The sequence below is a fragment of the Trichocoleus sp. ST-U2 genome, from assembly GCF_039961875.1.
GTDB lineage: Bacteria > Cyanobacteriota > Cyanobacteriia > Cyanobacteriales > FACHB-T130 > FACHB-T130.
The window spans coordinates 57,672-115,342 of record NZ_JAMPJY010000005.1 but is presented as its reverse complement, the minus strand read 5'-3'; the positions used below and the strand labels follow the sequence as shown (position 1 = coordinate 115,342).

The following is a 57,671-nucleotide window of genomic DNA, read 5'->3' as shown; positions in this document are numbered from 1 at the left end:
TGCGATACATCTGTAGGAGCATGACAATCCAAAAGCGCCTATCAAACATTAGAACCGCAAGATATTCCACCCAACTGAGAACTGCTATATTTGCTCCCCACGACTTATCCTCCAAGACTCCCCGATAAGTTGGGGAAATTAGATAAAACAAAAATACGAGAGTCTAAAGGAGAAAGATGAAGGATGAACTAAAGCGTCTGGTTCTTCCCTTTTCCCATTTGCGCCCATTTCTGTTTTAACCTGGATGAATAATGGCGGCGCTAGGGCGAATCGCCTCGATCCAGAACGCAAGAAAATTATGATTTTTCCTGATTTTTCCCAATTTTCCGATCTGGCTAAACAGGGTAATTTTGTGCCGGTGTATCAGGAATGGGTGGCAGACCTAGATACACCCGTGTCTGCTTGGTACAAAGTCTGTGCTGGACAGCCTTATAGCTTTTTACTGGAATCCGTGGAAGGTGGGGAAAAAGTAGGTCGCTACAGTTTTGTCGGCTGCGATCCTTTGTGGGTGTTGGAGGCGAGAGGAAATAAAACGACGCAAACCCACCGTGACGGGAGAGCGATCGCGTTTGAAGGCGATCCGTTTCAGGCATTAGCTTACTGCCTAAAGCCGTTTCACCCGGTAACGTTGCCCCAATTGCCGCCCGGAATCGGCGGATTATTTGGCTTCTGGGGTTATGAACTAATTAACTGGATAGAGCTGCGCGTGCCGATTTATCCCGCCTCAGAGGACGATTTACCGGATGGATTGTGGATGCAGGTAGATAACCTGATTATTTTCGATCAGGTGAAGCGGAAGATTTGGGCGATCGCGTATGCGGATTTGCGCGACCCAGAGGTTGATTTGGCCCAGGCATATCAACAAGCGTGCGATCGCGTTACTCAGCTGGTCAGCAAACTCCAGCTACCTCTGTCAGGAAAAGATACTTTGTTGCAATGGACGCCCCCCGAAAATCGGGAGAAGCAACTCACCTACACCAGTAACACCGGACGCGAACAATTCTGCGCCAATGTCGAAAAAGCAAAAGATTATATTCGCGCCGGAGATATATTCCAAGTCGTCCTGTCTCAACAACTCTGTGCCGAATATAGCGGCGATCCCTTTGCCTTATATCGCTCTTTGCGCCTAATTAATCCCTCGCCTTATATGGCTTATTTCAACTTCGGCGATTGGCAGATTATTGGCTCTAGCCCGGAAGTGATGGTGAAGGCGGTGCTGAGTTCCTACGGAGGCGATGCGGCGCTAACAGAGGAGGGGATGAGCGCGACCGTGCGCCCGATTGCCGGGACGCGCCCGCGAGGGAAGACGCCAAAGGAAGATGACGCCTTTGCCGAGGACTTACTTCAAGACCCGAAGGAAATTGCCGAACACGTGATGTTGGTTGACTTAGGTCGCAATGACTTGGGGCGCGTCTGCACCAGTGGCACGGTGAGAGTCGATGAATTGATGCTAATCGAGCGTTACTCTCATGTGATGCACATCGTCAGCAACGTGCTGGGAGAACTCGCGCCTGATAAAACCGCCTGGGATTTACTCAAAGCCTGCTTCCCCGCCGGAACCGTCAGCGGTGCCCCGAAGATTCGGGCGATGGAGATTATTCACGAACTCGAACCCTGCCGTCGCGGCCCCTATTCGGGGGCTTATGGCTGGTATGACTTTGAGGGGCAATTAAATACAGCGATCGCGATTCGCACGATGGTTGTTCGTTCTCAAGCCAGTGGGAAACATCAGGTGTCAGTTCAAGCGGGGGCAGGTCTGGTTGCAGATTCTCAGCCCGAAACCGAGTACCAAGAAACCCTCAACAAAGCTAAGGGATTGCTAGAGGCTATCCGCTGTCTTGAATAGAGGCTAAACCGTTAATGGAGTGTAGAGACGCGATTAATCATCGCGTCTTTTTTTCAAGAACAGCCCTCGATCGAGGTTAGAGCGGTTTCATCACCACGGCTTCATAGGGAATCACGCCCACTTCTTCGCTCTTAACGCAGCGAGCGGCTCCCCGCGACAAATCCAGCGTTCTCGGCGCAATGTAAGGGCCACGGTCAGTCACCCGCACGATGACAGCATCCCCATTTTTCAAGTTTGTTACTTTCAGAAAGGTATTAAAAGGCAGAGAGGGATGAGCCGCTGTCAGTGCATCCTGGTTATAGATTTCACCGTTTGCCGTTTGGCGTCCGTGAAAATAGCCCCCATACCAAGAGGCTAAACCCTCCAGTTTGGTATCTGTCTGGATTAATCCGTGCATTTGGGCTTGAGCTTCCACCAAGGTTAAGGGCTTTTCCCCCAAGGCGACACGGAGATTATTTACCCATTCGATTGCCAAGAGTTGGCGATCGCGATTGAAGTCGGCAGCGATCGCGTCGTCAATTACAAACAACTGGTTGTTGCCTAGCTTACCCCCCGGCTTCCCATCCACCAGCGTTGGTTTCAGTTGCGAAGCGTCAACATCGGAGTTTTGCAGGAGTTGCGCGACGCGCTTGGCAAATCGCTCAGCTTGGGGTTTTTCGGGGATTTGAGCCACCAAATGTCCCTTCACCCAGACTTGAAACTGCTCCGGTTCTCCGCTAGATGTGGCAACGCTCTTGCTTTTGCGCCCAGCCAAGGACATCCACAGACCTTGCCGTTTTCCAATTTTTTCATTGATTAAGCGATCGCCCGATGTGCCTTTGTCGCGAATCTGAACGACTGCAACCGGAGAAGGCTTTGTATCGCGAGATTCAGCCCAAGCAGGCAATTTCAATAAATTCTGCATCACCTGCATGATTCTGTCTGGAATACTCGGCTTTGACGCTCGACTGACAGGAACTTCAACCCATGAAGCCGACTGAGATAGGATAGTTGGCGCTACTGGCGCTTCCTTCATGGGTGCCGAGCCGGGGCGGCAAAGCACATTATCCACCGTCGCTAGCTTCCGCCTAGATTGTTCAGGCGTTTTGGCTTTGTTTGATGAAGATTGGCTCTGATTTCCTCCTATCTGGAAATCCCAGGAAGGCAAGAACGCACTGAATTTTTGAGAATGTAAACCGCTCAAATAAGAGTAGGGTTTCCCCGTTCCTACAGAGTTAACAAACAGAGGTTTATCGCTATCTAGCGGATTATTGACAGATGAAAAAACCTTGGCTGGAAGTGTTATCGAGAGGTAATCAGGTATACTCGACAACGCCTGGTTAGAGAAAAAACAGCTGACCCAAGAAGTTACCCAAACAAGTCCGAAAAATGGCATTGGCAAAAAAATCTTTAGTTACAATGCACTCTGGATTTGCAAACGTTCTCTAGTATACCAACCTCCTTATTTGGTATATCTGCCCTCTGGCTGAGTTGTGCATTTAGACGCGATCCCAGCCTCTTGCTAATAAACCATATAGCAGCGATTTTGACAAGTATGAAGCGACTTCACTTTTACATTGTTGATGTATTTGCCGTAGAAAAATACACGGGTAATCAACTAGCAGTTTTTACGGATGCCGGTGAGCTTTCTGATGTTCAAATGCAAAGAATTGCTAAAGAGACAAACTACTCGGAAACCACTTTTATAACCTCTCCAGAGGTTCGAGATGGAGGTTATGATGTGCGGATTTTTACGCCTGAGCAAGAGTTACCGTTTGCAGGGCATCCTACCTTAGGGACTGCTTATATTTTGCAACAAGAAATTATTAATCAGCCGGTTGAAAACTTAATTTTAAATCTAAAAGTCGGACAGATTCCTGTATCGCTGCATTACGGAGAGCAAGCAGTAGAATGGTTGTGGATGCAGCAAAAACCACCTATTTTTACCCAAACCTTCGAGGGAGAGGCACTCGCCCAAGTTTTGAATTTAGAACCCAGCGAGATAGATCCTCGATTCCCGATTCAAGAAGTTTCTACGGGAGTTCCCTTTATTATCGTTCCCTTGAAAACGCACCAATCCTTAAAGCGAATCAAGGTAAATAAGGATAAATATTTTGATTTAGTTAGTCATACTCAAGGCAAATGTATATTGGTTTTCTGCCCTGAAACTTATCATCCAGAGAATAACTTGAGCGTGCGCGTGTTTGCCGAGTATGCAGGAATTCCCGAAGATCCGGCTACAGGAAGTGCGAATGGTTGTTTAGCTGGTTATTTGGTTCAGCATTCCTATTTTGGAGCAGAGACAATTGATGTCAGAGTTGAGCAAGGGTATGAAATTGGCAGACCTTCTTTGTTGTTATTAAAAGCTCACAAAAAGTCTGATTTCATTGAAGTATCGGTGGGTGGTAAAGTAATTTTAGTTGCCAAAGGAGAATTCGTCTAACGGGTAAGATTTGCTTTGACTCAATCCGGTTTGGTTTAGCATAATTATAGATTGGCTTCGGGTTAGACAAACCCATGAAATGCCTTTGTATGCGTGGTTACAGGCTTCAAGGCAATCTACACAGGGAAAGTTTTTAGTCTTAAGCCAACCGAATTTTGCCTCTATTTGTGCAAGTAAAGAAGAGCCTATCTCTTACCAATTGAACTGTAAAACTAACAATTTTTGAGAAATTTTATGAGTATTATTTTGCACATCACGAAGCGCGAACAGTGGGAAGAAGCAAAATTAACTAAAAAATATTGTGGCGATACGCTGGAATCGGAGGGTTTTATCCACTGCTCAACTCCAGAGCAAGTTATTAATGTAGCGAATAGCTTTTTTCATTCCCAAAGTGGCTTAGTCCTCCTGTGCCTTGATTCGGAGGCAGTTGAGGCAGAAATCCGATACGAGGGATTAGACGAAGGAGAACGGTTTCCTCATATCTATGGATCTTTAAATATCAATGCTGTGGTGCAAGTGCTGGATTTCTCTCCGGGGGATGATGGCTGCTTTGAATTGCCGCCAGAGATTGCTGGTAGTGCTAATAAGGCTTGAAGAACGAGAGCGAGCATCCTCATCTAGCCGCATTCGTTGCCCATTAGAGGCAACCTGAGCCGCATTTCTGGTTGATTTGGGGCTATCAAAGGATCAAATAGGAGCAAGTCCGTTTATCGATTGCTCAATAAACGGACTTGAAATCGGGAATGGCTAATCCCAAAAAACATAGGGTTTACAGACGTGAGTTGATTTTCCTCTGGTTGTCGCAAGCGCCACAAGTCGCCAGCTCCACAGAGTTATAGCACCTGCGCCCTCAACCAAGCCGCTGGCAAACTCAGCAGCTTCCGGGAAGTCGGGACGTAAGCTCTGGTGCTAAATACATCGTATTGATTGCGTTCAATCCGATCGAGAATTTGGCTATAGAGCATTAAAGCCGCCGCAACGGGCCAACGAGCATCGGGGCTAAGGGCACCAATTCCCTGTTCGGCTTCAACGTAGAATTTGCGTGCCCGTTGAATTTGGAAACGCATCAATTCGCGCCATCGCTCATCGACTACCCCATTCATCAGATCCTGTTCGGTGTAGTTAAATAACGCTAATTCTTCGAGGGGCAGGTAAATGCGACCCCGACGGGCGTCTTCTCCGACATCTCGCAGGATGTTAGTGAGTTGGTTAGCAATGCCAAGTGCGATCGCTTCCGAGGTCGGAATATAAATCTCTTGATTGCGTTTCCAGGGTGCTGTATACGGTTCCGTATCGACACCCATCACCGCAGTAGACATCAACCCCACCGTACCGGCAACCCGATAGCAGTAAAGATTGAGTTCTTCAAAGGTCTTGTATCGGCTCCGGTAGAGATCCATCCGCTGACCCGCAATCATATCCCGAAATGGTTCAATATCCATCGGGAAGCGTTTCAGCGTATCTACCAAAGCCACATCCGGGTCGTCTAGGGGTTCGCCAGCAAAAACAGATTCTAGCTGTTTTTCCCATCGATCCAAAGTTTCAGGAGTCGTAATCGCAGCTGAGGCACCGTCTACCAGTTCATCGGTGCGACGACACCAAGCATAAATTGCCCAGATGGCACGGCGCTTGGCTGCTGGCATCAGCAGCGTACCCAGATAAAACGTCTTTGCGTACTTAGCCGTAATCTGGCGACAGAGTTGGTAAGCGTCCTCTATTGAAGCCAGCGTTCTCATGCGCGGGAAATTAGACAGTTGCAGCATTCAGTACAGGCACCAGAGATTGTCAGTTTTCCGTTGTCAATTGTCAATTGTCCTGAGTCTGTTGTTCTTTGGTAGCAGGTAATAGATAGTCAGATATTCGGGAGTAGACTCTTTCCCCCTAACCATTACCCACTAACGACTAACGCCTGATCGGTGACCGTTGACGATTGATCGGTGACTACTGACGACTGACTGCTCACAATTGCCTGCGCTGTCAGCTTACCAGAAAGTACGGCACCTTCCATACTCGCTAGGTAACGCTGCATGGTGTAATCACCCGTCAAATAGAAATTCGCAATCGGTGTTTCTTGGGAAGGACGATATTGCTGACGCCCTGGAGTTGCCTTGTAGACTGAACGAGGGGTTTTGACAACGTGATATTTCAGCAACTTGGCTGGGTTCTCACCCCCAAAATGATCGGGAAAAAGTTTTTCCAATTCTGCAACGGTGGCGTCTACAATTTCCCCATCCGATTTGCTAATCCAATCTTTTGCTGGTGCCAGCACCAATTCCAACATTGAGCGGTCGGGGTTCGCATATTCGCGACAGGTGTTGCTCATGTCCGCGTAGACACTAAGCAAGGGCGATCGCGAAAACAGCAGATGGTCAATTTGAGTTAATTTTCGGTCAAACCACAGATGCACGTTGATGACCGGGACACCCTCTAAGCCGTCTAGCTTTTGGAAATACTCCATCTGACGCCAAGATTGGGGCAACATCACCTTCAGGGGATCAACCGGCATCGCAGATACATAAGCATCCGCCGTAATAATTTCATCCGCAGCACCATTTAACCCACGAATCAAGAATCCCCGCACCGTGCCATCGGCATTGAGCAAAAATTCCTTGATCGGCATATTCAACCGCACTTCCCCACCGCGCTCGGTGATGTAATCTACCATTGGCTGACACAACCGCTCGGTCGGGGAACCATCCAAAAATGCCATTTTTGAGCCATTTTTTTCCTGAAGGAAGCGATTGAGAGCGGTCAGCAATATCGTGGCAGAAATTTCATCTGGGTTAATGAAGTTCAGTGCTTTGGACATGGCAATGAAAACTTCTTTTTCTACCCGTGGGGGGATGTTTTGCTTTTTCATCCATTCCGACCACGAGTATTTATCCATCTCCTCAACGTATTTTTGCCCCTGAACCATCGCCGGAATTAAACCAATCCCGAAGCGAATTTTTTCAGGCCAAGTCAACATATCGTTGTTGCCCAAAATCGCTGTGACGCCATTAAATGGTGCCGGAATGTCCGGAAAGTCAAAGCGAGAATAAGTACCGGGGGCATCGGGCTGGTTGAAGATCATTGTGTGTTCTTTCCACTGCAATCGATCTTCAATACCGAGTTCCTTAAATAGCTGCAACATATTGGGATAAGCCCCAAAAAAGATGTGCAGTCCGGTTTCGTACCAGTCGCCGTCTTCGTCTTTCCATGCTGCCACCTTACCGCCTAGAACGTCCTGACGTTCTAGAACGATGGGAGTGTGACCGGCATCTGTCAAATATTTGGCGCAGGAAAGCCCTGCTAAACCCGCCCCAGCGATCGCAACTCGCATCTGATGGTCTACCCTTATAGCTGCTTGCGTGTTTGGTCGCTCTCATTATACGTTGCATTTCGTTACAGAAGATAGCGCTACCCCACTGCAAATCTCTGTAAAGTTGTCACCCTCTCCCGATCGATGAATATTAGCTGCGATCGCATCGGGGCAATAATGAGAAATTATCATCCGAGCTGAACCCGCAGGAAAGACCGATGAGTCAAGACAATCCCGATGCACCTCAACCACTCAGCGAACGAGATAGGGCACTGGCAAAGGAGCTTGCAGCAGTACGCGCTCAAAGACAACGTCTGTATGAAAAGCTAAATGGTTCCCTAAAAGCGTTGTTTAGCCATTGTGAGTGGAGAATCACTCATCACGACACTGGAATGACAGAATTAGTTGTCATCTGCCCTAGCTTGGTCATTTATCAACGGCTATTAAAAAAAGTAATTTCCATTCAAACTCGGCTCGAAGATACTGTTGAAATTAAACAGACTAGATTTATTCTCTGTTATCCTCCAAATCCTCAAGCTTTTTATGAGCATGAAGTGACAATACAACAAGATTTCAATCCTGATCCTTACTTAGATTTAGATGAGAACGAGGAGTTTTAGGAGATTAGGGAGAGAAAACTTAAACCCCAAGGGGGCAATCGTACCAAATCGTCGCAATGACAATAAGGAAAAAATAGATGCTAATTGTCCGCATTGCGAGCTTTGTTTAGCTCTAGCATTCAATGGTGCGGACAATATTTTATCTAGCGAGGCCAGGGAATTCTAGTATCGGCAGCAATTTGGCGACCGATGACAGCCGCACCATAGCGATTTAAATGGCTGGGATCGGCAAAATAGCCATTTTGGTTTGTCCACTGTCCGGATAAGTCGAGAAAGATGAATCCTTTAGCACTAGATTGGCGAACCATATAAGGTCTAAATTGTTGCTCAGCTCTAAGACGAGTTCGGTCTAAATAATCTCTACTTAAAGGCAGGTTGATGAAGAATACTGGAATCCGACGCTGCTTGGCAAATACCATTAAATTATTCAATGCCACCTCCTGCTTACCTCCGAGTTGGAAGGCACTGTAATCACTGTCATAAGCGCCTGCAACTCGCGGCTTTTGTCGATAGTAAATAGCAGGATTAAATCGGATATTTACGGGAAGGAATCCATTGGCGTCGATTGCCCCTGCCGAGTAGTCGGGAGTCAATCCTCCTAGAGTATTTTGAGCCAGTATTGTCTCGCTGGACGGCTGAGAATTCAAAAGGGTGATATTAAACTGGCTTTCGTTCTGGGGAATTTCGTCTAGGTTGGTATCAGCAACTGAGTTGAGGTTTGGAGGTGGGGTCGCCGTTAAGAGTGTATCCGGGCGGTTAGAGGGTGTAATACCACTTAAGGGGCGATTGCCCGTTAATAAGCGCTTGTAGCCTGGAGAAGCCAAAATCAAGTTATAAGTCCGATCTACACGCCCACTGTTAAAGGCTCTCACTCCATCCGCCCACACAATGAGTTTCGGCAACTGCTCTTCGGTTAAAATTTTCCGCAACAACAAATCAATCACTTGGACAGTCGCACCATTCACCCCGAAGTTAAAGATTTTCAATCCCCCAAAACCTTTACCCGCTAAAGTTTGCTGCATCTGTTTGGGATCGACTCCCTGCAAAGAGCGGGAACTGCCTACAATTAAAATATCGGGTGGGCCAAGGGCAGCGATGTAGGACAGATAAAGAACTAGCTGATTATCAAGCAATTGGTTGTTAAAGGTAGGGTATTTTAACTGAAAGCTGGTTGCAGCGGCTCTTTGTTGGGCTACCTGCAAAAAAGCCATATACTCGATAATTTTCTTCTGGGCATAGACTCGTTGGGGACTGTCGGGTGGTATGGCTTGCAGGGATGCGATCGCGCTTAGCCATGTTTGGGCAACTTCATCCCAGTCCGCCGCCGATCTAGCCGTTTGAGCCAGGGTAGCAGCCCTGTTAGCGTAGTTAATTGCCTCCGACAAGGAATCGCTCTTAGTCGCTGCTGTTGTGGCAGCTAAGGGCTGAACCAGCAGGTTCCTATGGGTAATTTGGGGTACTAGCGTTGTCGAACAGCCAATCGCCAGCAAACATCCTGCCACGACGGCAGTAAAGCGGGACAAGAAGCGATGATTCGCAGCAAAAATAATAAAGAGTCGATATATCATTGAGTTTCTCTCTTGCCTGATACTGCTCATTCCTGACAGCAAGATAGAATAAATCCAGCAAATTGTTCTCAGTATATTAAGTTAGGTAAGGAGAACACGAATCGCATGGGCAAGGTAGTCGGCATTGACCTCGGAACAACCAACTCAGTCGTAGCTGTCATGGAAGGCGGCAAGCCCGTTGTCATTGCCAATGCGGAAGGCATGAGGACTACTCCCTCCGTGGTAGGCTTCAGCAAAGACGGGGAACGCCTAGTTGGACAAATGGCACGGCGGCAAGCCGTTCTAAACCCGCAAAATACGTTTTATGCGGTAAAACGGTACATCGGACGTAAGTATGCCGAACTTAGCCCCACCTCGAAGCAAGTTCCCTACACGATTCGGCGGGATGACGAGGGCAATATTAAAGTTAAATGCCCCAGACTGAAGCGGGAATTTGCTCCAGAAGAAATCTCGGCAATGGTGCTGCAAAAGTTGGCAGATGAGGCGAGTCGTTATCTGGGACAGCCGGTGACGGGCGCAGTGATTACCGTTCCAGCTTATTTCAACGATTCCCAACGGCAAGCGACGCGAGATGCTGGGCGAATTGCCGGGTTGGATGTATTGCGGATTCTTAACGAGCCAACGGCTGCATCTTTGGCTTATGGTTTGGATCGCCAGGATACTCAGACGATTCTAGTGTTTGACTTGGGCGGCGGTACATTTGACGTTTCCATCCTGGAAGTAGGGGATGGAGTGTTTGAGGTAAAAGCCACCAGTGGCGACACCCAATTGGGCGGTAACGATTTTGACCGAAAAATTGTAGATTGGCTGGCAGAGCAGTTTCTGGAAAAAGAAGGGGTAGATCTCAGACGCGATCGCCAAGCCTTACAACGCCTCACGGAAGCCGCCGAAAAAGCCAAAATTGAGCTGTCTGGCGTCACGGTCACAGATATTAACTTACCTTTTCTCACTGCCACGGAAGAAGGTCCCGTACACTTAGAAACCAGGTTGACGAGGGCGCAATTTGAAGGATTGTGTGGGGATTTGGTGAGCCGATTGAAGGCACCCGTCAAACGTGCTTTAGTGGATTCCGGTCTGAACCCCTCCAAGATTGATGAAGTGGTGTTAGTGGGCGGTTCTACTCGCATTCCCTTGGTGAAACAGCTGGTTCGTAGCTTAATTGACAAGGAACCGAACGAGAACGTTAACCCAGATGAAGTCGTGGCAGTGGGTGCCGCAATTCAAGCGGGAATCCTCGCCGGTGAAGTCAAAGACGTGCTGTTGCTGGATGTCACGCCTTTGTCCCTAGGATTGGAAACGATAGGCGGCGTGATGAAGAAACTCATCCCCCGAAACACGACGATACCCGTGCGGCGTTCGGATATCTTCTCGACCGCTGAAAATAACCAAACCTTGGTGGAAGTTCACGTCCTTCAAGGGGAACGGGAAATGGCGGCTGATAACAAGTCGCTAGGGCGGTTTAAGCTCACTGGCATTCCCCCAGCACCGCGAGGAGTTCCCCAAGTTCAGGTATCTTTTGATATTGATGCCAACGGGATTTTGCAGGTGACGGCGTTAGACCGGACGACAGGGCGAGAGCAGAGCATCACCGTTCAAGGGGCTTCCACTTTAAGCGAATCGGAAGTTAACCGGATGATTCAGGAAGCCGAGCAATATGCCTCAACAGATCGGGAACGGCGCGAACGGGTGGAGAAGCGCAACCGCGCTGAAGCACTGGCTTTCAGTGCGGAACGGCAACTGAAAGAAGTGGCGCTGACCTATGGAATGCAGTTTGCTGCCGGTCAGCGCCGTCGCATTGAGAACATGGTGCAGGAACTGCGCCAGAGCATTGCCCGCGATGACGATCGGTCTGTGGATCGGGCACAAAGCGATCTCCAGGATGCACTCTACGAGCTGAACCGAGAGGTGCGGATGGAATCAATGGAGGACGAGGACGACTTTTTCGGATCGATCCGTCGCACGTTTTCCGGCGAAGGCGATTCCTTGTTTGGCAACTCGACACAAGACCGCTATGAGAGTAGCCGCTATCAAGATCGTTATGAAAGTAACCGCTATCAAGATCGCTCGGAGGGTAGCCGCTATCAAGATCGCTCGGAGGGTAGCCGTTCGCGCGATCGCTATGACGATGACCGTCGCAATAGCGGCTCTACAGGCGGTCAGCGGTATAGTCGGGATAGTGACGCGGCTCCCCGCCGGACTTCGAGAATTGTTCAACCTGAGGATGATTGGGATGATGATGATGATTGGCTGTAAATTAGCTATAGCTGTTAGCGATTAGCTGTTAGCTATTGAAGCGGTCTGGCACAAATAGTAGAGGATTAGTCTGCTAAAACTGTGAATATCCAACGCTCAATCAGCTAATCGGTAACAGCTAATCGGTAACAGCTAATCGTTAATTAACTATGCAAAATTTTCGGGACTACTACCAGATGCTGGGCGTTGCTCGTGATGCCTCCGGCGACGAAATTAAGAAAGTTTATCGGCGGCTAGCTCGGCAGTATCACCCCGATCTAAATCCTGGCGACAAAACAGCAGAAGAAAAGTTCAAGGATATCGGTGAGGCTTACGAAGTTCTTTCCGATCCGGGTAAGCGATCGCAATACGATCAGTTCAGCCGTTTCTGGAACCGGAGCGGTTTCAAGGGCGCTAAAGGGACGAAGGGGACTAAAGCCTGGGGGACTCGCTCCAACGGTCGCAACGGCACACAAGAATTAAAATATGACGATTACCCGGACTTTAACAGCTTTGTCGATACTCTGCTAGGACGTCGGGAAACCCGTGTAGCTACTCAGGCACCCAGTTCCAACAACCGAGTTGCCTCAGCCGATACCTTCCGTCCTGGTAACACGAAAACATCCTACACCGTGAATTCGCGCCCTAGTCGGCGCGATGTTGAAGCCAGACTGACGATGCCCCTCGAAAAAGCTTATCAGGGAGGACGAGAGCGGATTCGGCTGGAAGATGGGCGATCGCTGGAAGTGGATATGCCACCCGGAATGGTCAACGAGCAGCGCATCCGGCTGAAGGGTCAGGGCATTGAAGGTGGGGACTTGTACCTCAAAATTACCGTATCGCCCCACGCCTTCTTTCAAGTAGAAGGCTCGGATATTTTCTGCCAATTGCCAGTCACTCCCAGCGAGGCAGTCTTGGGGGGAGCCGTGGAAGTTCCTACCTTGGATGGTTTGGTGAAAATGACGCTTCCTAGCGGTGTCGGGCACGGGAAGCGCCTGCGCCTTGCCGGAAAAGGCTACCCGACAGGTAGAGGCGATCGCGGCGATCAGTTAGTTGAAATTCAGGTTGTGGTTCCCAAAACGGTCACTTCCCAAGAACGGGAACTCTACGAAAAGCTGCGGCAAATCGAAACCTTTAAACCCCGTCTCGATTTGCCAGTTCAACGCTAAAAAATTAGCCCGCGCAGGCAGGGCTAATTTTTTGTCTAGCCGCGGACTTCAGTCTGACGGATGAGATGGGCTTTAATTGAAATACTGGCGTTTAAGCGCGATCGCGATAGCACAAACCCAACAGCGTACCGCTAGCAATCAACTTCAACGCTTCTAATGTCCAGTAGCCCCCGTGCATTTGATTCATCCCGGCAGGAATCTCAGCAACGGGTTCAAAAAGATTGAGCTGTAGCCCCAGCGCGCTCATTTGTGGGGTTAAAAAATATGTATCAATAATGGCAATTGTCAGCAAGAACAGGGATAAGAAAATTACTTTGCGCCCTCCCAGCTTAGAAGCAGCCTGAGTGCGGTGAAGAACCAACAGCCCCGTTAACACTAAGGCTGCACATAATAATTCAATCCGATTAAAAATCCAGAAAATTGAATAACCTGCTGTTGCAAATCCAGGTTGAGTCATCATCCCGGTTGCAAACAAACTGGGCATAATTACCCAGTCCAAAAGCAAGCTTCCGCTAAGCCAGAAAGCCAACGTAAAGGTGACGGTTGTTTGCCATGCTGGTTGCTTTAATCCAGCGCTAGAAAAAGCGGTCATATAATTTCCTCAACTTTCTGTCTTCTTTCAGCTTATCGAATTGTTTTTAGAAACGATATGAAGTATCTTTTCGATTTTTGGCAGTTTTGCTGTTAGGAATTTACATTTAGTTAAATTCTCCAAATCATTAAGAATTTCAGTAAATTCCTAAGCTAGTTAATTGAGTCAGGAGGGCACCATCGGCTTGGTAAAGCGCGATCGCTTGCAAAGAAAACAGGTGCGAGTCGCTGCATCGCCGCCTACCAAGAAGGCGATCGCGCTCTAGACCCGTTTAAGATGTGTAAAACCCTGAAACGGAGATTTCCATCTAGACGTTTTTTGAGTCGAAATTAGGTCGCAGCCGAGTTTGATGACGCGGCTCTAAAAGTTTTTTGGACTCTATCTCGCAAAAAGGCTTAACATTTGCCTCATTCTGCCGATATTGTTCAACTTGTGTTTATGAATAAAATCAAGAGAAAACATCTGTCTAAAGAATGAACTTTATTAGGCAAATATACCTTTAAGACAAGGATGGAATCAGATTTACAAAATCTTTTCTCGATGCCCTTGCCCAAGTAAAATCCTCATCAAGAGAACACTATAGGCTTTTCATCGCTATCCGAAAAATGCAATCAAGCTTCGCTTTCTAAGTCTGGAAGCTGCTACTGGTTATCGTTCACCCTCAACCTTAGTTCACCGAAACACGCCATGATGAAAGCGATTCTGCCTAAAAATGAAGCTGAGCTAGTGTATGCACCCACTGAGGGCAGCTCAACGAAGCACTTGCATCGGAAATTCTTCTACAAGGTTGCGGGAGGTCTGGGAGTGGCAACTGTCCTACTGGTTAGCATTGGTGGGATTTCGTACCGGAGTATCACGCAACTCGTGCAAGCGAATAACTCAGTAGACGATACCTTTACCTTCATTAATCAGCTTGATGATGTATTTTCCGGAATCAAGGACGCAGAAACTGGGCAGCGTGGCTACATAATCACTGGAGACGAGGCTTATTTACAACCCTACTACACAGCAACAGCTAAGGTTAATCAACAAGTTGAGTTTCTCAAGGGATTAGCGGGAAATAACCTCAATCAACAGCAGAAGCTCGGCACTCTGGAATCTCTGACTGCAAGTAAATTTTCTGAATTGAAACGGTCAATCGAATTACGAAAAAACAAGGGATTTGAAGCCGCGCAGCAATTAGTTAAGACGAATGAAGGCAAGGTAGTGATGGATAACATCCGCCTGCTTGTCAATGATTTGGAAAATGACCAAAAGCATTTGTTGAAGGAGCGGTACCAACAAGCGAAAGACCAGGCGCGTGACTCTCTAATTACATTTTTAAGCGGTGTATTCCTAAATTTTATTATTGCTTTATGGGTTTACAGGCTTATTTATGGGGAGATGAGCGATCGCTATCGGACAGAAAATGAACTTCAGAAAGAACGCGACTATACATCATTTATTGTTCAGACTACACCAGCACTAGTCGTTGGGCTAAAGCTTGATGGGGTGATTACATTTGTCAATCCTGCTGTTGAGCAGGTGACAGGCTACTGTGCAGAAGAATTAATTGGACGCAACTGGTGGGAAATCTTTTATGCTGACGATGAATACAGAGGTATCGAGCAGTTATTATCCACCCTGAAGCACGGAGGCGTCCGCGACTATGAAACAGTTTTGACCATCCAGAATCGAGAAAAACGGATTATCAATTGGAATGTTCTGAAGCGGTTTGACGAGCGAGGCAAATTGGTTGATGTGATTCAATTTGGCAATGATATCACCGATCGCAAAGCAGCTGAGGACATTCGCAAAGGCGCAGAACTGCTGCAACTGATTTTGGATAATATTCCCCAATATATCTTCTGGAAGGATAGAAACTCTGTCTATTTAGGCTGTAATAAGGTTTCATGTCAAATCACTGGGATTAGCAATCCAGAAAACATTATTGGCAAGACGGATTATGACTTGTGGTCGCAAGAAATAGCAGAAAAATACCGCAAAGACGACCGTCGCGTGATGGCAACGGATACCCCGGAACTGCATATTATCGAACGCTTGATTCAGCCAAACAATGAAGAACTCTGGGTAGACATCAACAAAGTTCCCATTCACGATGCGATGGGCAAAGTAATCGGTATCCTCAGCACCATAGAAGACGTTACCGAACGCAAGCAGGCGGAGAAAGCCTTGCGGCAGAACATGGAGATGCTTGACTTAGCCAGTGACGCGATTATCATTCGGGATTTGAATGACAAGATTAGCTATTGGAATCAGGGCGCTGAACGGCTATATGGTTGGACAAAAGCAGAAACACTCGGTCAGTACATCCACACCTTCTTGGAAACTGTCTTTCCCCTACCAAAAGAGGAAGTTCTAGAGATATGCCTGCGTGAAGGGAATTGGGAAGGCGAATTGATTCACACCAAGCGTGATGGCACTCAAATCACGGTAGCTAGCCGATGGACGCTGCAATTAGATGAATTTGGTCAGGTGTCCGCCAGACTAGAAATTAACAATGATATTAGCGATCGCAAGCAAGCTCTTGATGCCTTGCGCCAGTCGGAAGCGAAGGAACGAGAAAAAGCCCAGCAGTTGCAGCAAACTTTGCACGAACTCAAAAAGACCCAATCTCAACTGATTCAGACTGAAAAAATGTCCAGTTTGGGTCAACTGGTCGCTGGAGTGGCGCATGAAATTAATAATCCCGTTAACTTTATCTACGGCAATCTCATCCACACCGAGCAATATACACAAGACTTGCTCAATCTAATGAAAGTCTACCAACGGTACTATCCCAATCCCGCGCCAGAGATTCAAGAAGAAGTTGAGGCTTTAGACATTGAGTTTGTTCTTGAAGACCTGCCCAAAATGGTCGCTTCAATGAAGTTAGGCGCTGACCGCATCCGCCAGATTGTTCTCTCTTTGCGAACCTTCTCCCGCCTGGATGAAGCAGAAATGAAGCCGGTTGATATTCACGAGGGTATTGATAGCACCCTCTTAATCTTGCAGAATCGGCTGAAAGCTAAACCAGATTCTCCAGGAATTACAGTTATTAAGAAATATGGCACGCTGCCAGAAGTAGAGTGTTATGCAGGACAACTGAATCAAGTATTTATGAATATCTTGAGCAATGCCATAGATGCTTTAGAAGGGTTGCCCTCTAATCGTCAAAAGCTCATGGATTCTGGAGAAACAAGTTCTAATAGCGAGTTCCCCATTCCTAATTCTCAATTACCAACCATCCAGATTTGCACTGAGGTTTTGAACGCGAACAAAATTGTTGTGCGAATTGCAGATAACGGCCCCGGCATCCGTGAGAATGTCAAGGCGCGACTTTTTGACCCATTTTTCACGACCAAGCCAATCGGTCAGGGCACCGGGCTAGGATTAGCAATCAGCTATCAGATTGTCACAGAAAAACATGGAGGGTCGATCAGTTGTGTATCAGTAGTGGGAGAGGGAACCGAGTTCGTTGTAGAGATTCCAGTCACACAAAGTCCAAGGCAAGGGAATTGACACATTTTCCGCGATTTCAAACGACAGAAGGGATTTCTAAGGCAATCCTTTTTGGTTAATGCTGTAATCCTGGGAGAACCTCTCAATCCCTTGGATCGCCAGACTTTGGAGTAATTTTCCCTGTTACTAAGTTAATCCCCCCTTAAGGAGCATCTGTGGGTGGATAGATGAGCGATCGCTTAAAACTAGATTTTGGGTTTGAGAAAGAAAATCTTAAAAACCCGTAAAAACACAGTGTTTATTTTCTCCAATCCTCCTGAGAATGAGGATTGAGTAAAAGCATGAATCTAAATTAGCAGACTCAAAATTTAAGTAGTAATCTCTCATATTACCACTTAACTTAAGATGTGAAAAAATAACATTTCTTGAAGTGTTATTTTCATAATTTTGGAAAGCGGTATTATTCTCCAGACACGGTAAAAACTTAAAAGGTAAACATAGCCTTAAACAGAATGCAAAAACATCTATCCTGGACACGAAATCGCTCTTACAAACGAGCAGTGACTTGCTTCATCCTAGCCTTGTCCGTTACGTACAGTTGTGTAGCCTGTACTCAGCCAAGTGAAAATACCACAACGCCAATAAGCCCCAGCTCTCAGCCACTGAGCGATAGTTCTAGGAATACAGGAGACGAACTAAAAACCATAAATATGGCGGTGATTCCGTGGCAGGTTTCAGCAGAACAGGAAAAGCAACTTCAGCCACTAGCGGACTATCTAAGCAAGACATTAGGAAAGCCTGTTAAATTTCAGATTACAAAAGACTACGACACATCGATAGATTTACTGGTAACAGGAAAAGTAGAAATGGCTTTTCTAGGCCCCCTGTCGTATGTGAAGGCACATCTTCGAGATCCCCAACTTAAGCCAATTGTTGCGCCCATTGAAAGAACAACTGGACGACCTTGGTATACAAGCGCGATCGTTGTTAATAATGCCAGCGGTATCAAAACTATTAAAGATTTAAAAGGTAAGAGATTTGCCTTCGTCAGTAAATCCTCAGCTTCGGGTTATTTAGTGCCTTTAGCTCACTTTCAAGACATTGGTATTAACCCCGAACGCGACTTTGCTACAGTCAAGTATGCGGGTAGTCACGACAAGGTGAAAGCGGATTTACTAGCAGGAAAGGTGGATGCGATCGCGGATGATAAACGCTCGTATCTTCAGCAACAGAAAGAGGGAAATATCGACCCTTTAAAATACAAAATTATTTGGGAATCTGACCCAATTCCTCTTTCGCCCATTGTCGTCTCTAGTAAGCTTCCATCCCAACTGGTAATCGACCTCAAGAAAGCATTTGTCAACTCTCCAGAGGGACTGCTAGATCCCAGTGGTTCTGAGTCGGCTGGATATACTCTGGTAGAAGATCGAGACTATACACCGATTAGAAAGCTCCAAGAGCGCCTTAAGTTGAAATAAAGCCGAATGCAATGAAAATATTAACTAAGTTTATTGGATCTTCTATTGCCGTAGTAGGGCTAATTTTATGCCTTACAGTTGGCAGTGAAGACTGGCTCAAGCAAGTAGAAAAATCTACCGAAACGAGCCGAGAAAGAGCCGCTCAAGCTGACAGTATAGTTTTGAATCTAAAAGTTTCTTTAAGAGACCAGATCGCAGCACTGAGGAACTATCTCATCCTCAACCGAGACCCCTCAGACATGGCAAAATATCACAAGGCGATGTCTGACTTTATCCTTAGCTTGGATGACTTAGAAAGTCTGATGCCAGAAAATTCAGAACTGAGAGTTGTTCGCCGTCGCCATAGTTTTCTCGTCCGCTTAGCAACAGAGCTTCGCGATACACCTTCTACTCTTAAACAGACTCAGCAGGATTTCAGAACCATCAATTCTTTTAAAGAAGATATTGATTTCTCTTTAAATTATCTAGTTACTAATATTCAGCAGCAGTATGCCCTAGCAAGGCAAGAATCAAATAAATTTAAACAGACAACCCATATTATTAGATATGCCACTACAGGTTTAATTCTTATAATTCTCACTGGGCAGATGATATTAATATTAATCCCAGTCATTTTATCTATAAAAAAACTCCAGTTAGGAGCGACAAAAATTGGTGCAGGTAATTTAGATTATCGCCTAAATATTCAAACAGGAGATGAAATTGAAAAATTGTCTTGCGAGTTCAACCAAATGGCAAAAAAACTTGCAGAATCTTACTATTTTTTAGAGCAAAAGATAATTGAACGGACTGCCGAATTGATTGAGTTAAACCAAAACTTAGAAATTGAAATTTCCGAACGCAAGCAGGCAGAAACAGAACTTCAGCAAGTTTTGCAAAACTTGCAACAAACCCAAGCTCAGCTCATTCAAACCGAAAAGATGTCTAGCCTTGGTCAAATGGTTGCTGGGGTAGCTCATGAAATTAATAACCCCGTTAATTTTATCCACGGCAACCTTGTGTATGTGGGTGAATATACACAAGATTTGTTGAGACTGGTGCAGCTTTACCAAAAACACTATCCTAACCCAATTACCGAGATCGAAGAGCAAGCAGAAACTGTCGAACTTGACTTTATTATTGCAGATTTAGACAAAATCCTATCTTCGATGAAAATTGGCACTGAACGTATCCGTCAAATTGTTCTTTCTTTGCGGAATTTCTCTCGCCTTGACGAGGCAGACATGAAGCCAGTTGATATTCACGAGGGATTAGATAGCACTCTTTTAATCTTGCAAAATCGATTAAAAGCTAAGCCGGAGCATCCCGCTATTGAGGTGGTTAAAGAATACGGAAATTTGCCTTTAGTTGAGTGTTATGCGGGTCAGATGAATCAGGTATTTATGAATATTATTAGCAATGCTATTGATGCCCTAGAAGCCTTTGATGGCTTATCGTTCATTGCTCGTAACAATGAACAATCGACAAGTAATCTTGAACCATCCCCAACGATTCGGATTAGCACTCAAGTTTTGCACCCCGACCGTGTTGCTGTGCGAATTGCTGATAATGGACTAGGCATGACGGAAGAGGTAAGAAAACGGCTATTCGATCCGTTTTTTACGACCAAGCCAGTTGGGCAAGGAACGGGGCTGGGGCTATCAATTAGCTATCAAATTGTAGTAGAGAAGCATTCAGGAATGCTTCTCTGCATTTCCGACGCGGGACAGGGAGCAGAGTTTTGGATTGAAATCCCGATGCGTCAAAGCCAGAGAGGCTCTACTGCAACTGTTCGAGAGAGGTCAAATCGGTCAAAACCTATGGCAATTTCTTAGGCGTTGTCCTCTTATTGTTGAAGGGATGCATTAGGGAAGCTTAAGGAGGCGATCGGTTTTTGCTTTTGGCCTTCCTCTAGGCGACGCCGCAGCGATTAGATATTAAGTTGGTCTACCTCCTTCTTAACGTTGGTTTTGTAGAGACTCCATATCTCGCGTCTCTACAAACGATAAATGCTACCTCTAGGTCTCTGGCTTTTCATAAAAGTTTTATGTCTAAAATTTAACTTTAGTATCTTTTTTATTAATCTTTTATAAAAAAATCATATATTTTTGGAAGTCTTTTTAAGGTTTTCCAGTTCTATGCCAGAGAGATGACTTCTCTAAACTGGCATTACCTTGCCTATTCCAGGATTCACGAATAGGTAATTGTTACTAAGCATTTATTATTGAAACACTATTTCAAGTAGCAAGACGGTTTAGCATCAGGAACCCATTTAGATGAAAATCAGCCACAAATTGATGACAGGTTACTTAGCCGTTGCTCTACTTGTTGAAGTGGTTGGATATGTCGGAATTAAAGGAACGAATAATCTTGAAAAAAAGTACAACGAAGTTATTAATAGAACAATTCCTTTTCACTATGAGTTAGAGCGGTTGCAATATGTTTCGGATACAGTAGTTTTGTATACTAAAGAATTAGAATTCCAAGAAATAGAAAGAAATCCATCTGCAAAAGATATTGTATCGACGCAAAAATATCAAAAGGTGGAGACTAGCCAGGAAAATTATCGCAAGGCTCTGAATGATTATAAAGAATTAGCGAACTATTTTTTCCCATCTGAACAAGGATTGCCAGAAGAAATCCAAACTTCAGGTGAGAGACTTTTAAAATTATCCAATGAGGTAATTGGCTTAAAAAAGCAGGGAAAGGTAACTCCAGAGTTACTGGCAAAAGAAAACGAACTGGAAAAAACCAGCCAACAATTTATAGGAACTATTAACCAAAAAATTCAGGCTCAATCGCAAGAGTTGGAAGCCGAAAGAAAGAAGATTCAGGAAACTCTGCTGTTGACCGACAGAATGATATTTGGCGTCGGTTTATCTACCGTCTTAATCGCTATATTTCTTGGTCTTTCTATCTCGCGGTCTATATTGAGTCGGCTAAACAAACTCAAAGCGGCTGCGGTAGAGATAGGCAAGGGCAAGCTAGAGACAAAAATAGACGTTTCCACCAAAGATGAGCTGAGCGCCTTAGCTGATGCTTTCAATAAAATGGCTGAGGATTTGCGGCAGAAAACAGCGGATGTAATCAATGTTTGTGAAAGCATGGTGGAATCTCTGATCGTGGTAACGCCCGATACCATGATTCAGTCAGTTAATAAAGCAACCTGCGAACTTTTGGGGTATCACAAAGAGGAATTAATTGGGCAACCGATAGGAGTTATTTTTGCCGATGAAAAATTTCCTTTCACAGCGTCGGAGTTGGATGATTTAACTCAAAAAAGGGTTGTCCGAGATGCGGAAAAAATTTACCTGTCCAAAGACGGGAGAAGAATCTCGGTGCTGTTTTCCTGTGCAGCGATCGCAAGCGTACCGGATAGAATTCAGGGAATCGTTTGTGTAGCCCAAGATATCACGGAACGGCAGCGAGCGGAGTTGGCGATCAAACAAGCGAAAGAAGAACTAGAAATAAGAGTTGAGGAGCGCACAACTGAGTTAAAGCGTGCAATTGGGCAATTTCAGGGCGAGATTGTCGAGCGTCAGCGGGTAGAGGAAGCACTGCGCGAAAGCGAGGAGCGGTTTCGGACACTGATACAGGAGCTTCACGTCGGCGTTTTACTGCAAGGAGCCAACGCAGAAATCCTGCTGAGCAATCAAGCAGCTATCGACCTTCTCGGTATCACTGACAGCCAACTGCTGGGGAAAACTTCCTTCGATCTGAATTGGAATGTCATTCATGAAGATGGTACACCGTTCCCCGGAGAAACCCATCCGGTGTCGCAAGCGATCGCAACTCGTCAAGCTGTGCGGAATGTCGTGATGGGCGTTTATCGTCCCAGTGTGGGCGATCGCATCTGGCTATTAGTCAATGCCGAACCTCAGTTGGCAGCGGATGGTCGCCTTGAACAAGTAATCTGCACCTTCAGCGATATCACCAAGCGCAAGCAAGCAGAGGAAAGGCTCGCGCAGCGCGAACGCTACTTATCAGCATTGGTTGAAGTTGAGCGCCGGTTGCTGACTTTTGATGGCAGCACGAATTGCTACACGGAAATATTGGTACAACTCGGACAAGCAGCAGGCGCAAGTCGCGTTTACGTATTCGAGAACCATCGTTCGCAAATAGGCAACTTGCTGATGAGTCAGCGTGCGGAGTGGTGTGCCGAGGGCGTTCGCCCAGAAATCGACAATCCGGCGCTGCAAAACCTTTCTTATGACGACTTCTTCCCCCGCTGGGCATATTTGCTAGAAAAAGGTGACATTGTTGCCGGAATTGTCGCTGAATTACCCGAATCAGAGCGTTTTATCTTAGAACCTCAGGGAATTCTTTCCATCCTAATTTTGCCCATCATGGTTAAGGGCGAATTCTTCGGGTTTATCGGCTTTGACAACTGCATAGAAGCGCGTGCTTGGGAACCTTTGGAAATCAACCTGCTGCGTGCAGCGGCAGCCGCCATCTCTCTTACTCAAGAACGCAAGCAAGCAGAGGAAGCAGTAACACGCCTTGCCGGGATTTTGGAAGCAACAAGTGATTTCGTAGGCAGTGCGGACAATCGAGGACGCGCATTTTACATTAACCAGGCAGGTCGTCGCTTGGTCGGAATTCCTCTCGAAGAGGATATCTCAAACCTCAGCGTTGCCAGTTGCCACCCGAAATGGGCGGGTCAAATCATCTTGGAGGAGGGAATTCCTAGTGCGATTCGCGATGGCGTCTGGTGTGGCGAAACTGCACTTTTGACCCGCGACAAACGGGAGATTCCAGTTTTGCAGCTGATTATTGCCCACAAGAAGCCGGATGGAAGCGTTGACTTTCTTTCTACCATCTCCCGCGATATTAGCGATCGCAAGCAAGCAGAAAACGCTCTCAAACAGCTCAACGCAGACTTAGAAAAACGAGTCCTTGAGCGTACAGCAGAATTAAACAATGCGATCGCGCAATTGGAGGGCGAGATTGCCGAGCGCAAGTGGGCAGAAGAGGAACTGGAAAAATCCCTGTCCCTGCTCAAGGCGACGCTCGAATCAACAGCTGATGGGATTCTCGTAGTTGACAAAACCGGAAAAATAGCCAGTTTCAATCAAAAATTTGTCCAAATGTGGCGCATCCCCGACTCTATTGTCGCGGCAGGGAATAGCAACCAAGCCTTAGCATTTGTCCTAGAGCAGCTAAAAAACCCGGAAACCTTTATCACCAAAATTCAGGAACTCTATAGCGAACCAGACGCAGAAAGCTACGACCTCCTTGAATTTAAAGATAGAAGAATCTTCGAGCGCTATTCCCAGCCTCAACGGATTGGGGGAAAAGTCGTCGGTAGAGTGTGGAGCTTCCGCGATGTCACCGAGCGCCAACAGGCAGAAGAAACCATCCGCTATCAAGCGTTGCACGACCTGCTGACTGGCTTGCCGAACCGGATGCTATTCAATGAGCGGCTGTCTGTGTCCTTGGCGTATGCACGTCAAAGCCAAAGTACGCTTGCCGTAATGTTTTTGGATTTGGATCGTTTTAAGACGATTAACGATACATTGGGGCACGCTTTTGGCGATCGCTTGTTGCAAAGCGTGACTGAACGAATGATCGGCTGTCTGGGGGAGGATGACACCGTTGCTCGTTGGGGAGGGGATGAATTTACCCTACTTATCCCCCAAATTCGTTGTAAAGAGGACGCTGCTAAGATTGCCCAGAAAATCTTGGAAGCTTTAAAGCCAGAATTTTATTTAGAAGGGCACTCCCTGCATATCAGTAGCAGTATTGGGATTGCACTTTATCCCAGTGATGGCACAGATGCTGAAACGCTTTTGAGAAACGCCGATGCTGCCTTGTATCGTGCCAAAGAACAAGGTCGGAATAACTATCAATTTTATAATCCAGCAATGAATTCTCAGAATTCTGAGTTATTGGTACTCGAAAACGATTTGCACCATGCTCTAGAACGGGGAGAATTTGTCGTTTACTACCAACCTCAAGTCAATACAACGACTGGAGAAATCACCCACGTTGAAGCCCTGTTGCGCTGGCAGCATCCAAAATTTGGGCTAGTTTCTCCAGGAATATTTATTCCCCTAGCGGAAGAAACCGGACTCATCGTACCAATTGGGGAATGGGTGTTAAAGACTGCCTGCGCTCAAAATAAAGCTTGGCACGATGCAGGAATTGCCGACTTACAAGTGGCGGTTAACCTTTCTGCCCGACAGTTTCAGGAACCCGATTTAGTCAAAATGGTGACGCGAGTTCTGGAAGAAACTGGACTCGAAGCGCAATTTCTGGAGTTAGAAATTACTGAAACAATCACGATGCAAAATGTAGATTTTACCCGAAAAACTTTGAGTGAGTTGCATCGGCTAGGAGTTTACATTTCTCTAGATGATTTTGGGACGGGATATTCTTCTCTGACTTATTTGAAAAAGTTTCCCTTCCATACCTTAAAAATTGACAAATCCTTTGTTCGAGACTTGACAAGCGACCCCAATGATGCAGCCATCATTACAGCGATCGCAGCGTTAGGAAAGGTACTCAATCTGAGACTGGTTGCGGAAGGCGTGGAAACAGAAGCGCAAAAAGATTTCTTGCAAAATCTCCAATGCGAACAGATGCAAGGGTACTTTTTCTGGCGACCTCAAGCGGCTGAGGAGATTACCAAAATACTCGAAAAATCTTTCTCAAAGATAGCCAAACATTCAAGTTGTGTATCCGTTGCTAACTGTTCCTGTAGCTTTAGACTTTCAGCGGAAGCGATGCGATGATGGCTTAGGATGGATACGAAAGCGATCGCACAAAACTTATATTTTCGTCTTACTCATGACGGATTAGGTAACTCAAACAGTAGTTTTAACCAAGCAACAAAGATGAGTGCGATCGCACAATCGTAACGTAGCACTTGTGCTGTGATTGCCTGCCCCATAGGCATTCCTGGTGTTTGTTGCCAAGCTAGCCAACTGTGGATCAAGGCTTTGGGACGGTGAACTAATGTATAGCAATTGAGGCAATCCTGTTCAATTTCTTGCAAAATTGCTTCTGCTTTCGGACGCAAGGCATCATTTTGTGGGATTAGATGGGCAACGAAATCTTCTAAAATTCCCGGAATTTGATTATCTGGCATCAGCCAAACCCCTACTCGTGGTAAGTCTGGCGGAGCATAAATCCAGTCTTCAGCAGGTGGAGATTTGGGAATGTCTTTGTAGCCACTTGCACTCAGGCGATCGCGTACCGCTTGCCATCGTGCCAGTAAGTCTTGATCGGCATCCACTACAATTCCTAATGTACGCAAGTTTTCTTGTTTCAGTTTTAAAGGCAAGCTCATCAAAAGTGCTTCTATTCCTGGATCTTCATCTTCTTGAGGCACTTCTACAGAAAAGGTTTCTGGAAGTTTATGTTGTTCGCACAAAGCCCAAATAACGTGTCGGTCATTCTTTCCTTCAACCAATAATTGCTGCGGTTTTGGTTTAGGTGGTTTTCGTGATAAAGGCATCAACGCACCTCAATACTTTGGCGCACAGCAATAGATAATTCATCAGGAGTGTATTCAACAGCACGTATATTTTCATCCTTCCGGCTTAAGCGAAATAACTTTCCTATTGAGCTATCTTTTGTTTGAGCCAAAGATTCTTGAAATGCAGTTATACAGTCCCAACTATGGGTAGTAGCAAATACTTGAATGTTCAACCGTTGTGATATTTCTAATATTAAACGCCACATATCAGTTTGCGTCTGATAGTGAAGACCTGTATCAATCTCATCTACAATTAAAAACCCGTTTTCAACTGTCACTGCTGCCATAGCTAGAGTTAGAATCCGGCGCATCCCATCACCCATACTACCTAAAGGAATTGGGTTAGGCTGTCCGCGCAGCTTGACTAGGATGCCACTGTTAAAAGTCTGTCGGCTAGTGAAATTAATGCGCTCTATAGCTGGCTCCAGAATTTGCAATGCTTCTATTATGCTGTTTTCTTTGGGGGTGAGTGTTATTTTGTCCCATAAAGCAGCTAATTGCTCAAAGCTCATCATACCAGTTGTCAAAAACAGGCTTTTAATACTAGTCTTTAAAAAGACACTGGATGGCGCTTGTTTTAGTAATTGAAAGGAGCGTGATTCAATCGAGCCATCCTCATCGATAGATATATCCTGTCTTGTAGCTCGCTCGTCTGAAATGTAAATAAATACAAGGTTAAAAGCATCTGTATCAATATCATCTTGTTCACTTATGCCTTCATCCTCAGAATGTAAATCCTTCTGAACTGAAGGAAATAGGCCGATGCTAAGTGAAAGGGAAAGGGGGCTTTCTTGCCGCGATTTAAAATGAATGTCTTGTTCAGGCTGAAACTGATGGCTACGAAAGATATGTCTAATTTGATATCGATTCAAACGATGTATTACTTCGCCAGATTCACGTATAAAAAGCTGTTCAGCAAACTCACCTCGCTTAGCTAGTAAATCCAGAAGAAGCGAGGGGCTATTCTGATTAACTAACAGACAAACTGCTTCCAGTAGACTGGTTTTACCGCTGTTGTTCATGCCGACCAGAAGATTGACACGCGCCAAACCGTCGATATAGAAATCCTTGAAGCAGCGATAGTTTTGGATAGTGAGATCGCGTAACATAGATTCTTCTGCTGTGCAGCGGTTGTTATCTTCTATATTAAGGGGCAGTGGTAGATTCGATGACGGCTTCGGCTTGGTGAACTAAGCTTCTCAACTTATCCACCATTTCTTGATTGACGTTTTGCCACAAACCGCGCTGATTAGCTTCTAGCAAACGTTCTGCCATATCTCGTAATGCCCAAGGATTCTTTTGCTGAATGAAATCTTGCACAGATTGGTCGAATAAGTATGCTTCTGCAACTCCTTGATACATGAAATCTTCCACACAATTTGCTGTGGCATCGTAGGCAAAGAGATAATCCACGGTTGCTGCCATTTCAAATGCACCTTTGTAACCGTGGCGCATGACTCCAGCAATCCATTTTGGATTGACGACACGAGAACGATATACTCGCGCAATTTCTTCTCGCAGTTGCCGCACTTTTGGGTTTTCAGGAAGGGAATTATCCCCAAAATAAGTTTGGGGATTTTTGCCACTCATCGCCCGAACTGCTGCTGTTAAACCGCCTTGAAATTGATAGTAATCATCTGAATCTAATAAATCGTGTTCCCGGTTATCTTGATTGTGCAATACGATTTGCATCTGGCGTAGACGCTGCTCAAAGGCTTCTGGAGCGGCGATTCCCCCTAAACCTCTTTTGTTCAGGGAAGGAGAAGAAACAGCTCCTGGAACTCCTTTTGACGAGGGAGGCGAGGAATCTGCGGTGCTAGTGTAGGCGTAACTACTCCAGTTGATGTAGGCACGGGCTAAATCTTCGTCATCTGTCCAGTTTTGGGCTTCGATTAAGCCTTGCAATCCCGCACCGTAGGCACCAGGTTTAGAACCAAAGATGCGATAGCGCGATCGCATTTCTGCCTGTTCCTGATTTAACCCCGCCGCTTCCCATAACTCAGTTTCTTTTTTAACTTGCGCGGCTAAGGGGTTTTGTTCTGGTGGTTCATCCAACGCTGCGACTGCTGCCACCGCTTGATCGAATAGATCGATTAAGTTCGGAAAAGCATCGCGAAAAAAGCCAGAGATTCTCAGCGTGACATCGACCCGGGGACGATTTAAGACCGAAAGTGGCAAAATTTCAAAATCTACCACTCGCCGCGACGGGCTATCCCACACGGGTTGCACTCCCAACAATGCCAGCGCTTCTGCCAAATCATCGCCGCCAGTCCGCATGGTGGAAGTTCCCCATACGGATAATCCGAGTGTTTTAGGATACTCGCCGTTTTCTTGGGTATATCGTTCAATTAAGGCTTCTGCTGCTTTGCGTCCAACCAGCCAAGCGGTTTCTGTAGGAATCGCCCGAATATCAACTGAGTAAAAATTGCGACCTGTCGGTAGAACGTCTGGGCGTCCTCGTGTTGGTGCGCCAGAGGCACCACTAGGGACAAAGCGCCCATCTAAACCTCGCAATAGGTTGGTGATTTCTTGGGTGGTTTGTTGCAGGGAAGACAGGAGGGAGTTGCGTATCCACTCCAGTTCTTTTTGCGTGGCAGTGCCTACCCCACCCCAACCCGGTTGGTTAACGGGGAGGGGGCAAGAGGGGGTGAATAGGGGGGTGGCATCACTTAAATCAACCCCACCCCAAGCTTCTCCATTAGCGAAGGGGGGGTAAGAGGGGGTGGAAAGGGAGGCGGCGATGAGTAGATATTCCACCAAGTTAGCTGCTTGTTGTTCTAATGCTTCAACTGCGTCACCGACAGTTCGATAGGCGGCAATTGTATGCTCGTTGCCCCCCCTGTGAACGGGGGGGATAGGGAGAGGTTGAGCGGGATCTGCTGTCAAGGGGTCGAAATCTAAACCCCAATCTTGGGCGATCGCGCGAGTTAAACCGAGACGATGAGTACCGGGGTGACGAGCGATCGCTACTATCAAATCCCTGAGTTGTCGCCCCTGCGGACATTGCCCAAAAATGTGCAAACCATCTCGAATTTGAGCCTCTTTCAATTCGCACAGATACCCATCAGCGCGAGTAAGGAAATTTTGGATTTCCTCACTTCTGTTGTTAAGAGTTTCTAACCCTAAATCCTGATGGAGGTTTTCTTCAAGGATTAGCTGAGTGATGCGATCGCTTATCACTGGCAGGCGCGACGGATCTAAACTCTGGGCTTCATAATACTCGTCAATTAATCCTTCCAATTGTTGCAAAGAACCATAAAGTTCAGCGCGAGTCATCGGCGGCGTTAAATGGTCAATAATTACCGCTTGGGCGCGACGTTTAGCTTGCGAACCTTCACCAGGGTCATTGACAATAAAAGGATAAAGATGAGGTAATGCGCCGAAAGTAACCTCTGGATAACAATTTTCAGAGAGTGCCACACTTTTACCCGGCAACCATTCTAAATTCCCATGTTTCCCCACATGAACGATTGCATCAGCCCCAAAATGTTGTCGCACCCAATAGTAGAAAGCGAGATAACTATGAGGCGGTTCCAAATCCGGAGCGTGATAATTCAAACTAGGGTCAATATCGTAACCCCGCGCTGGTTGAATCCCCACAAACACATTACCTAGATAAATACCAGGAATTGGGAATTCTGAAACGGAACCCGTTAGATCGATAAATCTCTCTTCCCTCTCTTCCTTTGCGCCCTTCGCGTCTAAAGCGCTAACGCGCATGGCTTTGCTAGTGCGGTTCATCTCCAAAACCGAACTCCAGCGATCGCATATTCCCTTCTGCACGTCCACTGGCAACGTCGCAAAATACTCCTGATATTCTTCCTCATAGACAAATTGCCCGACTGGGCGCGATCGCCCCTCCGGATCGTTCGTCACCCCAGCCGTTAAACGCCCAATCAATTCATCTCCCGTTGCTGGGATATCTTCAACCTGATACCCAGCCAACTGCAACGCCTTGAGGATTTCCACACAACTTTCTGGCGTATCCAATCCAACACCATTGGCAAGACGCCCATCTCGGTTGGGATAATTAGCCAAAATCAAGGCAATTCGGCGCTCAGATGGTGGCGTTTGGCGTAGTTTTGCCCAATTAGAGGCTAAGTCAGCAACAAACTCAATGCGATCGCGTACTGGCTTATAAACCACCACATCCGTTTCTAACTGAGGATTCCGGGTTTGCACCGCCTTAAACGAAACCGCACGGCTAATAATCCGCCCATCCACTTCTGGTAGCGCTACATTCATCGCCATATCCCGTGGCGATAGCCCCTGAAACCCAGATTCCCACTGTTCCACCGTGCCACCGCTGAGGATTACCTGCAACACTGGTACATCTAAGGTGCTGAGTGCTAATGGCTCATCGCTAATCGTTAATTTTTGACCATTCGCGCTTGGCAATGAGCTAATCGCAAAGCTGGTAGTACTCAGCAAAACCTGTATGGGTTCTGCATCTTTAGGTTGGAGTTGTTGCAACACTTCTTCCTGCACATCCGGATCTCGCAGGGAAGAGACAAAAACGGGAACAGGTTCTAATTTTCGTGCGGCTAAAGCTTGGCAAAGCGCATCAATTACAGCGGTATTTCCCGCTAAATAATGAGCGCGATAGAACAAAATCCCAACTTTCGGATCTAACCTCTCCCCCAATCCCTCTCCTGCAAGGAAAGGGGACTCGTTCTCCCCCTTCCCTCGTAGGGAAGGGGGCTGGGGGGTTAGGTTTTTATTAATATTATTCGCGCAATTAATGGGAGATGGGAAAGGAGAATTTTCTCCCTCATGCCCCATTTTCCATTGATAAAGCCCTACGCGGGGAACTTCTTGCGGTGCTGGGGGATTGTAGCTACCTTCTAGACAAACATCAGCAATAAATTTTAGGGCGTTGGCGAAATTTTCCCCGCCCCCTTCGATGAGGTAGCGCCACAACTGGTTTACAACTGATAGAGAAACAGTAGAATGACTGATTAAATCAGGATCTGGGCGATCGTCTCCTGGCAAGACAATCAATGCTGCACCCGTTCGCTGCACTGTCTCGCGTACTACTTCTAACCCGTAAGACCAGTAAGAACGTCCTCCCAGTAGCCGTAGAATAATTACCTGTGCCTGCTCTAGCACTTCTTCTGCATAAGTATCAATACTGAGCTGTTGCTGCAACTGCAAAAGATTGACGACTCGTAAGGCTGGAAATCCCTCTGGTAATTTGGATACGGCTGCGGCGAGCGTTTGAATATCGGTGTCCGCTGCGGTGAGAAGGACGATCGGGGCAGGGGTTTGTTCGATAAAAATGACGCCTTCAGCGTCAGGATTCCATCCCCCAGGAGTAGCGGCTAGACGATGCATAATAGCGATTTTAGATTTTAGATTGGCTCTTGAGATTCGCTCTTGCCAAGGTATGACTTTCTCATACTTGGCTGAAAGTGGATTGCTCAAAGCTCATGGTTCGTTGTTCAATGTTCATGGCATTTGACGATAAACCATGAACCAAAATTCCCAAGGATTAAACGCGCTGAGTCAAGGTCTGATTGTATCTTGTCAGGCTCCGGTTGGCTCGCCTCTATATGAGCCATCGGTGATTGCCGCGATCGCGCAAGCGGCGATTCTCAACGGAGCTGTCGGTGTCAGAATTGATACACCCGCTCATGTAAAAGCAGTCCGGGAACGGCTAAAATCACCGATTATCGGGCTGTGGAAACAACAGATACCGGGGTACGAAGTCTATATTACGCCCCAGTTTGAACACGCGGAAGCGATCGCTCAAGCCGGTGCGGACATTATTGCCATTGACGCTACTTTACGCGATCGCCCAGGCGCGGAAACAGTAGAAACACTCATTACCCGGATTCACGATGAATTAGGCAAGCCGGTGATGGCTGATGTGGATACGATAGAGAGCGCGATCGCGGCGGCGGCGGCTGGTGCAGACATTGTCGGTACCACGCTCTATGGCTACACTGCCCAAACAAAAAATCTGGCTCCTCCCGGCTTCGATCTTCTCGCCCAAATAGTCGAACAGCTAAGCGTTCCAGCAATTTGTGAAGGTGGCATTGCCTCACCGCAGCAAGCTAAACACGCCTTGGAATTAGGAGCTTATGCTGTTGTCGTCGGCACCGCAATTACAGGTATAGATTACAACGTAAAGATGTACCGTGCTGCTTTCCCAAGTTCATAAAAATCATAATTTTTAGCTAAAAATAATTGTAATAATTAAAACTTTGACTACTTAATTATCAGTATTTCTCGTGAAACAGCAGTTTTTTCTAGATTTAGTCTCAGCACGTAGGTAATTATTGGGATATACTTCTTTAGGTAGAGGCGTACAAAGATTGCTCTAGTTATCTTTGTGGTCTAAAAAATTGTGAATGTGCCAGGGCGCTACCTAGGGTAATTTTTATGCACGCTTTACCACGAGTTATTAGGAAAACCGGCTTTTTATGGGCGTTGGTTGCAGTAGGTGCATTTCAGGGATTGCTGATTACCTGGATGCTGCCAACCCAAAGTTTGAACTTTAACAATCCGCCCCAATCGGTGCGTGCGGGAAATCGGTAGTTACGTGCAAAAACAAAAATACCCTCGATGCCTCGAAGGTATAACCAGAAAAAGTATTTTAGGTAGATTTGGCGGCACCCGCGCAACAACTAAGTCGCCGCCAGTTGACGCCGCTTCACAATCACCATGGTGTTTCCCACGACTGGACTACGCGCTAGCACGTCGCCTTGAGAATCGGCGATTTGTAGCTTGCTGAAGTCGAGTTCCCTAGCACGTTGCAACATTTCAGCAGCTAATTTGTCCTGCTTAGAGACAGAGAGATTGTACCAAGCATCTCCTACCTTCACGATTAGCAAACTGCCTGGAAAGTTAGCTTCAATCGACTGAATCAGCCCATTTTCATATTGGCTGGTAATTTCAGTGACTCGATTTTGGATAGAGGCAATCAGGTTTTGCTCTGGAGTCAGCACTGGGGGAGGCGGCGTCACCGTTTCCACGGGTTCCGGTGCTTCAGGCGCTTTTAATTCCGGTGGAGTGGTAATTTGTGAAGTCGGAAGATTCGCCACGTCAGTCGGAGGCTTCCCAGGTATCAGGGCGGCTGTTGTCCAGAGTACTACGAGAAGAACGCCTGCGATCGCGCCCGACAAAGCCGTATTCGACAGCTTTTGACTGATTGATTCCGGCAGAATTGAGCGGATTCTCGCCAGCGTCGCATTCCACAACATCACAAAGCGCATCCAACTCTGACGGAACCTCTCTAGAGGACTCGGCGTCGGTGGCAAAGGCACCACCTCAGCAGGGGGTGTCTCTGGTGCTGGCGTGTCCGCAGAGGTTTCTAGGGCTGACGGCTCTGTAGCCAATGCAGGTGCTTCTGGCGTCACTTCTGGTGTCACTTCTGGCGTCAGCTCTGTCACCCCCTCAGTAGGTTGAAATACCACCTTTTCCGGAGGAGAAGGAGTCCTTGAGGGTAACTGTTCGGTAGGTTCTGCCTCCAGTTTTTCGACAACCCCTTCCAGTAGCTGAATTGTGCCACGCAGAGTTTTAAGGCTTTGCACTTTCAGAACGGGTTGGAATCTAGCCCAAATTTGCTGGAGGGCTTTTCCCGATTGGCTTTTTGCCCCCGTGGGCGTCGGCGTTTGGGGTGCCGGTTTAGCTGAAGAAGTTGGCTGTTTCGGTTGATCTTCTGGCATCGAATTTCCCCTGAGGGCAGTGCAAATAGGTGCAATTACGGTAAATTTTTACCGAATGCTGCCTTCACAGCCCTAATCTACCACTTTGCTATTCTGCTTTAATCGACTTGCGCCCAACTTACGTAACTCTTAATCAAGTAATCCATGCCCCTTAAACGCCGTGACTTTCTAATTTTAAATAGCCTCAGTGGCTTCGGCTTAGCTTTTTTGGTCAGAAAATTCCGCAGCCAAATCGCTCAGAGTCAGGATATCAACCCAGGAGAGACTTCCAAAACCTCCCCTTCCTCCAACTTAGGCTTCAAATCGACAACGGTTAGTTCATCACAATCCCCTCTCCTGCGCTTTGTCTCCGTCGCTGACACCGGCACTGGTTCGGCAAGCCAGTATGCTGTAGCAGCATCAATGGCTCGTTACCACGCGCTAAAGCCCTTTGATTTAGCAATTCTTGCGGGTGACAATATTTACAACAACGGTGAAATTGAGAAAATTGTCGATGTCTTTGAGCGCCCCTATCAAGCTTTATTGCGGCGCGGAGTAAAATTTCAGGCGGTTCTTGGCAATCACGACATCCGCACCGATAACGGAGAACCCCAAGTGCGCTATCCAGGCTTTAATATGCAGGGACAACGCTACTACACATTCCGCCGCAACCCCGTACAATTTTTTGCTTTAGATACTAATGAGAATGCTGACTGGGAAACTCAACTAAAATGGTTAGAAAAAGAACTCACTCGCAGTAATGCCCCTTGGAAAGTAGTTGTTGGTCATCACCAAATTTATTCATCGGGTGCATACGGGGTTAATCAACCCTTTATACAAACCTTGACGCCACTATTTAAAAAGTACGGAGTGCAACTTTACATCAACGGTCACGACCACCATTATGAGCGCACTCAGCCCATCAATGGTACTACCTACCTCATCTGTGGGGCAGGGGCAGGACTCCGCCCGGTGGAACGTTCAGAATGGACGGCGCATTCTACTAGTCAATTGAGTTTTGCGGCACTTAATGTATATGCAGACAGAATAATCATTAGCGGTATCGGCACCGATAACCGCATTTTCGACCAAGGCATCATTCCTCTGCACTCAGCCTGATTCAAACTATGAAAGACAAGCGCTTGAAAGTAAAATACCTGTTGTGTACTACTTTCCCAATCTTGTCATATATGAGCAGCTAGATTTCGATGGGCAACAGAGGCTTTATTGTGATGCGATCGCTTATATCTTTAAGGCGTACTATCCTTAATATTGAGCTAGATTAATGGATAGGAGGAAATACGCGATCGCATCTAGTTCATCCACCTATTTCACTGCGAGTCACTAATTTTTTTGCCTCCGAATAAGACGAAATATTTTATTTTCTTAAAAAAGATGAAAAGGAACAACAATCATGAAATTGCAGAATCCCAAAATTAGATTATTCCTTCTCGTCTTGGCTTGTGCAATTGTTTTCAGTATTCAATCCTTATCTTTAGCACAAAAAGACGCTCAACTAGCTACCGAACCGATTACTTCACCTGCTTCCCAATTACTCGCTCAACAAAACGGGAAGTTAATTATTACTCAATTAAATAGTGAGTTTCAGATAAATTTAAACGAAACCGCTATTTTATCTGATGAAAGTATTTGGGTTAAATTTACTGACGTCACAGAAGATTCACGCTGTCCTATTAATGTCCAGTGTTTTTGGGCGGGACGAGCAAAAATCGTGGTAAATATTTGGAAAGACAGTCAAAATACAGGAGATTTTGTTTTGACCACTGGTGGCGGAAATCCAGCATTAGCAGTTCAAAACTTTGACAGCAACTATAATATTAAGTTTGTAGACCTTCAGCCAGCTCCCATTAGTGGATCAGAAACTCAAAAATCAGCTTATACTGCTGCTCTCGTGATTTCTAAAACAACAGACAAGATTTAGTCTTGTAACTTGCGTAGGCAGGTTTCATTTGTGTAGGTGCGGTTTCAACCATCCCTGCAAGAAGTGAGGGATTCTGACCCGCTGGCATATCGCAATTCAAATACGATTGCTATAGCAGTTTTTTTAACTATAACCATATTAAAGTAAAAGCAAATAACTAAAAAATGAAGCGCATAAACATTCTTATTTCTGGTTTTCTTCTAACTACGAGCCTGACGGCTACAGCAGCCTACAGTCAAAGCGTTTCCCCACGCCCAACTCTACTTCCCACATCCAGCCCTATTCCAAATTCAAATCAAATTAAACCCAACAACTGGGAGATAAATGTAAAAGAAATTTTAGAAACTCCTAATTTGGCTGACTGCAAATTTTGGATGATGCTTGGGGTAATCCTCGCTGCTGGAAGCCTGGGTGGGTTAGTCTACGAACTGCTCAATCTCCAGGGAAATATTGAGTTACCTCATAAGCCGACCGATGATGATTTAGCGGTAAAGTTTGCCTATGCTCATTCTACGAATGTGATTGATTTAGGGGTAGTGGCACGGTTACTCATTGGTGCCCTTGCTGCACCTCCAGCTATCGCGATTGTCCGACCAGAAACGGCTTTTATCCTGTTAGCAACCTCCGCAGTTGCTGGTTCCGCAGGTACTTTGATCTTTCGCGCTCTACAGGATCGGTTATTAGTCGCGGTACTTCAAACTGGGATAAACGAGGTCAGTGCAAGAAGTATTAAACCGCAACAACCAATCGATGAAGCGATTAAAGATTTTGACAAGCTAGTACAAGAAGTGAGAAAGCATTCAGAAAGTCCCAGAGGATTGACTGAGCTAAAGTTTACCAGAGACGCGACTTTAGACCCCAGCGACTTCGAGGAAGTCAGCAAACATTTGAATCAAATTCAAGGAGTAAATCCTAAAGTTGACGAGGCGATTGAGATTTTCAAAGAGCTGGTAGAGGAAGTGCGAAAGCACTCCGAAAGTCCTAGCGGGACTACTAAACTAAAGATTACTAAGGGTACCGTTTTACCATTTGAGCATTTACAGAAGATAAAAACACTTTTGTGGCAAGCTAAAAAAGACACGGAAACGACTACATCCGCAAATGATAGCACTGCTGAATTAGCATCTAAGCCGACGCCACCCGCAGAAGGCAGTACTTCTTCTCACAACTGAAATAAATTCAAGCACACGGATAAGCTAATCCTGCCAGATGCAGTTGCCTTGAAAAAACAGAATTAACACCACTTGTAATAAAACTTTACAGTAAAATCTTGTCGTTCGATCTCTTGAGTTTTGTTAGTTAACCAGTAGGGGTATTGTAGTCTAATAGAAATAGAATTATTAGGTTGTTAATATATTAAGTTTAAACGTATGCAGGCTGGATGATATTTGTTCAATCTATCGGAAGAGTGAATTATTTGAACAATTTGTAATAAGGCAACATCTGTCTAGAGAGCGGTTTAGCTGATAAGCCAAATGAAGTAAATATAGGATTGCTAAACCTAATGAGATTGTGTTCTATGCAACCAAATTATTTTACGAAAGGACTTTCAACTGTAGGACGTTGGCTGGCTACAACGCTGTTTTGCGTGTCAGCGATCGCGTTTGTTTGGCAGGGTGCCTTTTTCTCGACCAGCGCAGCAATGGCTGCTCCTAGTGCAAACCTAATCGCATCTGTAGATACGAGCGACCAGGTTAAAGGAAAAGCCAATGAAGATTTGAACCGAAGCAAGAATTTCATTGACGATGTCAAAGACAAGGTAAAAGCAACTGCCAATAAGAATGCCGACCGAGTCGAGGAAGGAACGGATGGGCATGGGAATCTCATTGAGCGTAAAGCCAACAGAGATGCAGCGCGAATTGAGAAAAGAGCAGATGAAGATGCGGCTCGGACTAAGGAAGCAGTAGACAACACAAAAGGTCTTGTTGAAAAGGCTGTTGATAGCATCAAGGATGCTCTTGGTAACTAGAGAATAGTTGTTAGGGAAAGGTCAATGTACATTATTCCGTTCATTTAAACCTGAAGGATGGATGTACATTGATTGGCTGTTTGCAATTCTACTTCGGCAAGAGAAATAAAAATAAAGAAACGAAACACAAGCTTACTCGCCGCTATCCCTGTCTTGTCACTCTCTGAAAACAAAAATTTAAGACGATTTTTTAACTCTGACTGGAATTGGGTTTATCGCTTTATTTTCTAATATTCTAGATATAGTTGTTGCGTAAAACTAAAATGCTTGTGTGGGAAGGGTTACATTTTTTCATCTGAGAATAATGATGGAAGAACGATAGAGTTTTAAGCCGTGTTCTTCAACTTTTTCGGGGTAGCCAGCGTTGCGTGGAAATTTCGCAAAATTGATGATCGCAACTGCATCATCAATCGCTCTGTTTACGGTTGTGTCGTTCGTTCTTGAGGGTTTAGTTTGCTTGACAATGTGGACATTGCATCGTGCTTCAATTGTGCAATGCCCAAATCAATTATCCAGTCAGAACTTCACAAGGGCGAAAAGTCGTCTCGATCGCCCCAGCCATTTGTACAAATACTTGTCCTACAGTGGAATCTGGGTGAGTCAGCGTCAAAGGCGTTCCCGTATCTCCGCCCATGCAAATACTAGGGTCAATCGGAACCTGTCCTAGTAAAGGGGCATGGAGTTCTGTCGATAGCTGCTGCCCTCCACCACTCCCAAAAATCGGAGTGCGATCGCCACAATGACCACAGATTAAATAGCTCATATTTTCGATAATGCCAAGCACGGGAATGCCGACACGACGAAACATATGGACACTGCGGCGAACATCCGAAACCGCAACTTGTTGGGGAGTCGTCACTAAAATTACGCCACAAATCGGACTTTCTTGCACAATCGTAATTTGAGCATCGCCTGTGCCAGGAGGCAAATCAATCAGCAGGTAATCCAAGTCTCCCCATTCCACCTCCTGAATAAACTGAGTGACAATTTTGTGCAGGACGGGGCCGCGCCAAGCTAGGGGATGATCGGGTTCTGCCAGCAGTCCTACGGACATAACTTTGATACCGTGGGCTTCTAGGGGCAGAAACTTTTGACCGTTGGGTGTATCAATCACCTTGACATCTGCCTGTCCCAGTCCCAACATCTGGGGGACGTTGGGACCATAGACATCCGCATCAAGTAAACCCACCTTCGCCCCCTGTAAACTCAAAGCGGCGGCTAAATTAACCGATGTTGTGGATTTGCCTACACCCCCCTTGCCACTGGAAATTGCCAACGTCGTTCTGACACCAGGAATGGTACAAATTTGGATATAGATTTTCTTGCACCAAGTTACAGGCGAAAGTGCCGATTGAATTTCGGCTTGTAGGTGATGCTGATGTTTCCCCACATACAGGCGTAGATAAATATAGTCATCCACAACCCGCAGATTCCGCACCATCCCTAAGCTAACGATGTCGTTTTTGAGGATGGGTTCAATCACCTGTTTGAGATACTGGATAACTTCTCGTTGCCGAGATTCCGTTACTGGATCGGGAGGAGTGGCAATTTCCTCTGTATGAGTTTGGCGGAAGGGAGATTGATGGCTATGCATTAGATGTCTCTGGCGTGGACTCTTGGATTTTCTGAATTGCTCGTTGTGCGTAAATACACACATCTTTGTCTGGATCGTCCAGAGATTGCTGGAGTGCATTCAGGGCGGTTGGGTTTTCTAGGATACCGAGTGCGATCGCGGCATCTCGACGCACATCCGAGTATTCATCTGCCAACGCTTTCACTAAAGCAGGTAGGGTTTGGTCAGCAGGTGTTTTCTGCAAAGCCTGAAGTGTAAACTTCCGCACCTGCCAATGCTCATCTGCCAAAGCCGTTTCTAAAGCTGGAACTGCCGCAAAATCAGCGTGGAGTGCCAAGGATTTTGCCGCATTGCGTCGCACCTGCCAATCCGGATCGGTAGTGAGTGCTTGGCACAAACTGGGAACCACTTCTGCATCTGTTAAATGTCCTAACGTCAGGGCAGCAGAACGCCGCACGTTCTCATCTGGGTCAGACATTAAGGCGATCGCCTCTTTACAGCGTTCCACTTGATTAAGATAGCGTAATGTTGTCACGGCTGCTTCCCGTAACTCAGCATTTTCCGACTCAAAGAAAGGCAGCACGTAGGGCAAAGACTGAGCATCGTGAATCTTCCGCAACAGAATTAACACATTCAGTTGCATATTCACGTCATCTCGATGCAGGGCATCTAGCAGCAGCAACAGGTGATCGGGGGTAACTAATTCACCCAAGGCGGATAGCGCTTCTTCCCGAATCTCCTCATCAGTTGAAGCCAGACATTCCACTAAAGCCGGAACCGCCTTGGGATTAGCTAACTCCCACAGCGCAGTCACTGCAAGCTTTTGCACAGCCATGCTCTCATCTTGCAATGCTGTAATTAACGGTTCCAGAGCATCCTCATCGCCCAAATGTTGCAGCATTTTGACGGCAACTAGGCGATCGCTAGCGTCGGGCGATCGCAGCATTTCCAACCATTGGTTCAATTCAGAATCAGCAGACATCATCACTCCTCTATCGCAACAAAAAGGGAATTTGAACCGTAATCGCGTTGGTGGGACACTCCTTCTCACAAGGCAAGCAAAACCAGCACTCGTCGTACTTCATATAGGCTTTGCCCGTTTCTGGGTTCTTCGCTAATACATCGAGGGGACACACTTCAATGCAAGCGGTACACTTTTCTAAGCATTTCGATTCATCAACGATTACGGGTACTTCAACCCGTTGCATTGCTAAAGCCATAACTCTTCCTCTGTTTGCTACAAATTGACCGACTTAGCGCACCGCCACGTCATAAACTTCTCGTTCAATATCAACGTCCACCACATAAGGCTCAACCGGACGCTTGAACAAAGCCATCTCGCCTGATTCGTCTTTCTTGAGATTGACGTGGCAGAACCATTCTTCATTGTTCTTGTCGGGATAATCTACGCGGTAATGGTAGAGTCCCCAACGGCTTTCTCGACGATATAGCGAGGCGCGGGCTGCCATCTCTGCACAATCGCGAATAAAATGAACTTCCATGCAGCGCATCAGTTCGTGCGGATCGCGTGCGCCCATCATCTCTAGGCTTTCGTGGTAGCGCACAAAGTTTCTCAAGCCAATTTCCATCTTGTGGTCTACTTTGGGCGGCTGGAGATAGTCATTGACCAATCGCCGTAACTTATACTCCACCTGGGTATGCGGCACGCCATTCGGGTTGTTCAACGGGGCATAAATCCGTTGTCTTTCCGCCTCTAAAGCGTCAGCATCGGGTTCAAGATGCTCTAACCCTTCGATATAATCCACCGCATTTGTACCCGCCAACCGACCGAAGACAAACGCCCCAATCATGTAATTGTGGGGAACACTCGCCATATCTCCGGCTGCATATAATCCTGGTACAGTCGTCTCCGCTTTCTCGTTGACCCAGACTCCAGAAGCACTGTGACCGCTACACAAACCGATTTCTGAGATATTCATCTCCACGCCATTCGTGCGGTAATTTTCGCCTCTTCCTTCGTGAAATCGCTCTCGGCTGGGTCGTTCATTCGACCACAGAATCGACTCAATTTCTGAAATGGTATCTTCATCTAAGTGGGTCATCTTCAGTTGAACTGGGCCTTTACCAGAGTTCAACTCCTTCCAAATTTCCAGCATCATCTGACCGCTCCAGTAGTCGCAACTAATAAAGCGGTGTCCTTCAGCATTGGCGGTGTAAGCTCCAAACGGACTGGCTACATAGGCACAGGCGGGGCCGTTATAGTCCTTCATCAGAGGGTTAATTTGAAAACACTCGATATTAGTGAGTTCTGCGCCTGCATGATACGCCATTGAGTAGCCGTCGCCAGCATTGGTAGGGTTTTCGTAGGTGCCGTAGAGATAGCCAGAGGCAGGTAAACCTAATCTTCCACAGGCTCCTGTACACAGAACGACTGCTTTTGCCTGAATCACGACAAAATCACCGTTTCGCACGTCAAACCCTACCGCGCCAATAGCGCGTCCGTCCTTGACTAGAATGCGAGTCGCCATTACTCGATTTGTCACTTTAGCTTTGTGGCGCTTTACCTGTCGGGTCAAAATTTGTTTTAGGTCTTTCCCTTCTGGCATCGGTAGCACGTATTTACCCACGCGATGCACTTGCTTTAAGTCATAATTCCCTTGAGTATCTTTTTGGAACTTCACGCCCCAGCTTTCTAGCTCTTGAATGACTTCAAAGCCAAGTTTTCCGGTTTGGTAGACCGCTTTTTGATTCAAAATGCCATCGTTGGAAATCGTAATTTCGCGAACATATTGCTCTGGGGTAGAATTACCAGGAATGACGGCTGTATTGACACCATCCATACCCATTGCGATCGCCCCACTGCGGCGGATATTCGCTTTCTCTAAAATCAGTACCTCTCCCTCAGGATTTGCCTGTTTTGCCTTAATTGCTGCCATCGTTCCAGCAGTACCACCACCGATGACAAGAACATCGGTCTTCATCCATTGAGTATCCACTCTTGACTCCTCTTCAGTTAGCAAAAACTTTTATAACTTTGTACGAATAAATTTACTAAGTCTGCTTTCTTACCTTTTTTTATATTAGAGAAGAGAATTAAAAGTCACAAGCTTTTTTGTAACCCAAAATACCATCTATTCATTCGCGTTTTTTATGATTTTATAAATTAGCTTTATTCATTCATTAAGCTGTAAAATAAAAATTTCAATTTGGGGGGTTAGAGAACGTGGAGGTTTATCAAGTTAAAGTATTTCTGGAGGTAGCTAGGCATCTCAGTTTTACCGAAGCCGCTGATGCTCTAAATCTGACTCAGCCTGCGGTCAGCGCCAAAATAAAATCCCTGGAAACTGAACTAGGAACCTCCCTTTTTTATCGTTTGGGACGTAAGATTCAGCTAACAGAGGTGGGACAGTTTTTATTGGAGGAAGGGCCAAGACTGATTGATGTTGAAAATCAATTGTTTGCCAAAGCTGAAGAAATCAAAAAAGGCAAATTTGGCAATCTCAAAATCGGCTGTACAGCCGCGATCGCTAATGGATGGCTACCTGAAATCCTCTTCCAGTACCGTCAGCAGTATCCTGGTATTCAGACTCAGTGTGTCGTATTTGACTCGGCTGAATTTCTCTATCGATCCATTACCAGCAGTCAGATTGATATAGGAATCTCAGATATTAGTTTTGCAGAGTTCTCGGAAATATCAGCAACCCCAATTGCTCCCATTCACTATTCTTTAGTAGTTGCGGCAAATCATCCTGTAGCGAATCAAACCTGGTTGAGTTTGAAAGAGTTGCAAAAAGAGCGATGGGTGATGCTAAATACTGGCTCTCCTAGTCGTTTAGTCTTTGAATCTCGGCTAACTGAATTAGGGATAAACTTTTCGGATTTTGCTCAAGTTGAAACTGTTGATACTCTAAGTTTGATGCGAACCTACATGATGCAGGGGAATTATTTAGGATTTGCGTCTAACTTTGAATTTAAAGCTGAATGTGAATCGGGAATGCTCGTTGCAATTCCCCTGCAAGAATTTGCCTTATCTGGTAATGTTTTCCTAGTGTTACCCAAACGATTAAGCCAATCTGCGCTTACAGACTCATCCTCGCAAAATCGGCGATCGCGCAACTCCAGCCCGATGCAAAAGTTCGTTGCTCTTGTTGAGAACCGTCAAGAGCAACAGCCAGCCTCTGTTCGTCCTCATGCAACCCCAGTGCGTTTGCGATCGCCTAACCTGATCATTCGTTCCAACTCTCTGCAACATCCTGAGACAATTGATTTAGCGATCGGTATTCAAAACAGCACGATTCCAACGGTGACAGCAGGCTTAGTGATTCAGCGCTTAGGCTTGCTAGAACACTTCTTACTCAAAGAAGGGCGATACAGTTCCACTCAATATCGCATTCACTGGTGCGATTTTTTAACAGGAGCGCCGATTATTCAAGGATTGCATGCCGGGAAACTAGATATTGGTGTTCTAGGGGATTATCCCTTGTTACTGAGTGCTATCCAGCAAAATAATTCCGGTAGTGAAACTCGACAGACGCGACTGGTGAGCTTTGTTTCGACGAATCCCGATGGTTCCTGTAATGCAGTGATTGTTCCCAATAAGTCCAAACTGCAAAGTATCGAAGATTTGCGAGGAGGTGTGATTGCGGTTCCTTTCAGTTCTTCTGCACATGGGATGGTGATGCGATCGCTTAATTCTGCCAACTTACTTAACGAGGTTAAGCTTGCTTCCCTAGAGAACTCCAACATTACTCAGCCCTTTGGTTATTCCATTCAAGCAGATGGGTATGCTCATTTTGCTCCCTTTCACGATATTGCCTATCGTCAAGGCAAGTTTCGTTATTTACCAGGTGACAATTTGAATGTGTTACCGGCTTTTCATGGTGTAGTGGTGAGTGCAGAGTTAGCAGAACAGTATCCGGAAGTTGTAATCGCTTACCTAAAAGCCTTAAGCGCCGCCCAATATTGGTATACTATTACGCCCTCAGCGCTTTCTCTGATCAGCCAGTGGACAAACCTGGATGCCGAAATCGTCTCCCAAATTCTCAGCAATGTCTATCACCAGAATCAACCTGGGCGTTTTTTCTGCGAGATGATGATTCGTCCGGACTGGATTGCCCAACACATTGCTCAACTCCGTGTGGTTCCCGGAAATGAAGAACTAGAGACAATTAACCTCGATCGCTGGATTCAAACCGAATTTCTCCATCAATCTCAGAACTTAAGCAGTTGGTAAAAGGGACAACAAAGGACACGCCAAGCCGCTATCGAAAGTAACACACTTGGGCTGTACGAGCAGTATAAATACGGTTTGCTTCAATTAACCCAACTCCATACTCTTGAGAGTTTCTTCGCGAATCAATTCAAAGACTTGCCGATTGAGATTCACAAAATCCGGTGAAAGCATCGTATCTATATGGCGGGGTCGATCGAGATTCACCACAACTATTTCTTTGATATGCCCTGGACGAACGCCCATAACCAGAATGCGATCGCTCAAAAAGATGGCTTCTTCAATATCGTGGGTGACAAAAATAACCGTGGATTTCAAATCGCTCCAAATGTTCAGCAGCAACTCCTGCATCATGTGCCGAGTCTGAGCATCCAAGGCTGCAAACGGTTCATCCATCAACAATACTGAGGGTGAATTTACAAGTGCCCGCACAATGCTTGCACGTTGTTGCATTCCTCCTGATAGCTGATGAGGATAAGAATGACGATGCTTATACAAGCCGACTCGGTCTAAGTAATCATTTACCAATTCAGTCCGTTCTGCTCTGGAAATACCCTGAATTTTTAAACCAAATTCCACGTTCTCAAAAGTGGTCTTCCAGGGTAGGAGCGAGTATTGCTGAAAGACAAATCCGCGATCTGCCCCGGGTTTTTCGACGAGTTGTTCATCCACCAATACCTGTCCCCTTGTTGGTTTTAGAAAACCAGCAATCAAGTTTAGAATCGTTGACTTGCCGCAGCCCGATGGTCCCAACAAACAGACAAATTCACCAGGATTAATTTTGAAGTTTGTTGATTCTAGAACCAGCAAAGGCCCGTACTGGTCTCGTCGCTTAAAGGCAACGGATAAATCTTTAACTTCAACTGACCCTTTCGCCAAGGCGCTAACCTGCTTTTTTGATAGGGTTGCCACAGCCTCTAAACCTCCAAAAATAGGCAACTTGAATATTCATTTTCAGGGAACTACACACCCTGCTTTTTCATTACTCGCCAAGGCATCAGCAACTTCGTTAAGAGATCGACAATCAGCGTGCTTATCAAACCCATCAAACCAATCAGCAGCATTCCCATCACGATTGGTGGATAATTCGATGTAACATAAGACTCCCAGGTCAGATAACCCACTCCAAACCGACCTGCCAGAATTTCAGCTGTTACCAAACAAAACCAGGCATTTCCCATACCAATAACCAAACCGCTGGCAATGTTGGGCATCGCTCCTGGCACCACAATATCTTTAAAAATGTGCCACTGTTTAGCCCCCAAACACTGTCCTACTCGCAGCAGCACTATATCCGTGCTTTCTACTCCCCGAATTGTGCTGATCAAAATTGGGAAGAATGCGCCTAGAAATGTGATGTACACCATCCCTGACTCTGCATTGGGAAACATGAGAATTGCCAGCGGTATCCAGGCGACGGCGGGAATTGGTCTGAGCAACTCTAATGGAATAAAAAGCAAATCTTCAATTTGCCGAAACCAGCCAATCATGATGCCCAAGCTAACGCCCAGAATAGCCGCAATTCCAAATCCCAGCAAAACTCGTTGAAGACTGGCAGTAATATGCACAGCCGCATTGCCAGAAAAGAATTCAACCGTTGCATTCCAAACTTCAACTGGAGAGGGTAAAAAGGTAAAATTGATGAAGAAATTGAACTGAGTGACGCACAAAAGCTGCCAAATCCCAAAGAATAAAACAATGGAAATGGCTCGCTTTAAATTGCGACTTTTGAGCAGTGCCAGACTTATAAGCGCTAATTTTGACAAGGAGCGCTGCTTCAAAAATTTGCTCCTCAGTACACTGTACTTCTCTCCTTTTGTCTTTCGTGCTGATTTTGGAGATACAGCCATTACAAACCTCTCATTTGACTCAATATAGTTCTATCGTTGCGATCGCTCCCCTTCATTCATCGCGCAACCGCTAAATCCTTTGACTGCGTATTTTTGGCATAAAGCTGTTGCAACTCCTGGAAGCTTGCAACCTTTGCTCCAGCTTTACCAGCAAATGCTTGTGCATCTTTTTCTAGTAAGAACGCAGATACCTGGTCGCCATTCCGAACATAGAACGAATTTTGAGCGAATAACTTCCAACCTTTGTCGCGATCGTGTACGAAGGCTACAGCCGCTGTCTTGCCCTCAGACTTGAGCTGTTGCAGCTTTGTCAGCATATTCTTGATTGAGGTAAAACTGAGAACTTTATCTTCTCCTTCTACCCAAATCTGAGCTGCTAGTTTTGGATCTGGAATCGATTCTTGAGTGAGTGCATCATTACCACGAATCAAATTATCCGCCGACGTAGCTACATCCTGTTCGCTAATGTTGCTCTCTTTGAGCGCTTGTTTCAGGTAACTATCGTCTGTCCAACTTGCAACATCATCTGGATTCACACTGGCATCTAATTTTCCAATCTGCTTCAACGTCGTCACGCTATTTTTGAGCGCAGTGATTTGGTAGGGCTGAATTCTCGGATCGAGCTTTTGAATACCCGATGGACCGAGGAACATATAAAAGATTTCTTTCTCAATCCCTGTCCACTTTTCTAACTTTGCAGAGAGGGCTTCTGGTTGTTCCCGGAAACGCTGATTCGCCTCTAACATCGCTTTTAGATAAGCCACCACAATTTCGGGATTTTCTTTCGCAAAGTCCGAGCGCACTACAACTCCATGAAAGGTTGGAGTTTCCGTTTGTGCACCATCGTAAATCTTCCGAGCAAAGCCTCTAAAGGGAAATAACTCACCATAGGGCACAAAATCCGCATGAGCATCGATCTGACGGCTTCTCAGGCTCGTGCCACCTACTTCTGGTGATTGACTCACTAACGTCACTTCTTTCTGTGCATCAATGCCCTCATTCTTCAGCGCCCGCAGCAGCATCCCATGCGCCGAGGTTCCAAAGGGAACTGAAATGGTTTTCCCCTTCAAGTCTGCTAGTTTTTTATAAGGTGTGTCGGTTGGAACAACAACCGCATTTCCGGCTCCATTAGGGCTGTAGGCAAGGGATGAGATCAAAACAGTCTTAACGCCATTGCCTTTTTTCTGAAAAGTCGTCAGGTTAATCGTTGCCGGAAAGTCCGCCATGTTGCCGATATCAATTTGATTCGCCAACATTTTGTTGGTAATTGGTGGAGCTGATGTAGCGCTAGACCACTCAATTTTGTACTCAACATTTTGGTATTTCCCTGTTTTTGGCAGATACTTCTCCAGCAGCTTTTCTTCTCGGATGACTGCACCACCTGTCACGGTGTTAATGGTTTGGTCTTGGGTACCAATCGCAATCCGAATCACCTTTTTGCCAGAGGAACTACCTGAAGTATTTGCTGAAGTATTTGCTGAAGTGTTACTACAAGCGCTGGTAAAGGTTAAGGAAACAACTAGCAGAGAAAAAAGAACACTCTTTAAAGACAATAGTTTGATATGCATACGGCTCCATTCCCGCATTGAATCTACTGCCCCACTTGTTTCACGCAAATCATGTTGGAGCAGTAGCTAGTTTAATCTCCGGTTTGTCGGTCGGAATACGACTGTTTTAACAGAATGCCATAGTCAAACACCGAAGACAAGATGTAATCCCCGGTTTATCGATAGACTTTTCGTATTTATAGATAGATTTTTTGAATTGAAGCTGCCAGATTTGGAAACTCGCGGTGGAGGGAAGCACCTTTTATGATGCTAGTTATGGCTCTCAACGCTTATTCAACTTGGTTTTTATCAATTCCCGCGATCAGCTATAACGCTCAACGTCATTGAATCAATACTGCTGGTCAAGCAGATCGAGTTTCCGGAGGAAGTCCCAGTCTAGGAGACTCCCTCGCCACGACAGTGCAATTTGTAGGGGGAGCAGAATGAGGTGTCCTCCTGCATCAGGTTGCCCTTGTCCAACAGAACAACGCCCCAATTTCCAACCGACGATAAGCCGACTATAAATAAAGCGATAAGCCGGACAGGATATTAACTCTTTCGTTTCTCTGCGGCGGTGTCGAGGGGAAGACGAATACTGAAAGTTGCGCCTTGACCTGGAGTGCTAGTAGCCGTAATCGTGCCGCCGTGTGCTTCCACAATCCGTCGCGCGATCGCTAACCCCAAACCCGTTCCGCTGCCTTTGCGCGAGGGATCTGCTGTATAAAATTGTTCAAAAATGCGGGGCAAATCGCTCTCTGTGATTCCGGTTCCCCGATCGCGAATTTTTACTGAAACCTGGGCACCTTCTATATTGCTTGAGACAGAAACTTTAGACTCTGGTACTGAGAACTTAATCGCGTTGTCCAATATATTTAGAAAAGCTTGCAATAGTCGTTCTGGATCGCCTTGGATTTGAACATCCGCAACCTCCACGCTGATGCCAACTTCCTTGGCTATCATGCGGGACTCCATTGCTCGCACCGCCCGTTCGATCAAGTCTCGCAACTTTAGCGGTTGCTGTTCTAGTGGCGTTACGCCTGCTTCGAGTCGTCCCAAATCCAGCAGATCCTTAATTAGCCTGGACAGGCGCAGGGTTTCATCCTGTGCAGTCTGGATGAAGCGATCGCGTAACTCCGGCTCCTCAGCCGCTCCATTGGCGAGTGCTTCTAGGGTGACATAGACGTTGCTGACAGGAGTCCGCAGTTCGTGGGACACATTTGCGAGGAATGCCCGCCGCTCTTTATCTAAGGAAGCCAGCCGTTCGCTCATGCGATTCAATTCACTGGCTAATTGACCCACTTCATCATCTTGATGAATGTTCAGCTTCTCACCTAAATGACCCCCACCCACCTCAATTGCAAAGTGGCACATCGCCTGAATCGGTCTGGCAATATTACGGGCAAGGCTTTCGCTAATCAGCGCACAAAGCAAGAGCGTCAAGAAGAGCGTTCCAAGAACGGTGAAAATGACGCGGCGAAACTGACGCTGAAACTGTTCTAAAGTGATCGACATCCGCAGCGCACCGAGCAGACGACCCTTCCGAAATATCGGTCGCACTGCATACACTCGGTCATCGTTGGATAGAATCCCTTTTGCTACCCCTTGCGTCGGCTGATTTTGTAGCGCTTCTCTCACGCCAGCAACAGCTAACCAGTTAGGGACTTGCCGATCTAGCTGGGGGGCGGAGGTGAATAGCAGGCGACCATCAGGTGCAAAGACGCGCAGGGTGACTGCTTCCGGTGAACCGTAGCGTTGCACTAGCACTCTTACCCGCTCAAGATCATTTTCCTCTAAAGCGTCAGCAACACTCTCGCTGAGGGCTGTTGTCCAGGCATCTAAATCAGCCTGTCTCGTCCTCATGAAATAGGCATGGAAAGAGAACAGAATATAGCTTGCCAGAATAGAAGTTCCTAATGCGGTGAGTGCTAAATAGGTAACTAACAGTTTCCGGTAAATTGAATTCCATCGGATATGAATTGCTAACCAGCTCCTTGAATTTTTCAAAGGTACAACTTCAATTTTTTTAATCTCCCTGTAGAGACTGTTGACCCACAGCGCGACCCCGGAGAACAGCTTTTATGCGTGCGAGAAGTTCGCGAGTGTTGAAGGGTTTGGTGATATAGTCATCTGCACCCGCTTCTAATCCCCAAACTTTGTCAATATCTTGGTCTTTAGCTGTCAGCATCAAAATCGGGATATTAGAAAATGCTCGGATGCGCCAGCAGAGTTCCATCCCATCAATGCCTGGTAGCATCAAGTCCAAAATAATCACATCCGGCACTTGCTTGTGGAACAACTTGAGTGCAGTCTGTCCATCCCCTGCGGTTGTCACTTGATAGCCTTCTTTAATTAAGGCGTAGCTGAGACTGGCACGTAATGCCTCTTCATCATCGATCAGTAAGACGTGTGGCATGCTGAGTTGACCTCTTCGTTCAAGTGTACCAGGTTGAGTTATTCCCTTTTGAATTTTAGATTTTGACTTTGAGCTTTTGAAATCTACCAATAGATAGTTTCTAAAATTAATCTTTTGTTAATTTAAAGCTAACGGGGATGAGTTTAAACGGAAAATGAAAATAGCGATCGCGTGCAGTCAGAACAACACCTTTACCGAGCAACTGCTATAGAATCTTACTGAATGGTTCGGGAAGGTCAGGTACCCGACTTTTTTTAGAGCAGTCAGGTATCTGAAGGGCTGGCTCACAACTTCAATAAGATTGCTAGATTTTCTAGTTAGGTTCAACCGTCGTCTATTTCGACTAGCTTATTTCTTGACGATAAACCCGATTTGATAAAAATTCTTGATTTTGATATGTTAAATTTTTTAGAGAGTATTTGAATTAACTCTTCATTTGCCTTACCATCTAAAGGTGGCGACTTTAAATGAACCGTAAGGCTACCGTCCTCAGCTTCCTCAATTCTTTGGTTTTTTGAATTGGGTTTAACCTTTACTTGCTTCTTCATCTGGCTGGGGTGATGGTAATCTGGTTGTAGCTATCATGCGGGTTAACGATAAATTTCATAACCATAGCGATCGCTCAACACAGGTTTTCGTGTAGTGTAGTATACAAATATCGTTCGTATTAACTTCTGCCTGGAGATAGAAGTTTAGTTAGATTAGTCTCTAATATCTTTTATTTGAAAGGGCAAAGCTAAATCTACGAATTTAATCCATTGTCAATAAGTTTTGACGAAAAAAATTCATCCAGAAAAATTGATCTAAAATTGCTAGATGAGTAGATAGTACGACGAGATTCTAAATTTTAAATGCTCGTGTGGCAACCGCGTAGCGGTTGCCACACGAGCGCTCGATTTTTGGCATCCACTGAACTAACTTCACTCTTTTACAACACCACACCAGCATCTTCATCAACTGGATTCCTAACATGACAAAATATAACGTTAGCAATAGGAAGTGGCAAAAACTATCTTGCTGTAAAATTCATCAAGATAATTTATATTTAGCTGAATCTGGACAGCAAGATTCTGAAATATATCAGCCAAATATAATAACTAAAACAGATTATCTGCTCAGCAAATCATCTAGGCTGATCGGCGAAAGTCAGGATCTAATCGCCACAAGTGAAGCGCTAATCGCTACAAGTGAAGCGCTAATCGCCACAAGGAAAAAGCTGCTCGTACAATCCAAGCAACTAATATATAGATAAGTAGATACTACAACCCGTCCAAAAATTCGAGCGATCGCGTAGCACCTGCTACGCAGGTGCTACGCGATCGCTTTCACCTTTAAAATCTACTAGTAAGTTCAAATTTTGTCTTTTACAATACCTGCTAACATCTCCGTTAACTGGATTCAGAGCATGACAAAACACAAACTGAGCAACAGGAAGTGGCAAAAATCAACTTGTTTTGAAGTTCCCCCATATCCTTTAGATTTGGCAGAATCTAAACAGCAAGATTCTGAGATATCTCAGCAAAATATAACAACCAGAACAGACTATCTGCTCAGCAGATCGTCTGAGCTTATCTGCGAAAGTCAGGAGCTAATCGCCACGAGCCAAGAGCTGATATTACTATCCGAACAGCTAATTACCCTAAGCTTGATGCTGAAAGAAAACAGCTTGATGCTGAAAAACTGGCGAGAAAGATCAAAAGTTAAATCAAGGTAGGGGCATCCCGTTCGGGTTAATTCAGTTACATCTGATTAGCCATCAAACACAGGCTAAAAACTACTGAAAATTCTCCCTCATCTAATCATCCTATCTATTTATCCGAGCGAATCGGGGTTTTATCTTTGTAACCTCTAACAATTTGCTGTAACCATAGCCACCCGATGATGCAACCGAGCAGATAATGGGGGAAATCCCACCAAGAAAAGGTGGTTCCAAGCAACAGTTTGCCCAGAAAAGTCGAGCGAATCGAGTCTAAAACAGGTTGGTGCCACAGTTGCAGAAATTCGATCGTACAGGTGATACCGAATACCCAAATTGGAATTTGGTTGATTGCTTTGCGACTCGGAAACAGGAAAAACCCGAACAAACACCAAAATATTTCGTATAAGATATCACCTGAGAAATCGTTGACCCAGCCGCGACCGAACCCAGTGTATCTCTTGGAGAGCAATCCCAGGGGCACAATAATCAGCAGCGAGAGGATAATCCGCTTGATATATTTGGCGTCTCGAAGCATTGGCTACACTTCCAAGCAGTTCTCAGTTCTGTATTCTATACATTTAGACTAAAGCCGCGCCAACGAGCAGGCTTCTGCATCCAACTGAGCTTCATAGCACACAGAAGAGTTCAATATTTCCTTCTTAAGTAGGAGATTAATTTATATCCTAGTCGTTATTGATTACGCAATCTTATCTAAATTTTTTATACTTTGACGATCTAATACTCAAGGTAGAGTATAAAGGTATACCAAAAATTATATTCTTAGTTTCTAAAGCTGAATATTGTTGGGAGAATAATAGTCATGAATAATCAAACAGATAACGTAGACAGCAGTCAACGAGTTGGTGAAGATAACTACGATCGGGGGATTGTACCTGCTGAAACCGCAGCACGTAGAGAAAGAGAGGGGAATGCATTTAAAACAACTCCCGGAAAAGATGATGAAGAAAAATCCCCTACTAACGATCAAACAAATGATGGAAGTATCGATACTACAGATGGCTACACGGTAGACAAAGAGGGTCTTTTAAATAACTATGCCATCGAACCCGAAATGTATGTGAACGAACCTGGAGACTTAAAAGCCAAAGAAGAAGCCGAGGCTGCCGAACGCGCTGAAACTGTCTCAGAATTACAGGACGATGAAGAAGGGAAGCTGACGATGGAAGGTGACAAGCGTCATCAAGGGCCAGGATTGATATAACGCAGAAAAATTTAGCTTTTGCGGCTTCTACCTTTTAGCGATGCTAAACAAGTGTAGAGGAAATTTTTAAATTAATTGGCAGGCGACGTGGATGTCGCCTGCTTATTTTTTCTATCTATTTGAATCGCCGTAGCCGATCACAGCAACTTTATGCCGATAGACTAGCTCGGCTCCGTACCAACCCGACAAACCGAGAAGGGTTGCCACAATAATTGAGATTGTAAGCCCTGTAGGCAATATGGCTCCTGAGGTATTGCCCCAACGCAGTGCAAAGTTGGCAATTGTCAGCCCTAGGGCGGCGACATTCAGTACCATGTGTGCCCAGCCAGCACTGCGCTTGCGAACTCGTTCAATTCTCAGAAAGTCCATCATGCCGCTTAGGGCTGCAAGCACCCCGCTTGCCAAGCCAATGCCGATTAGCCAAAAGGAGGCTTGTGCCCAGAAGAGATCTTTTGTCCACCAGTAGGCGAGATCCGCTGCTGCTGGTGTAGTCAAAAAAGCAATGGGAAAGGTGACGATCAGTGGATGCAGGGGATGTCCTGCGATCGCGACTGTGCTTGTCACCCCGCTATCTTGATAATCGGTCTCATCACTTTCAATCAGCGGCGGGATATTGGGAGTTTGTGTCATGTTCTTCTCTATGGATTCTAGGAGTTAGACGAGTGAAAGCAAGCGATCGCTGTTGGCTATTAGCTTTGGGTTGCCGATCTTAACCCCCTCGATTAACGGCAAACAGCGAACCGCAAACAGTTCATCACTAGCCTGAAGGAATTTGCTCCACGCGCGCTTCCGCCAAAAGCGTCATTTTTCCCGATTCTAGATTTAATTGTTTGATGCGAAGCGACATTCCTTGCAAATCGAAGTTGCTCAGGTTCAATAGTTCGCTCGATTTTTCTAATAGCGCCGCCGTCAGTTCCGGGGAGAGTTCCTTGCCTTCGGTATACTCAACGTCTTCCAGATTGACCTTCTGCCCATTTGCACCAACTCGGGGCACTGCTGTAAAGGCAATTTGCGTGGTTTCTCCAGATTCGCGTAGCAGCACGTCGGCACTCAATGCAATTTTGTTCTCACCAGGTAGGCGAAAATCTACCTTTTTAGTGTCAATAGTCATCGGTTGTCCATTGACTGATACCTGCATACTTTGCAGCTTACTACCGACAAATTCCGAGTTGAATGCCCGGTTGATGTCTGCTTCCGTCAACACAACATGGGTCGTTGCATCAGTAGGTTTGGTTAATTCAATTTTGCCAAAAGCAGCGCTGAGGGGATTGATGGAGATGCCACGCATTTCCATTTTCATTTCCTCCATCCGGAGGTCTTTGTTCATCACCAAACCTTCACCTTCAACGGTGACTGAATCCACCTGTCCCTGAACCATTTTCAGTGGATCGCTCTGGATATCTACCGCTAATTCTTCTACTTCATCGAGTTGGCTAGATAATCCTATTTCCGCTGCTTTGTTAAGTGCCTGCTGCCCCAGAGAAGCATCCTTATTCGTCGTCACGCCCTGTCTCCTGCCCTTGTCTTAATTGAGTCTGTTATTGAGTCAATCTAGCGACCCGTATTAAGAAGTGTATCTGCCTGATGGTGGAATGGTGACAAAGTGATCGGCTATACACAAATTTAAACTCAATATTTCATTCTTAAGATAGTGGCACAAAACTGTTTTTATAATAACTAGCTTGTCAAATCTCCGTCATCAAAGTTCAGGCTATTTTAACTTTTCAAATATGATTTACGATAGATGCCGAATAACCAAAATAAGAATATACTAATCCAACCAAAAAAAAGAAAAGTCCTAAGGTTTTGAATCTTTTCTATCTTTGGATAGAGCCAATAAAAATTGGACGTTATAAAAAGGATAAATAAGGGGGATCTCTCAAAAGAGAGATGAATCTACTCGACAGAGATGACTATCTTCGAGATAGATTCCGATCCTATGATTATTGAGTGGAGAACAAAAGAATGGTAACGACACTAGATGATACCAAGCGCATAGCGATTGGCATGAAGTTGGCAGATATGAAAGCGCTGCAAAACTTGCTAATTGCTAACGAGCAAAAGTTCATCTCTGCGCTCGCCGATGATGATCTTCGCAAGCGCATACAAGATATGCTTGATGACGATCAGAAAAACCTCGGTGTTCTCGATACTGTAATTATTCAGTACGGTGTCAAAGCCGAACCCAAGGAATCCACAACCAAGATAATTGGTGAAGCTCAGAAACTAATGGAAAGTTCTGAACTGACTTTGTTTGAAAAAGTATCTCAGCATGAATTGCTTAAGCATAAGCAAACCATGACGGGTCTACTGATTCACAAAGCTGCTCAAGTAGTTGGTGCTGATGTTGAAGCTGCCATTACTCCCTTGAATACCGTTAACTTTGAGAACCGCGCTCACCAAGAGCAACTGAAAGGTATTCTGGAAATTCTGGGTGTTCGCGAACTAACCGGACAAGAAGCCGATCAAGGACTGTGGGGACGGGTTCAAGACGCCGTTGCCGCATTATCAGGGGTATTTGGTAGTGCTGTCACCCAAACCTCCGACCGTTCTGATATGACCATCGGTGAAATTCTTCGCATGGATCACAGCAAGGCGAAGACCTTGTTTATGGAAATTGAGAATTCCAACGACGCTCAAAAGATCCAAGAATACTTCGGTCAGCTTTACAAAGACTTGATGGCTCACGCTAAAGCCGAAGAGCAAGTTGTTTATCCAGCAGTGCGCTCCTATTATCAGGACACACAGGATCTGTATAACGAGCAAGCTGAGCAAGCTCGTATGCTGGATGAAATTAAGGCGATGAGTCCTTCTTCTTCTGAGTTCAAAGCGAAAGTTCGTCAGCTAAGCGACGCTACCAACCATCACATTAATCAAGAAGAGAACGAGATGTTCGCTAAGCTGCGCGATAATTTCAGCAGCGAGCAGCAACAACAAATGGCAACCGAGTTCAAATCTGTTAAGAGCAAGCTACAAGACCAGATGGCAGCTTCTAGCAAGTAGTAGTGCGCGCGAACAGAATTAACTCTGTAGGGAGGTTTGGAACGTAGCTTCCCTATAGTTAATAAGTGCGATCGCTAACTGCCATCGCTGGAATAAAGCAATTAAATCTAGGAGGGTCTATAAGCTATCCTCCTAGATTTATTTTATTGACGAGTTAATTTTTCTTGAGCGCGTAACTTTACGTTTTCTATTGAAGGAATATTGAAGGAATAAAGTATATCTATCCTTTTTTAGGTGTGAGATACCATTGGTTCAGCTATCCAGCTTTTTAGAGAAGCCGGAGAACTCCCGTTCACAAATCATTTACAGCGATATATTCTTGAAACTTATTTAGATGAATCATCACTATACTCAAGAACCCTAATTTTGCAAACTATCAAAAGTAGAAGTTTTAATAATTTGAATTCCAAATAAAAATCTATAAGTTAAAAGTATTTATCTCCTCTATAAACCATACTTTTGGATTCAGTCGCGGGAAAGATGAATTACTTTAAGAGATTGTGAGATTATTCATAAAGATTCAAAAATCATAATATTTCAAAGAAGGAACAAAAATGGTATCAACACTGGACGATACAAAGCGCATTGCGATCGCTCAAAAATTGGCAGACATGAAAGCGACGCAAAATTTAATCATCTCTAACGAGCAAACACTGCTCGGTGCCACTCCCGATCAAGATGTGCGCGATCGCTTGCAGAATATGCTCCAGGACGACCAGAAAAACCTGGGCGTTCTAGAAACGGTAATTGTTCAGTACGGCGTTCCCTCTGAACCCCACGAGACAGTTCAGGAATTTGTTCAGAAGACCCAAGAATTAATGTCTGGTGATAAGCTGTCTCTCTACCAGAAATTAGTTCAACACGAACTCCTGAAGCACGCTCAGGCGATGAGCGGTATCGTAGTTCACAAAGCTGCTCAAGTCGTGGGTGCTGATATTGAACTGGCGATTGGACCTTTAAATGCTGTTAACTTTGAGAACCGCGCTCACCAGGAACAACTCAAAGGACTGCTAGAACTCGTGGGTGTCCGCGAACTGACTGGAAAAGACGCAGATCAGGGACTGTGGGCACGAGTTCAAGACGCTGTTGCAGCCTTGTCTGGTGTGTTTGGTAGTGCCGTCACCCAAAACACCGATAAGCAAGATATGAACATCCAGACGCTCATCCGCCTGGATCACAATAAGACCAACACCATCTTTACAGAAATTGGGGCTACTGACGATCCTCAAAAACTCCAAGAGTATTTTGGGCAGCTCTACAAAGATTTATTGGCACACGCTCAAGCCGAAGAAGAAATTGTTTACCCCAGAGTTCGGTCTTTCTACGGTGACGACAATACTCAAGAGCTGTACGATGAGCAAGCCGAAATGAAGCGGATGTTGGATGAAATTAAAGCGATCAACCCTGCTTCTTCCAAAGACGAATTCAAGTCAAAAATTAAGCAGTTGATGGATGCCGTTGGCGATCATATCCGTCAAGAAGAAA

General features: G+C 45.7%; 42 protein-coding genes (1 of these 42 only partly in view). 20 read left to right on the top strand and 22 right to left on the bottom strand.

Annotation, left to right across the window (positions count from 1 at the left end):
• Nucleotides 1–298: 298 nt before the first annotated feature.
• A complete protein-coding gene (locus tag NC996_RS04915) occupies nucleotides 299–1,846 on the top strand; it encodes an anthranilate synthase component I family protein (protein WP_190688579.1) in 1,548 nt (515 codons plus the stop codon).
• Between the two features lie 76 nt (nucleotides 1,847–1,922).
• Here the strand turns inward: NC996_RS04915 and NC996_RS04910 are convergent, their stop codons facing one another.
• Nucleotides 1,923–3,221: a septal ring lytic transglycosylase RlpA family protein gene (locus tag NC996_RS04910; protein WP_339380443.1), complete on the bottom strand. Its 1,299-nt coding sequence runs from the start codon at nucleotides 3,219–3,221 to the stop codon at nucleotides 1,923–1,925.
• A gap of 159 nt (nucleotides 3,222–3,380) precedes the next feature.
• Here NC996_RS04910 and NC996_RS04905 point away from each other — a divergent pair, with 159 nt between their 5' ends.
• Both NC996_RS04905 and NC996_RS04900 read left to right on the top strand, forming a co-directional pair.
• Nucleotides 3,381–4,268 carry a PhzF family phenazine biosynthesis protein gene (locus tag NC996_RS04905; RefSeq protein ID WP_190688453.1) on the top strand — a complete coding sequence of 296 codons (888 nt, stop codon included), beginning with the start codon at nucleotides 3,381–3,383 and terminating at the stop codon, nucleotides 4,266–4,268.
• Nucleotides 4,269–4,502: 234 nt separating this feature from the next.
• Entirely contained in the window at nucleotides 4,503–4,862 is a 360-nt protein-coding gene (locus tag NC996_RS04900) for a DUF952 domain-containing protein (protein WP_190688450.1), read from the top strand.
• Between the two features lie 239 nt (nucleotides 4,863–5,101).
• Here the strand turns inward: NC996_RS04900 and crtB are convergent, their stop codons facing one another.
• Both crtB and pds read right to left on the bottom strand, forming a co-directional pair.
• Nucleotides 5,102–6,031, bottom strand: coding sequence for a 15-cis-phytoene synthase CrtB (crtB, locus tag NC996_RS04895; RefSeq protein ID WP_190410266.1), 930 nt, complete (start codon nucleotides 6,029–6,031; stop codon nucleotides 5,102–5,104).
• A gap of 125 nt (nucleotides 6,032–6,156) precedes the next feature.
• Complete coding sequence (pds, locus tag NC996_RS04890) at nucleotides 6,157–7,590, bottom strand: 15-cis-phytoene desaturase (RefSeq protein ID WP_190410267.1); 1,434 nt, start codon at nucleotides 7,588–7,590, stop codon at nucleotides 6,157–6,159.
• Nucleotides 7,591–7,787: 197 nt separating this feature from the next.
• On the opposite strand from pds, the gene NC996_RS04885 reads away from it, so the two are divergent.
• Nucleotides 7,788–8,189, top strand: a complete 402-nt coding sequence (locus tag NC996_RS04885) for a hypothetical protein (RefSeq protein ID WP_190688447.1) — start codon at nucleotides 7,788–7,790, stop codon at nucleotides 8,187–8,189.
• Nucleotides 8,190–8,332: 143 nt separating this feature from the next.
• Here NC996_RS04885 and NC996_RS04880 read toward each other — a convergent pair whose 3' ends face one another.
• The gene (locus tag NC996_RS04880; RefSeq protein WP_190688444.1) at nucleotides 8,333–9,757 is read right to left on the bottom strand and encodes a hypothetical protein; all 1,425 of its coding nucleotides are present in this window, start codon (nucleotides 9,755–9,757) and stop codon (nucleotides 8,333–8,335) included.
• Between the two features lie 105 nt (nucleotides 9,758–9,862).
• On the opposite strand from NC996_RS04880, the gene dnaK reads away from it, so the two are divergent.
• Nucleotides 9,863–12,010, top strand: coding sequence for a molecular chaperone DnaK (gene dnaK / locus NC996_RS04875; protein ID WP_190688441.1), 2,148 nt, complete (start codon nucleotides 9,863–9,865; stop codon nucleotides 12,008–12,010).
• A 149-nt stretch (nucleotides 12,011–12,159) separates the two neighbouring features.
• Complete coding sequence (locus NC996_RS04870; protein ID WP_190415078.1) at nucleotides 12,160–13,158, top strand: J domain-containing protein; 999 nt, start codon at nucleotides 12,160–12,162, stop codon at nucleotides 13,156–13,158.
• A gap of 91 nt (nucleotides 13,159–13,249) precedes the next feature.
• Here NC996_RS04870 and NC996_RS04865 read toward each other — a convergent pair whose 3' ends face one another.
• Nucleotides 13,250–13,750 carry a hypothetical protein gene (locus NC996_RS04865; protein ID WP_190415077.1) on the bottom strand — a complete coding sequence of 167 codons (501 nt, stop codon included), beginning with the start codon at nucleotides 13,748–13,750 and terminating at the stop codon, nucleotides 13,250–13,252.
• A gap of 687 nt (nucleotides 13,751–14,437) precedes the next feature.
• On the opposite strand from NC996_RS04865, the gene NC996_RS04860 reads away from it, so the two are divergent.
• From NC996_RS04860 to NC996_RS04845, 4 genes are all read left to right on the top strand, one after another.
• Nucleotides 14,438–17,251: a PAS domain S-box protein gene (locus NC996_RS04860; protein WP_190688438.1), complete on the top strand. Its 2,814-nt coding sequence runs from the start codon at nucleotides 14,438–14,440 to the stop codon at nucleotides 17,249–17,251.
• Between the two features lie 452 nt (nucleotides 17,252–17,703).
• Nucleotides 17,704–18,669, top strand: coding sequence for a phosphate/phosphite/phosphonate ABC transporter substrate-binding protein (locus NC996_RS04855; protein ID WP_190678936.1), 966 nt, complete (start codon nucleotides 17,704–17,706; stop codon nucleotides 18,667–18,669).
• A gap of 11 nt (nucleotides 18,670–18,680) precedes the next feature.
• The gene (locus tag NC996_RS04850) at nucleotides 18,681–20,483 is read left to right on the top strand and encodes an ATP-binding protein (RefSeq protein ID WP_190688436.1); all 1,803 of its coding nucleotides are present in this window, start codon (nucleotides 18,681–18,683) and stop codon (nucleotides 20,481–20,483) included.
• Between the two features lie 441 nt (nucleotides 20,484–20,924).
• Complete coding sequence (locus NC996_RS04845) at nucleotides 20,925–25,382, top strand: EAL domain-containing protein (RefSeq protein ID WP_190688433.1); 4,458 nt, start codon at nucleotides 20,925–20,927, stop codon at nucleotides 25,380–25,382.
• Nucleotides 25,383–25,435: 53 nt separating this feature from the next.
• On the opposite strand, the gene NC996_RS04840 is transcribed toward NC996_RS04845, so the two are convergent.
• Genes NC996_RS04840 through cobN form a run of 3 tightly spaced genes read right to left on the bottom strand, consistent with a single transcriptional unit; the run spans nucleotide 25,436 to nucleotide 31,462 of the window.
• Nucleotides 25,436–26,107, bottom strand: a complete 672-nt coding sequence (locus tag NC996_RS04840) for a DUF3226 domain-containing protein (RefSeq protein ID WP_190688431.1) — start codon at nucleotides 26,105–26,107, stop codon at nucleotides 25,436–25,438.
• Nucleotides 26,107–27,237, bottom strand: coding sequence for an AAA family ATPase (locus tag NC996_RS04835; protein ID WP_190688428.1), 1,131 nt, complete (start codon nucleotides 27,235–27,237; stop codon nucleotides 26,107–26,109). The genes NC996_RS04840 and NC996_RS04835 overlap by 1 nt, the downstream gene beginning before the upstream one ends.
• A 37-nt stretch (nucleotides 27,238–27,274) precedes the next feature.
• Nucleotides 27,275–31,462: a cobaltochelatase subunit CobN gene (gene cobN, locus NC996_RS04830; RefSeq protein WP_190688425.1), complete on the bottom strand. Its 4,188-nt coding sequence runs from the start codon at nucleotides 31,460–31,462 to the stop codon at nucleotides 27,275–27,277.
• A gap of 136 nt (nucleotides 31,463–31,598) precedes the next feature.
• On the opposite strand from cobN, the gene NC996_RS04825 reads away from it, so the two are divergent.
• Nucleotides 31,599–32,291: an N-acetylmannosamine-6-phosphate 2-epimerase gene (locus NC996_RS04825; protein WP_190688422.1), complete on the top strand. Its 693-nt coding sequence runs from the start codon at nucleotides 31,599–31,601 to the stop codon at nucleotides 32,289–32,291.
• Between the two features lie 221 nt (nucleotides 32,292–32,512).
• On the top strand, nucleotides 32,513–32,668 hold the full coding sequence (locus tag NC996_RS04820) for a hypothetical protein (protein ID WP_190415069.1): 156 nt from the start codon (nucleotides 32,513–32,515) through the stop codon (nucleotides 32,666–32,668).
• A gap of 89 nt (nucleotides 32,669–32,757) precedes the next feature.
• Here NC996_RS04820 and NC996_RS04815 read toward each other — a convergent pair whose 3' ends face one another.
• A complete protein-coding gene (locus NC996_RS04815) occupies nucleotides 32,758–33,798 on the bottom strand; it encodes a hypothetical protein (RefSeq protein ID WP_190688419.1) in 1,041 nt (346 codons plus the stop codon).
• Nucleotides 33,799–33,942: 144 nt separating this feature from the next.
• On the opposite strand from NC996_RS04815, the gene NC996_RS04810 reads away from it, so the two are divergent.
• From NC996_RS04810 to NC996_RS04795, 4 genes are all read left to right on the top strand, one after another.
• Nucleotides 33,943–34,896: a metallophosphoesterase gene (locus NC996_RS04810; RefSeq protein ID WP_190688417.1), complete on the top strand. Its 954-nt coding sequence runs from the start codon at nucleotides 33,943–33,945 to the stop codon at nucleotides 34,894–34,896.
• A 295-nt stretch (nucleotides 34,897–35,191) separates the two neighbouring features.
• Entirely contained in the window at nucleotides 35,192–35,719 is a 528-nt protein-coding gene (locus NC996_RS04805) for a hypothetical protein (RefSeq protein ID WP_190688414.1), read from the top strand.
• Nucleotides 35,720–35,883: 164 nt separating this feature from the next.
• Entirely contained in the window at nucleotides 35,884–36,891 is a 1,008-nt protein-coding gene (locus tag NC996_RS04800) for a hypothetical protein (protein WP_190688411.1), read from the top strand.
• A gap of 347 nt (nucleotides 36,892–37,238) precedes the next feature.
• A complete protein-coding gene (locus NC996_RS04795; RefSeq protein WP_190415064.1) occupies nucleotides 37,239–37,688 on the top strand; it encodes a hypothetical protein in 450 nt (149 codons plus the stop codon).
• Nucleotides 37,689–38,196: 508 nt separating this feature from the next.
• Here NC996_RS04795 and NC996_RS04790 read toward each other — a convergent pair.
• The 4 genes from NC996_RS04790 to NC996_RS04775 are packed head-to-tail and all read right to left on the bottom strand — an operon-like array spanning nucleotide 38,197 to nucleotide 42,218.
• Nucleotides 38,197–39,282, bottom strand: coding sequence for an Mrp/NBP35 family ATP-binding protein (locus tag NC996_RS04790; protein ID WP_190688408.1), 1,086 nt, complete (start codon nucleotides 39,280–39,282; stop codon nucleotides 38,197–38,199).
• Nucleotides 39,275–40,243 (bottom strand): HEAT repeat domain-containing protein, encoded by a 969-nt coding sequence (locus NC996_RS04785; RefSeq protein WP_190688573.1) that lies wholly within the window; start codon nucleotides 40,241–40,243, stop codon nucleotides 39,275–39,277. Before NC996_RS04785 ends, NC996_RS04790 begins: the two co-directional genes overlap by 8 nt.
• A gap of 10 nt (nucleotides 40,244–40,253) precedes the next feature.
• Nucleotides 40,254–40,481, bottom strand: a complete 228-nt coding sequence (locus NC996_RS04780; RefSeq protein ID WP_190688406.1) for a ferredoxin family protein — start codon at nucleotides 40,479–40,481, stop codon at nucleotides 40,254–40,256.
• A 33-nt stretch (nucleotides 40,482–40,514) separates the two neighbouring features.
• Nucleotides 40,515–42,218, bottom strand: coding sequence for a fumarate reductase/succinate dehydrogenase flavoprotein subunit (locus NC996_RS04775; protein WP_199303265.1), 1,704 nt, complete (start codon nucleotides 42,216–42,218; stop codon nucleotides 40,515–40,517).
• Nucleotides 42,219–42,445: 227 nt separating this feature from the next.
• On the opposite strand from NC996_RS04775, the gene NC996_RS04770 reads away from it, so the two are divergent.
• A complete protein-coding gene (locus tag NC996_RS04770; protein ID WP_190688404.1) occupies nucleotides 42,446–44,455 on the top strand; it encodes a LysR substrate-binding domain-containing protein in 2,010 nt (669 codons plus the stop codon).
• Between the two features lie 84 nt (nucleotides 44,456–44,539).
• Here the strand turns inward: NC996_RS04770 and NC996_RS04765 are convergent, their stop codons facing one another.
• The 7 genes from NC996_RS04765 to NC996_RS04735 all read right to left on the bottom strand — a co-directional run bounded on the left by NC996_RS04765 (nucleotide 44,540) and on the right by NC996_RS04735 (nucleotide 52,496).
• The gene (locus NC996_RS04765; protein WP_190688401.1) at nucleotides 44,540–45,364 is read right to left on the bottom strand and encodes an ATP-binding cassette domain-containing protein; all 825 of its coding nucleotides are present in this window, start codon (nucleotides 45,362–45,364) and stop codon (nucleotides 44,540–44,542) included.
• A gap of 50 nt (nucleotides 45,365–45,414) precedes the next feature.
• Nucleotides 45,415–46,233 carry an ABC transporter permease gene (locus tag NC996_RS04760; protein WP_199303264.1) on the bottom strand — a complete coding sequence of 273 codons (819 nt, stop codon included), beginning with the start codon at nucleotides 46,231–46,233 and terminating at the stop codon, nucleotides 45,415–45,417.
• 125 nt (nucleotides 46,234–46,358) lie between these two features.
• Nucleotides 46,359–47,870 carry an ABC transporter substrate-binding protein gene (locus NC996_RS04755; RefSeq protein WP_190688394.1) on the bottom strand — a complete coding sequence of 504 codons (1,512 nt, stop codon included), beginning with the start codon at nucleotides 47,868–47,870 and terminating at the stop codon, nucleotides 46,359–46,361.
• 528 nt (nucleotides 47,871–48,398) lie between these two features.
• Complete coding sequence (locus NC996_RS04750) at nucleotides 48,399–49,853, bottom strand: HAMP domain-containing sensor histidine kinase (RefSeq protein ID WP_190429981.1); 1,455 nt, start codon at nucleotides 49,851–49,853, stop codon at nucleotides 48,399–48,401.
• A gap of 19 nt (nucleotides 49,854–49,872) precedes the next feature.
• Nucleotides 49,873–50,262 carry a response regulator gene (locus tag NC996_RS04745; RefSeq protein WP_190415056.1) on the bottom strand — a complete coding sequence of 130 codons (390 nt, stop codon included), beginning with the start codon at nucleotides 50,260–50,262 and terminating at the stop codon, nucleotides 49,873–49,875.
• A 323-nt stretch (nucleotides 50,263–50,585) separates the two neighbouring features.
• Nucleotides 50,586–50,810, bottom strand: a complete 225-nt coding sequence (locus NC996_RS04740; RefSeq protein WP_190688391.1) for a DUF167 domain-containing protein — start codon at nucleotides 50,808–50,810, stop codon at nucleotides 50,586–50,588.
• Between the two features lie 1,260 nt (nucleotides 50,811–52,070).
• Nucleotides 52,071–52,496 carry a DUF2809 domain-containing protein gene (locus tag NC996_RS04735; RefSeq protein ID WP_190415054.1) on the bottom strand — a complete coding sequence of 142 codons (426 nt, stop codon included), beginning with the start codon at nucleotides 52,494–52,496 and terminating at the stop codon, nucleotides 52,071–52,073.
• A gap of 285 nt (nucleotides 52,497–52,781) precedes the next feature.
• Between NC996_RS04735 and NC996_RS04730 the strand changes: the two genes are divergently transcribed.
• Nucleotides 52,782–53,183 (top strand): hypothetical protein, encoded by a 402-nt coding sequence (locus NC996_RS04730; protein WP_190415053.1) that lies wholly within the window; start codon nucleotides 52,782–52,784, stop codon nucleotides 53,181–53,183.
• Nucleotides 53,184–53,294: 111 nt separating this feature from the next.
• On the opposite strand, the gene NC996_RS04725 is transcribed toward NC996_RS04730, so the two are convergent.
• On the bottom strand, nucleotides 53,295–53,813 hold the full coding sequence (locus tag NC996_RS04725) for a DUF2231 domain-containing protein (RefSeq protein ID WP_190415052.1): 519 nt from the start codon (nucleotides 53,811–53,813) through the stop codon (nucleotides 53,295–53,297).
• A gap of 127 nt (nucleotides 53,814–53,940) precedes the next feature.
• A complete protein-coding gene (locus NC996_RS04720) occupies nucleotides 53,941–54,687 on the bottom strand; it encodes a DUF2993 domain-containing protein (RefSeq protein ID WP_339380440.1) in 747 nt (248 codons plus the stop codon).
• A gap of 461 nt (nucleotides 54,688–55,148) precedes the next feature.
• On the opposite strand from NC996_RS04720, the gene NC996_RS04715 reads away from it, so the two are divergent.
• The gene (locus NC996_RS04715; protein ID WP_190415051.1) at nucleotides 55,149–56,186 is read left to right on the top strand and encodes a hemerythrin domain-containing protein; all 1,038 of its coding nucleotides are present in this window, start codon (nucleotides 55,149–55,151) and stop codon (nucleotides 56,184–56,186) included.
• Nucleotides 56,187–56,740: 554 nt separating this feature from the next.
• A protein-coding gene (locus NC996_RS04710; RefSeq protein ID WP_190666302.1) for a hemerythrin domain-containing protein crosses the window boundary here: on the top strand, nucleotides 56,741–57,671 show its 5' portion. Its footprint extends 119 nt past the window's final position; 931 of the gene's 1,050 nt are visible here — the first part of the coding sequence; it begins with the start codon at nucleotides 56,741–56,743; the stop codon falls past the right edge of the window.

Excerpts from the sequence above, each read along its gene's own strand:
- NC996_RS04915 (WP_190688579.1), top strand. The coding sequence starts at position 299 with ATGATTTTTCCTGATTTTTCCCAATTTTCCGATCTGGCTAAACAGGGT.
- NC996_RS04910 (WP_339380443.1), bottom strand. The coding sequence starts at position 3,221 with ATGCCATTTTTCGGACTTGTTTGGGTAACTTCTTGGGTCAGCTGTTTT.
- NC996_RS04905 (WP_190688453.1), top strand. The coding sequence starts at position 3,381 with ATGAAGCGACTTCACTTTTACATTGTTGATGTATTTGCCGTAGAAAAA.
- NC996_RS04900 (WP_190688450.1), top strand. The coding sequence starts at position 4,503 with ATGAGTATTATTTTGCACATCACGAAGCGCGAACAGTGGGAAGAAGCA.
- crtB (WP_190410266.1), bottom strand. The coding sequence starts at position 6,031 with ATGCTGCAACTGTCTAATTTCCCGCGCATGAGAACGCTGGCTTCAATA.
- pds (WP_190410267.1), bottom strand. The coding sequence starts at position 7,590 with ATGCGAGTTGCGATCGCTGGGGCGGGTTTAGCAGGGCTTTCCTGCGCC.
- NC996_RS04885 (WP_190688447.1), top strand. The coding sequence starts at position 7,788 with ATGAGTCAAGACAATCCCGATGCACCTCAACCACTCAGCGAACGAGAT.
- NC996_RS04880 (WP_190688444.1), bottom strand. The coding sequence starts at position 9,757 with ATGATATATCGACTCTTTATTATTTTTGCTGCGAATCATCGCTTCTTG.
- dnaK (WP_190688441.1), top strand. The coding sequence starts at position 9,863 with ATGGGCAAGGTAGTCGGCATTGACCTCGGAACAACCAACTCAGTCGTA.
- NC996_RS04870 (WP_190415078.1), top strand. The coding sequence starts at position 12,160 with ATGCAAAATTTTCGGGACTACTACCAGATGCTGGGCGTTGCTCGTGAT.
- NC996_RS04865 (WP_190415077.1), bottom strand. The coding sequence starts at position 13,750 with ATGACCGCTTTTTCTAGCGCTGGATTAAAGCAACCAGCATGGCAAACA.
- NC996_RS04860 (WP_190688438.1), top strand. The coding sequence starts at position 14,438 with ATGATGAAAGCGATTCTGCCTAAAAATGAAGCTGAGCTAGTGTATGCA.
- NC996_RS04855 (WP_190678936.1), top strand. The coding sequence starts at position 17,704 with ATGCAAAAACATCTATCCTGGACACGAAATCGCTCTTACAAACGAGCA.
- NC996_RS04850 (WP_190688436.1), top strand. The coding sequence starts at position 18,681 with ATGAAAATATTAACTAAGTTTATTGGATCTTCTATTGCCGTAGTAGGG.
- NC996_RS04845 (WP_190688433.1), top strand. The coding sequence starts at position 20,925 with ATGAAAATCAGCCACAAATTGATGACAGGTTACTTAGCCGTTGCTCTA.
- NC996_RS04840 (WP_190688431.1), bottom strand. The coding sequence starts at position 26,107 with ATGCCTTTATCACGAAAACCACCTAAACCAAAACCGCAGCAATTATTG.
- NC996_RS04835 (WP_190688428.1), bottom strand. The coding sequence starts at position 27,237 with ATGTTACGCGATCTCACTATCCAAAACTATCGCTGCTTCAAGGATTTC.
- cobN (WP_190688425.1), bottom strand. The coding sequence starts at position 31,462 with ATGCATCGTCTAGCCGCTACTCCTGGGGGATGGAATCCTGACGCTGAA.
- NC996_RS04825 (WP_190688422.1), top strand. The coding sequence starts at position 31,599 with ATGAACCAAAATTCCCAAGGATTAAACGCGCTGAGTCAAGGTCTGATT.
- NC996_RS04820 (WP_190415069.1), top strand. The coding sequence starts at position 32,513 with ATGCACGCTTTACCACGAGTTATTAGGAAAACCGGCTTTTTATGGGCG.
- NC996_RS04815 (WP_190688419.1), bottom strand. The coding sequence starts at position 33,798 with ATGCCAGAAGATCAACCGAAACAGCCAACTTCTTCAGCTAAACCGGCA.
- NC996_RS04810 (WP_190688417.1), top strand. The coding sequence starts at position 33,943 with ATGCCCCTTAAACGCCGTGACTTTCTAATTTTAAATAGCCTCAGTGGC.
- NC996_RS04805 (WP_190688414.1), top strand. The coding sequence starts at position 35,192 with ATGAAATTGCAGAATCCCAAAATTAGATTATTCCTTCTCGTCTTGGCT.
- NC996_RS04800 (WP_190688411.1), top strand. The coding sequence starts at position 35,884 with ATGAAGCGCATAAACATTCTTATTTCTGGTTTTCTTCTAACTACGAGC.
- NC996_RS04795 (WP_190415064.1), top strand. The coding sequence starts at position 37,239 with ATGCAACCAAATTATTTTACGAAAGGACTTTCAACTGTAGGACGTTGG.
- NC996_RS04790 (WP_190688408.1), bottom strand. The coding sequence starts at position 39,282 with ATGCATAGCCATCAATCTCCCTTCCGCCAAACTCATACAGAGGAAATT.
- NC996_RS04785 (WP_190688573.1), bottom strand. The coding sequence starts at position 40,243 with ATGTCTGCTGATTCTGAATTGAACCAATGGTTGGAAATGCTGCGATCG.
- NC996_RS04780 (WP_190688406.1), bottom strand. The coding sequence starts at position 40,481 with ATGGCTTTAGCAATGCAACGGGTTGAAGTACCCGTAATCGTTGATGAA.
- NC996_RS04755 (WP_190688394.1), bottom strand. The coding sequence starts at position 47,870 with ATGCATATCAAACTATTGTCTTTAAAGAGTGTTCTTTTTTCTCTGCTA.
- NC996_RS04745 (WP_190415056.1), bottom strand. The coding sequence starts at position 50,262 with ATGCCACACGTCTTACTGATCGATGATGAAGAGGCATTACGTGCCAGT.
- NC996_RS04740 (WP_190688391.1), bottom strand. The coding sequence starts at position 50,810 with ATGAAGAAGCAAGTAAAGGTTAAACCCAATTCAAAAAACCAAAGAATT.
- NC996_RS04735 (WP_190415054.1), bottom strand. The coding sequence starts at position 52,496 with ATGCTTCGAGACGCCAAATATATCAAGCGGATTATCCTCTCGCTGCTG.
- NC996_RS04730 (WP_190415053.1), top strand. The coding sequence starts at position 52,782 with ATGAATAATCAAACAGATAACGTAGACAGCAGTCAACGAGTTGGTGAA.
- NC996_RS04725 (WP_190415052.1), bottom strand. The coding sequence starts at position 53,813 with ATGACACAAACTCCCAATATCCCGCCGCTGATTGAAAGTGATGAGACC.
- NC996_RS04715 (WP_190415051.1), top strand. The coding sequence starts at position 55,149 with ATGGTAACGACACTAGATGATACCAAGCGCATAGCGATTGGCATGAAG.